General features: G+C 72.2%; 49 protein-coding genes and 2 riboswitches (2 of these 51 running past the window's edge). Of the genes, 16 read left to right on the plus strand and 33 right to left on the minus strand.

Annotation, left to right across the window (positions count from 1 at the left end; all coding sequences use genetic code 11):
- Positions 1-93, minus strand: the start of a protein-coding gene (locus tag ACFV0T_RS04370; protein ID WP_385774277.1) for a CapA family protein. It extends 1,056 nt beyond the left edge of the window; only the first 93 of its 1,149 coding nucleotides appear in the window; its start codon is at positions 91-93; its stop codon lies beyond the left edge, outside the window.
- A 210-nt stretch (positions 94-303) separates the two neighbouring features.
- Here ACFV0T_RS04370 and ACFV0T_RS04375 point away from each other — a divergent pair, with 210 nt between their 5' ends.
- The 3 genes from ACFV0T_RS04375 to ACFV0T_RS04385 all read left to right on the plus strand — a co-directional run bounded on the left by ACFV0T_RS04375 (position 304) and on the right by ACFV0T_RS04385 (position 2,305).
- Positions 304-849 carry a sigma-70 family RNA polymerase sigma factor gene (locus tag ACFV0T_RS04375; RefSeq protein WP_385774531.1) on the plus strand — a complete coding sequence of 182 codons (546 nt, stop codon included), beginning with the start codon at positions 304-306 and terminating at the stop codon, positions 847-849.
- A 136-nt stretch (positions 850-985) separates the two neighbouring features.
- Positions 986-1,501 (plus strand): hypothetical protein, encoded by a 516-nt coding sequence (locus tag ACFV0T_RS04380; protein ID WP_385774279.1) that lies wholly within the window; start codon positions 986-988, stop codon positions 1,499-1,501.
- A gap of 141 nt (positions 1,502-1,642) precedes the next feature.
- Positions 1,643-2,305 carry a zf-HC2 domain-containing protein gene (locus ACFV0T_RS04385; RefSeq protein ID WP_385774281.1) on the plus strand — a complete coding sequence of 221 codons (663 nt, stop codon included), beginning with the start codon at positions 1,643-1,645 and terminating at the stop codon, positions 2,303-2,305.
- Positions 2,306-2,329: 24 nt separating this feature from the next.
- Here the strand turns inward: ACFV0T_RS04385 and ACFV0T_RS04390 are convergent, their stop codons facing one another.
- The 3 genes from ACFV0T_RS04390 to ACFV0T_RS04400 form a co-directional block, all read right to left on the minus strand.
- Positions 2,330-3,193 (minus strand): Fpg/Nei family DNA glycosylase, encoded by an 864-nt coding sequence (locus ACFV0T_RS04390; RefSeq protein WP_385774283.1) that lies wholly within the window; start codon positions 3,191-3,193, stop codon positions 2,330-2,332.
- 31 nt (positions 3,194-3,224) lie between these two features.
- Positions 3,225-5,312 (minus strand): SpoIIE family protein phosphatase, encoded by a 2,088-nt coding sequence (locus ACFV0T_RS04395; RefSeq protein ID WP_385774285.1) that lies wholly within the window; start codon positions 5,310-5,312, stop codon positions 3,225-3,227.
- Between the two features lie 170 nt (positions 5,313-5,482).
- A complete protein-coding gene (locus ACFV0T_RS04400) occupies positions 5,483-5,950 on the minus strand; it encodes a hypothetical protein (RefSeq protein WP_385774287.1) in 468 nt (155 codons plus the stop codon).
- Between the two features lie 109 nt (positions 5,951-6,059).
- Here ACFV0T_RS04400 and ACFV0T_RS04405 point away from each other — a divergent pair, with 109 nt between their 5' ends.
- The gene (locus ACFV0T_RS04405) at positions 6,060-7,481 is read left to right on the plus strand and encodes a lipase maturation factor family protein (RefSeq protein WP_385774289.1); all 1,422 of its coding nucleotides are present in this window, start codon (positions 6,060-6,062) and stop codon (positions 7,479-7,481) included.
- Here ACFV0T_RS04405 and ACFV0T_RS04410 read toward each other — a convergent pair.
- Genes ACFV0T_RS04410 through ACFV0T_RS04445 form a run of 8 tightly spaced genes read right to left on the minus strand, consistent with a single transcriptional unit; the run spans position 7,469 to position 15,483 of the window.
- Entirely contained in the window at positions 7,469-8,371 is a 903-nt protein-coding gene (locus tag ACFV0T_RS04410) for an amidohydrolase family protein (protein ID WP_385774291.1), read from the minus strand. The two genes, ACFV0T_RS04405 and ACFV0T_RS04410, sit on opposite strands and share 13 nt — an antisense overlap.
- A complete protein-coding gene (locus tag ACFV0T_RS04415; RefSeq protein WP_385774292.1) occupies positions 8,368-8,682 on the minus strand; it encodes an L-rhamnose mutarotase in 315 nt (104 codons plus the stop codon). Before ACFV0T_RS04415 ends, ACFV0T_RS04410 begins: the two co-directional genes overlap by 4 nt.
- Complete coding sequence (locus tag ACFV0T_RS04420) at positions 8,679-9,665, minus strand: aldo/keto reductase (RefSeq protein ID WP_385774294.1); 987 nt, start codon at positions 9,663-9,665, stop codon at positions 8,679-8,681. Before ACFV0T_RS04420 ends, ACFV0T_RS04415 begins: the two co-directional genes overlap by 4 nt.
- The gene (locus ACFV0T_RS04425) at positions 9,662-10,420 is read right to left on the minus strand and encodes an SDR family NAD(P)-dependent oxidoreductase (protein WP_385774296.1); all 759 of its coding nucleotides are present in this window, start codon (positions 10,418-10,420) and stop codon (positions 9,662-9,664) included. Before ACFV0T_RS04425 ends, ACFV0T_RS04420 begins: the two co-directional genes overlap by 4 nt.
- Positions 10,417-11,757, minus strand: a complete 1,341-nt coding sequence (locus ACFV0T_RS04430; protein ID WP_385774298.1) for an L-fuconate dehydratase — start codon at positions 11,755-11,757, stop codon at positions 10,417-10,419. The genes ACFV0T_RS04425 and ACFV0T_RS04430 overlap by 4 nt, the downstream gene beginning before the upstream one ends.
- A 36-nt stretch (positions 11,758-11,793) precedes the next feature.
- A complete protein-coding gene (locus ACFV0T_RS04435) occupies positions 11,794-12,819 on the minus strand; it encodes an ABC transporter permease (protein WP_385774300.1) in 1,026 nt (341 codons plus the stop codon).
- The gene (locus tag ACFV0T_RS04440) at positions 12,812-14,389 is read right to left on the minus strand and encodes a sugar ABC transporter ATP-binding protein (RefSeq protein ID WP_385774302.1); all 1,578 of its coding nucleotides are present in this window, start codon (positions 14,387-14,389) and stop codon (positions 12,812-12,814) included. Before ACFV0T_RS04440 ends, ACFV0T_RS04435 begins: the two co-directional genes overlap by 8 nt.
- On the minus strand, positions 14,386-15,483 hold the full coding sequence (locus ACFV0T_RS04445; RefSeq protein WP_385774304.1) for a sugar ABC transporter substrate-binding protein: 1,098 nt from the start codon (positions 15,481-15,483) through the stop codon (positions 14,386-14,388). The genes ACFV0T_RS04440 and ACFV0T_RS04445 overlap by 4 nt, the downstream gene beginning before the upstream one ends.
- A gap of 147 nt (positions 15,484-15,630) precedes the next feature.
- On the opposite strand from ACFV0T_RS04445, the gene ACFV0T_RS04450 reads away from it, so the two are divergent.
- A complete protein-coding gene (locus ACFV0T_RS04450; RefSeq protein ID WP_385774306.1) occupies positions 15,631-16,359 on the plus strand; it encodes a FadR/GntR family transcriptional regulator in 729 nt (242 codons plus the stop codon).
- Between the two features lie 185 nt (positions 16,360-16,544).
- On the opposite strand, the gene ACFV0T_RS04455 is transcribed toward ACFV0T_RS04450, so the two are convergent.
- The 6 genes from ACFV0T_RS04455 to ACFV0T_RS04480 form a co-directional block, all read right to left on the minus strand.
- Positions 16,545-19,565, minus strand: coding sequence for an alpha-mannosidase (locus tag ACFV0T_RS04455; RefSeq protein ID WP_385774308.1), 3,021 nt, complete (start codon positions 19,563-19,565; stop codon positions 16,545-16,547).
- A 31-nt stretch (positions 19,566-19,596) separates the two neighbouring features.
- Positions 19,597-21,759, minus strand: a complete 2,163-nt coding sequence (locus tag ACFV0T_RS04460; RefSeq protein WP_385774310.1) for an endo-beta-N-acetylglucosaminidase — start codon at positions 21,757-21,759, stop codon at positions 19,597-19,599.
- Positions 21,756-23,012 (minus strand): glycosyl hydrolase, encoded by a 1,257-nt coding sequence (locus tag ACFV0T_RS04465; RefSeq protein ID WP_385774311.1) that lies wholly within the window; start codon positions 23,010-23,012, stop codon positions 21,756-21,758. The genes ACFV0T_RS04460 and ACFV0T_RS04465 overlap by 4 nt, the downstream gene beginning before the upstream one ends.
- Before the next feature lie 87 nt (positions 23,013-23,099).
- Complete coding sequence (locus ACFV0T_RS04470) at positions 23,100-24,005, minus strand: carbohydrate ABC transporter permease (RefSeq protein WP_385774313.1); 906 nt, start codon at positions 24,003-24,005, stop codon at positions 23,100-23,102.
- Positions 24,002-24,904 carry a carbohydrate ABC transporter permease gene (locus ACFV0T_RS04475; protein ID WP_385774315.1) on the minus strand — a complete coding sequence of 301 codons (903 nt, stop codon included), beginning with the start codon at positions 24,902-24,904 and terminating at the stop codon, positions 24,002-24,004. The genes ACFV0T_RS04470 and ACFV0T_RS04475 overlap by 4 nt, the downstream gene beginning before the upstream one ends.
- Positions 24,905-24,910: 6 nt before the next feature.
- Positions 24,911-26,203: an ABC transporter substrate-binding protein gene (locus tag ACFV0T_RS04480; RefSeq protein WP_385774317.1), complete on the minus strand. Its 1,293-nt coding sequence runs from the start codon at positions 26,201-26,203 to the stop codon at positions 24,911-24,913.
- A gap of 261 nt (positions 26,204-26,464) precedes the next feature.
- Between ACFV0T_RS04480 and ACFV0T_RS04485 the strand changes: the two genes are divergently transcribed.
- Together ACFV0T_RS04485 and ACFV0T_RS04490 are read left to right on the plus strand one after the other, a co-directional pair.
- On the plus strand, positions 26,465-27,475 hold the full coding sequence (locus ACFV0T_RS04485; protein WP_385774533.1) for a LacI family DNA-binding transcriptional regulator: 1,011 nt from the start codon (positions 26,465-26,467) through the stop codon (positions 27,473-27,475).
- Positions 27,476-27,802: 327 nt separating this feature from the next.
- On the plus strand, positions 27,803-29,146 hold the full coding sequence (locus ACFV0T_RS04490) for an amidase (protein WP_385774318.1): 1,344 nt from the start codon (positions 27,803-27,805) through the stop codon (positions 29,144-29,146).
- A gap of 20 nt (positions 29,147-29,166) precedes the next feature.
- On the opposite strand, the gene ACFV0T_RS04495 is transcribed toward ACFV0T_RS04490, so the two are convergent.
- On the minus strand, positions 29,167-29,649 hold the full coding sequence (locus ACFV0T_RS04495) for a GNAT family N-acetyltransferase (RefSeq protein WP_385774320.1): 483 nt from the start codon (positions 29,647-29,649) through the stop codon (positions 29,167-29,169).
- Between the two features lie 61 nt (positions 29,650-29,710).
- Complete coding sequence (locus tag ACFV0T_RS04500) at positions 29,711-29,884, minus strand: hypothetical protein (protein WP_385774322.1); 174 nt, start codon at positions 29,882-29,884, stop codon at positions 29,711-29,713.
- 461 nt (positions 29,885-30,345) lie between these two features.
- On the opposite strand from ACFV0T_RS04500, the gene ACFV0T_RS04505 reads away from it, so the two are divergent.
- Together ACFV0T_RS04505 and ACFV0T_RS04510 are read left to right on the plus strand one after the other, a co-directional pair.
- Entirely contained in the window at positions 30,346-30,795 is a 450-nt protein-coding gene (locus ACFV0T_RS04505; protein ID WP_385774324.1) for a hypothetical protein, read from the plus strand.
- A 104-nt stretch (positions 30,796-30,899) separates the two neighbouring features.
- Positions 30,900-31,709, plus strand: coding sequence for an SDR family oxidoreductase (locus ACFV0T_RS04510; protein WP_385774326.1), 810 nt, complete (start codon positions 30,900-30,902; stop codon positions 31,707-31,709).
- Here the strand turns inward: ACFV0T_RS04510 and ACFV0T_RS04515 are convergent.
- The 5 genes from ACFV0T_RS04515 to ACFV0T_RS04535 form a co-directional block, all read right to left on the minus strand.
- Positions 31,688-33,181 carry an SDR family NAD(P)-dependent oxidoreductase gene (locus ACFV0T_RS04515; RefSeq protein ID WP_385774328.1) on the minus strand — a complete coding sequence of 498 codons (1,494 nt, stop codon included), beginning with the start codon at positions 33,179-33,181 and terminating at the stop codon, positions 31,688-31,690. The two genes, ACFV0T_RS04510 and ACFV0T_RS04515, sit on opposite strands and share 22 nt — an antisense overlap.
- 103 nt (positions 33,182-33,284) lie before the next feature.
- The gene (locus tag ACFV0T_RS04520; protein ID WP_385774330.1) at positions 33,285-34,625 is read right to left on the minus strand and encodes a wax ester/triacylglycerol synthase family O-acyltransferase; all 1,341 of its coding nucleotides are present in this window, start codon (positions 34,623-34,625) and stop codon (positions 33,285-33,287) included.
- 181 nt (positions 34,626-34,806) lie between these two features.
- Entirely contained in the window at positions 34,807-36,027 is a 1,221-nt protein-coding gene (glgC, locus tag ACFV0T_RS04525; protein ID WP_385774332.1) for a glucose-1-phosphate adenylyltransferase, read from the minus strand.
- 139 nt (positions 36,028-36,166) lie between these two features.
- A complete protein-coding gene (glgA, locus tag ACFV0T_RS04530; protein ID WP_385774334.1) occupies positions 36,167-37,318 on the minus strand; it encodes a glycogen synthase in 1,152 nt (383 codons plus the stop codon).
- A gap of 46 nt (positions 37,319-37,364) precedes the next feature.
- Complete coding sequence (locus ACFV0T_RS04535; RefSeq protein ID WP_385774336.1) at positions 37,365-38,198, minus strand: (2Fe-2S)-binding protein; 834 nt, start codon at positions 38,196-38,198, stop codon at positions 37,365-37,367.
- Between the two features lie 209 nt (positions 38,199-38,407).
- On the opposite strand from ACFV0T_RS04535, the gene ACFV0T_RS04540 reads away from it, so the two are divergent.
- The gene (locus ACFV0T_RS04540; protein ID WP_385774338.1) at positions 38,408-39,784 is read left to right on the plus strand and encodes a DMT family transporter; all 1,377 of its coding nucleotides are present in this window, start codon (positions 38,408-38,410) and stop codon (positions 39,782-39,784) included.
- Here ACFV0T_RS04540 and ACFV0T_RS04545 read toward each other — a convergent pair.
- On the minus strand, positions 39,774-41,015 hold the full coding sequence (locus ACFV0T_RS04545; protein ID WP_385774340.1) for a transglycosylase family protein: 1,242 nt from the start codon (positions 41,013-41,015) through the stop codon (positions 39,774-39,776). The genes ACFV0T_RS04540 and ACFV0T_RS04545 overlap by 11 nt on opposite strands.
- Before the next feature lie 278 nt (positions 41,016-41,293).
- Here ACFV0T_RS04545 and gndA point away from each other — a divergent pair, with 278 nt between their 5' ends.
- Positions 41,294-42,733, plus strand: coding sequence for an NADP-dependent phosphogluconate dehydrogenase (gene gndA, locus ACFV0T_RS04550; RefSeq protein ID WP_385774342.1), 1,440 nt, complete (start codon positions 41,294-41,296; stop codon positions 42,731-42,733).
- Between the two features lie 759 nt (positions 42,734-43,492).
- On the opposite strand, the gene ACFV0T_RS04555 is transcribed toward gndA, so the two are convergent.
- The 4 genes from ACFV0T_RS04555 to ACFV0T_RS04570 form a co-directional block, all read right to left on the minus strand.
- Positions 43,493-44,131 carry an aspartate/glutamate racemase family protein gene (locus ACFV0T_RS04555; protein ID WP_385774344.1) on the minus strand — a complete coding sequence of 213 codons (639 nt, stop codon included), beginning with the start codon at positions 44,129-44,131 and terminating at the stop codon, positions 43,493-43,495.
- 8 nt (positions 44,132-44,139) lie between these two features.
- Complete coding sequence (locus tag ACFV0T_RS04560) at positions 44,140-44,487, minus strand: GNAT family N-acetyltransferase (protein WP_385774346.1); 348 nt, start codon at positions 44,485-44,487, stop codon at positions 44,140-44,142.
- 44 nt (positions 44,488-44,531) lie between these two features.
- Positions 44,532-44,951 (minus strand): aspartate 1-decarboxylase, encoded by a 420-nt coding sequence (panD, locus tag ACFV0T_RS04565; protein ID WP_385774348.1) that lies wholly within the window; start codon positions 44,949-44,951, stop codon positions 44,532-44,534.
- Positions 44,952-45,593: 642 nt separating this feature from the next.
- Positions 45,594-47,006: a short-chain fatty acyl-CoA regulator family protein gene (locus ACFV0T_RS04570; protein WP_385774350.1), complete on the minus strand. Its 1,413-nt coding sequence runs from the start codon at positions 47,004-47,006 to the stop codon at positions 45,594-45,596.
- A gap of 377 nt (positions 47,007-47,383) precedes the next feature.
- Here ACFV0T_RS04570 and aceA point away from each other — a divergent pair, with 377 nt between their 5' ends.
- From aceA to ACFV0T_RS04595, 5 genes are all read left to right on the plus strand, one after another.
- Entirely contained in the window at positions 47,384-48,679 is a 1,296-nt protein-coding gene (aceA, locus tag ACFV0T_RS04575; protein ID WP_385774352.1) for an isocitrate lyase, read from the plus strand.
- 267 nt (positions 48,680-48,946) lie between these two features.
- Complete coding sequence (aceB, locus tag ACFV0T_RS04580) at positions 48,947-50,539, plus strand: malate synthase A (RefSeq protein WP_385774354.1); 1,593 nt, start codon at positions 48,947-48,949, stop codon at positions 50,537-50,539.
- Positions 50,536-51,441 (plus strand): 3-hydroxybutyryl-CoA dehydrogenase, encoded by a 906-nt coding sequence (locus ACFV0T_RS04585; protein ID WP_385774356.1) that lies wholly within the window; start codon positions 50,536-50,538, stop codon positions 51,439-51,441. The genes aceB and ACFV0T_RS04585 overlap by 4 nt, the downstream gene beginning before the upstream one ends.
- Positions 51,442-51,641: 200 nt before the next feature.
- Positions 51,642-51,919, plus strand: a riboswitch (cobalamin riboswitch).
- Positions 51,920-52,083: 164 nt separating this feature from the next.
- Positions 52,084-54,402: a 5-methyltetrahydropteroyltriglutamate--homocysteine S-methyltransferase gene (metE, locus tag ACFV0T_RS04590; protein WP_385774358.1), complete on the plus strand. Its 2,319-nt coding sequence runs from the start codon at positions 52,084-52,086 to the stop codon at positions 54,400-54,402.
- Between the two features lie 319 nt (positions 54,403-54,721).
- Complete coding sequence (locus ACFV0T_RS04595) at positions 54,722-54,901, plus strand: hypothetical protein (RefSeq protein ID WP_385774360.1); 180 nt, start codon at positions 54,722-54,724, stop codon at positions 54,899-54,901.
- Positions 54,902-55,014: 113 nt separating this feature from the next.
- On the opposite strand, the gene ACFV0T_RS04600 is transcribed toward ACFV0T_RS04595, so the two are convergent.
- From ACFV0T_RS04600 to ACFV0T_RS04610, 3 genes are all read right to left on the minus strand, one after another.
- Positions 55,015-55,773: a CbtA family protein gene (locus ACFV0T_RS04600; RefSeq protein WP_385774362.1), complete on the minus strand. Its 759-nt coding sequence runs from the start codon at positions 55,771-55,773 to the stop codon at positions 55,015-55,017.
- Positions 55,774-55,794: 21 nt separating this feature from the next.
- Positions 55,795-56,016 (minus strand): CbtB-domain containing protein, encoded by a 222-nt coding sequence (locus tag ACFV0T_RS04605; RefSeq protein WP_385774364.1) that lies wholly within the window; start codon positions 56,014-56,016, stop codon positions 55,795-55,797.
- Between the two features lie 35 nt (positions 56,017-56,051).
- A riboswitch (cobalamin riboswitch) is annotated at positions 56,052-56,204 on the minus strand.
- Between the two features lie 98 nt (positions 56,205-56,302).
- Positions 56,303-57,201, minus strand: the 3' portion of a protein-coding gene (locus ACFV0T_RS04610; RefSeq protein WP_385774535.1) for an enoyl-CoA hydratase/isomerase family protein. The gene runs 178 nt beyond the window's last position; the window shows 899 of its 1,077 coding nt (coding positions 179-1,077); its start codon lies off the right edge, out of view; it ends in the stop codon at positions 56,303-56,305.

Raw genomic sequence — 57,201 nt, forward strand, 5'->3', positions numbered from 1 at the left:
CCGGTCGGGCTGCCGCTCATGAGCCTGGCAGGCGGCTGCCGCGGCGAGAAGGGCCGTCAGGGCCAGGGCCACCTGTCGTCTGCGTGCGATCATCACTCACCCCGTCGCAATCGTATTTACGCATAAATAGGTATGAGTTTGGCGGCCGTCGCAAACAACCCCGGGGCTCCCATTACCCCATTGGGTCGCAGAGGTGACGCGGGCGGACCGTTCGTCGAACCGTTCGTCGACGCGATCGACCGTCCGTCGCAGATCCATGTGCGTGCCCTGTCCCCGGACGGCACCCTGCGCTCCCATACGGCCATGACGGCCGCAACCCTCCTCACGAAGTCGACGACCGCCGAACACGAGCTCGTCGCGCTGCAGCGCGAGCACGGCCGACCGCTCTTCGCGCTGCTGCTGAGGCTCTGCGACGGCGACCGGCAGCGCGCCGAGGATCTCGTGCAGGAGACGCTGGTGCGCGCCTGGCAGCATCCCGAGGCGCTGCGCGCCGACGGCTTCGACTCCGTACGGCCCTGGCTGCTGACCGTGGGACGGCGGCTCGCGATCGACGCCCGGCGGGCCCGTCAGGCGCGCCCGGCGGAGGTCGGGGACGCGGTCCTGGAGCACGCTCCGGTGTGCGCCGACCACGCCGAGCGGTCGGCGGCCACCCTCGACGTGCGCGAGGCTGTGAAGACACTCACTCCGGAGCACCGCGAAGTCCTGGTGCTGGTGTACTTCCAGGGGGCGAGTGTGGCGGAGGCCGCGGCGGCCCTGGGGATCCCGCCCGGTACGGTGAAGTCCCGCGCATACTACGCGTTGCGGGCCCTGCGCCGGGTTCTTCCGGGATACGCGGCCGACCTGCGCTGAAACCAATGAGAAAGTCAAACCTCCGTAAAGCGCCTTGCTGAGGGCCCCTGTTGAGTAATCGGCTGTCCTCATCCGTGTTCCGGACCGGGGGCCCGGGGTCGGTCGACGCGCACGCACCGGAGGAAGGCAGGAAGGGATGCTGCACAGAGGTCAACAGAACACGGACGGCACCGACGGCGGTGAACTGGTCGTCCCCATGGCGTGGTTGTACGCCGAGTACATCGCCGACGAGCTGCTGCGGACCGGCGATCTGATGCCGCCGGCGTCCTTCGAGTTCCGGGCCGGGCGGGATGCCCTGGCCCTCACCATCTTCCTGTCCGACACCGACGGTGAGCTCTCCGGCATCCGGGTCGTCACCCAGCTGGAGACGTGGCTCTCGCTGACCGCGTACGACCAGCCGTGGCAGGACTGGGTGCACGACCGGATGGCCGAGCTTCTCGCCGGAGCGACCGGGTCGGCGGGGCCGGCGCCGGACCTGGAACTGGCGGCGGCGGCCTGGCGCTGGCTCCAGGAGACGGAGCTGCTCGCACCCGATCTGAACGCGGTGCCGGGCGGCGGAGCGCCGGTCGGCGAGGACGACGGACCGAAGGTGTGGACGCCCGCGTGGCAGCTCGGGCTGCCCCTGGGACATCTCGCCATCCATCTTTTCTAGAATCCGACCAATCCGCGGGTCGGACCGCTACGAACTCGTTAGTTGCGATTCTGTGCGGGGCTTGAGTGATTCGGCTGTCGGGTGCGTACCGGTGGGAGCAAGCAGTAACCCCACCAACACCCAACGGCACGAGGATTCTGCATGAGGTCCCTGGAAAGGCATCGCGACGTCGGCGCGTACGCGCTCGGCCTCCTGGACGAGGTGGAGGCCTTCCGCTTCGAGGACCACCTCATGGAGTGCCCTCAGTGCTCCGCGCGGGTCACCGAATTCGGCCCCACGACACGGCAGTTGCAGCTCTACCGGCGGGCGACGCCGCGCACCGTCCACCCCATGGCCGGTCCCGGCCCCCAGCTGCTGGACCGGCTCCTCGGCGAGGTCGCGACCCGGCACCGGGCCCAGCGCCGACGACTGGTCTTCGCCCTGGCCGCCTCCGTGGCGGTGGCGCTGGCCGGGTCCGCGCTCTCGATGACGGCGGGCGGTGGCGGCGCCGACGGGGCCGACGCCGTACGGGTCTCGGCCACCGACGAGCGGTCGGGGGTCTGGGCCCAGGTCACCACCCACGACGAGAACTACGGCAGCGACGTGGAGCTCCAGGTCAAGGACGGGGCGGGCCCCCGCTCCTGCCGCCTGGTCGCCGTCGGCCGCGACGGCTCGGAACAGACGCTGGCCGGCTGGATGGTGCCGAAGCACGACGCCCGCCCGCTCACGATGCACGGCGGCTCCACCCTCCACCACGACCAGGTGGCCCGCTACGAGGTCCGCACGGACGAGGGGGAACATCTGGTCACCCTCACCCCGAAGTAGGCACCGCGCGCGGAAACCACCACGTCACTTCAGCAGCCGTGACAGCCTGCGGTCCGCCAGCGGCTTGCCGCCCGTCTGGCAGGTGGGGCAGTACTGGAGCGAGGAGTCGCTGAAGGAGACCTCGCGGATGGTGTCGCCGCACACCGGGCAGGGCTCGCCGGTACGGCCGTGGACGCGCAGGCCGGTCTTCTTCTCGGCCTTCAGCCGGCCGGCGGCCAGGCCACGGGAGCGCTCGACGGCCTCCGCCAGCGTGCCGCGCAGGGCCTCGTACAGGCCGCGGACCTCCTCGGGGGTCAGGGAGGCCGCCAGCTTGAACGGGGACATCCGCGCCGCGTGCAGGATCTCGTCGCTGTAGGCGTTGCCCACCCCCGCGATCAGGCTCTGGTCGCGCAGGGCGCCCTTGATCTGCCGTCGCTCCCCGGCGAGCAGCGCCGCCAGCCGGGCCTCGTCGAAGTCGTCGGCGAGCGGGTCCGGGCCGAGCCGGGCCACCCCCGGGACTTCCTGCGGATCCCGTACGACGTGGACCGCGAGGCGCTTCTGGGTGCCCGCCTCGGTCAGGTCGAAGCCCGCGCCGGTCTCCAGCGCCACGCGCAGGGCGAGCGGCCCCTTGCCGGGGCGGGGCAGGCCGTCCGGGAGGGGATCCTTCCAGTGCAGCCAGCCCGCGCGGGCCAGATGGGTCACGAGACGGAGCCCGCCGTCCGTCCCGATGTCGAGGAACTTGCCGTACCGGCGCACGGCGGTGACCTCGTGCCCCTCGAGGGCGCTGAGAGGAGGGTCGTACGTCTTCAGCACGCTGATCGCGACGGGCAGCACCCGGACCAGCTCGTGGCCGACCAGGTTCTCGGTGAGAAAGTCCTTGAGCGCTTCCACCTCGGGGAGTTCCGGCATACGTCCAGAGTGCCATCGCGGGCCGCGGCGGTCAGGTCCGCTCCGGCACCGCGAACTCGCACCACACGCACTTCCCGCCGCCCCTCGCCTCCACGCCCCACACGTCGGCGAGCAGTTCCACCAGGAGCAGGCCCCGGCCGGAGACCCGGGACTCCCCGGCCTCGCGGCGGCGCGGCAGGGCGCTGGAGGAGTCCTCGACCTCGACGCGCATCCGGCGCCCTGAGCCGATCAGGACCCGCAGGGTGACGATCGCCGCGCCCTCGGTGTGCATGAGCGCGTTGGTGATCAGTTCGTCGGCTGCCAGTTCGACCTCGTCGGCGCGCTCGCGGGCGCCCCAGGCGCGGACCGCGGCGCGGATCATGTGCCGGGCGTGGGTGAGCGCCTCGGGGTCGCCGGGGGCCACGTGCTGCTGGAGACGCCCGCCGGTCTGCCGGGCGTCCACGCCGCGGCGGCGCAGCAGGAGCAGCGCCACGTCGTCGTCCCCGCCGCGTTCGTCGGCCACCTCGATGAGCCGGTCGGCGAGGGCGCGTACGTCCTCGGGGCCGCCCGCGACGAGCCCGGTCAGCATCTTCATGCCGTCGTCGAGATCGGCGCCGGGCTGTTCGACCAGGCCGTCGGTGCACAGCAGCAGGGTGTGGCCGGGGTCCAGTTCGAGGGTGCAGACGGGGTAGTCCAGGGTGCCGAACTCCGCGGACAGGCCGAGCGGCAGCCCGCCCGGTACGACGACGCGGCGGCAGGCGCCGTCGGGCGCCCGCAGCAGCGGGTCGATGTGGCCCGCCCGGACCACCTGGACCACGCCGGTGGACAGGTCGGCCTCCGCGTACAGGCAGGTGGCGAAGCGGTCGGTGTCCAGTTCGTGCAGGAAGACGGAGGCGCGGGCCATCACGGTGGCCGGGGTGTGGCCCTCGGCCGCGTAGGCGCGCAGCACGATGCGCAGCTGGCCCATCACCGCGGCCGCGTGCGTGTCGTGGCCCTGGACGTCGCCGATGACGGCGCCCACCCGGCCACCGGGCAACGGGATCAGGTCGTACCAGTCGCCGCCGATGTCCCGGCCGTGGGAGCCGCCGATGGTGGCGGCCCGGTACCGGACGGCGACGTCGGCGCCCGGCACGCTCGGGATGGTGCGCGGCAGCATGGCCTGTTGCAGGCCTTGGGCGATGTCCTTCTCCTGCTCGTAGAACATGGCCCGTTGCAGGCTCTGCGCGATGCTGCTGCCGAGGGCGACGAGGATGTTGCGTTCCTCGGGGGTGAAACCGCGGCGGTCGCCGTAGAGCAGGCCCATGGCGCCGATCGGACGGGCCTGGACGATGAGCGGGAGATAGGCGGCCGCGGTGATCTTCAGGTCGGTGATGTTCGGCCACAGGATCGGATAGCCGGCGGCGAACTCCTCGGCGGACTCGATGAACCGGGGGGTCAGAGTGCGCACGACCTCGCTCATCGGGTACGGCTCGTCGATGCCCGTCACCAGGGTGCCGGGCACGAAGCTGCCCTCGGGGCCCTCGGCGACCAGGCGGATGCGGCCGGCCTCGACCAGGCCCATCACCAGGCTGGTCGCGCCGAGGTGGGTGAGACCGCGGGTGTCCTTGAGCACGTCGATGACGTCCCGCACGGTACGGGCGTGCGCGAGGGCGGCCGTGGTGAGCTGCACGACGTTGGTCTGCTCCCGGCGGGCGTCGTCCAGGGCGGCCTCGTCGCGGCGCTCCGCGAGGTCCTCGAGCTCTTGTCTGGCATCCCGGACGATGCCGACGATCCGGCGCGGGCGGCCCGTCTCGTCCCGGCGGATGTAGCCCTGGGTGTGGGTCCAGCGCAGGGTGCCGTCGCGGCAGCGGAGGCGGAAGTAGGCGCCGTAGTTCTCGCTGCCGTCCTTGATGGCCTGGGCGAGCAGGGTGTCCAGACGCATGCCCTCGGCCGCCGGGACCCGCATGGAGAGGGTCTGCGGGTGACCGTCGTACTCGTCGGGGCGTACGTCGAAGATCTCGTGGGCGAGGGCGTCCATGTGGAACAGTCCGGCGTCCAGGTCCCAGTCGAAGCTGCCCATGCGGTTGAGCGCCAGGATGGGATCCGGGTGGGCGGGCCAGTCGTCCGGGAGTGGCTGGGCGCTCCCTCCCCGATCAGCCATGGGGCCACCTTGCCAGGATTTGTCCGATTCTTCGACCGGTGAGCGCACGGTCGGTCGTGGTCCGTCCGGGTCCGCGCCGCGATCCGTCGTAGCCCGTCACTTTCTGTCGTGGCCGTCGTGCCCGTCGTGGCCCGTCGTGGCCCGTCGTGGCCCGTCGCGGCCCGTCGCGGTCAGTCGGCGAAGAAGGCGATCGGGCTGTCGAAGATGCTCGCGGCGGCACCGGAGCCGTCGAGCTCCGCGGCCCCCGTGACCTCACCGCTGCGAGCGGTCCCCGTGACCTCACCGCCCTCGACGGCCACAGGGGCGGCCGCACCGCTCTCGTCCGGGCCGCCGGGTATGAGCCCGCCGCCGACGGGCAGGTCCGGTAGCTCCGGCACCATCAGGGGACCGATCACGCCGGAGAGCGACTCGGCGCGCGACCCGGACCCGTCCGGCGCGCCTGCGTTCTTGACGGCGGTGGTGTCCGCGGTGGTGTCGGCCGTGATCGGCCGGGGTGCCGTGGTCCACGTCGGCCACCGCCCCCCGCCCTCGCCGCCGCCGGCGACGAGTAGCGCCCCGGAGAGCGCGCAGACCGTGAGAAGGGATCTGATGTACGTCTGCACCACGTTCTCCCGGATCATCTCGGCAACCCGCACCATCTCTGGTGATTCAGGACTATTGTCTGCTTCGCTCACACGGGTTACGCAACCGGAGGAACGAAGCACGCGGAGTGACGGGCGGCAGAATGGAGGAGAGGAGCGCACGGCCGTGGACTGGTTCACCGCATCGGAGTACTGGCTGAGCCGGCTGGTCTTCCAGCGCGGTCTGGCCGCCGTGTACCTCCTCGCGTTCCTGACGGCGGCCGGGCAGTTCCACGCGCTGATGGGCGAGCGCGGGATGCTGCCGGTGCCCCGCTTCGTCGCACGGGTGCCGTTCCGGCAGGCGCCCAGCCTGTTCCAGCTCCACTACTCCGACCGTTTCTTCGCGGTCTGCGCCTGGTCGGGCTGCGCGGTGTCGGCCGCGCTGCTCGCGGGGCTGGACTCCGTGCTGCCCCTGTGGGGCGGGATGCTGCTGTGGCTGGTGCCCTGGGCGCTGTATCTGTCGATCGTCAACGTCGGCCAGACCTGGTACGCATTCGGCTGGGAGTCCCTGCTGCTGGAGGTCGGCTTCCTCGCCGTGTTCCTGGGCAACGACGAGGTGGCCCCGCCGGTGCTCGTGCTGTTCCTGCTGCGCTGGATCCTGTTCCGGGTGGAGTTCGGCGCGGGCCTGATCAAGATGCGTGGCGACGCGTGCTGGCGGAAGCTGACGTGCCTGTACCACCACCACGAGACGCAGCCGATGCCCGGCCCGCTGAGCTGGTTCTTCCACCACCTGCCCAAGCCGCTGCACCGCGCGGAGGTTGCCGCCAACCACGTCACCCAGCTGGTGGTCCCCTTCCTGCTGTTCACCCCGCAGCCGGTCGCCACCGCCGCCGCGGCCCTGATGATCGTCACGCAGCTGTGGCTGGTGGCGTCGGGCAACTTCGCCTGGCTGAACTGGATCACCATCGTGCTGGCCCTGTCCGCGCTGCGGATCCCCGGCTCCCCGCCGTCCGTGCCCGCGACCCCGCTCTGGTACGAGATCGTGGTCCTCGCCGCCGCCGCGCTGGTCCTGTTCCTGAGCTACCACCCGGTGCTGAACATGGTCTCCCGGCGCCAGGTGATGAACCGGTCCTTCGACCCGCTGCACCTGGTGAACACCTACGGCGCGTTCGGCAGCGTCAGCCGGGTCCGCTACGAGGTCGTGGTCGAGGGCACGCGCGACGCCGTACCGCACGAGGACTCGGACTGGCGGGAGTACGAGTTCCGGGGCAAGCCGGGCGATCCACGGCACTGGCCGCGCCAGTTCGCGCCGTACCACCTGCGGCTCGACTGGCTGATGTGGTTCGCCGCGCTGTCGCCCGCGTACGCCGGGACGTGGTTCGGCGCGCTGGTGGAACGGCTCCTGGAGAACGACCGTGACACGCTGCGGCTGCTGCGGCGTTCGCCGTTCCCATCGGACGAACCGCCACGCTATGTCCGCGCCCGCCTCTTCCGCTACCGCTACACGACCTGGCGCGAGCTGCGCGAGACCGGCGCCTGCTGGGAACGGGTCTACGTGCGGGAGTACCTGCCGCCGACGCGGCTCTCGGAAGCCGCTCAGCGGCCCTGAGGGGGCGGATCGGCCGGCCGGTCGCGCGGACCGGCGCCCCGGCGGGCGGGCCCGAGGCCGTAGACGGCGGTCGCGGTGCCCTCGTACAGCCGGGCTCGCTCCGCCGCGCCGAGGTCTTCGGTCAACTCGTGTGCGGTGGCCATGACTTCGGCGTAGGTCGCGGCGAGTGTGCACACCGGCCAGTCCGATCCGAACATCAGCCGGTGCGGGCCGAAGGCGTCCAGCACGGTGTCCGTGTAGGGGCGCAGGTCCGCGGGGCGCCAGGTCCGCCACTGCGCCTCCGTGACCAGACCCGACAGCTTGCAGACCGTGTTGGGGAGGGCGGCGAGGTCGCGGACCGCGGTGGCCCACGGCTCCTTCTCGCCCGAGGCGACGGGCGGTTTGCCCAGGTGGTCGAGGACGAAGGTGAGCTCTTCGTGGCGGGCGGCGGCTCCGGCGCAGGCGGGCAGCTGGTGCGGCAGCACCACGAGGTCGTAGGCGAGGCCCGCCGCGGCGACGGCGGCGAGGCCCCGGCCGACGTCCGGACGCAGCAGCCACCGCGGGTCGGGCTCGCCCTGGACCTGGTGGCGGATGCCTTTGAGGTACTCACCGCCGGGGAGTTCCCGCAGCCGGGCGAGTTCGTCGGCCACGTCCGGGCGGGTGAGGTCGATCCAGCCGACGACTCCGGCGATCAGCTCGTGCCCGGCGGCGAGGGCGAGGAACTCGGGGGTCTCCGCGGCCACGGTGACCGTCTGGACGAGGACGGTACGGTCGACACCGGCCGCCCGGGTTTCGAGTTCGAGGTCGGCGACGGTGAAGTTACGGCGCAGGGAGGCGAGTTCGGGGCCGGTGATCCAGTCCTGGTCACGTACGGACAGGTCCCACACGTGGTGGTGCGCGTCGACGGTCACGGCAGCTCCCAGACCACGGGCAGCCCGGCGTCGGTGCCCTCCCGGGAGTAGTCGTGCACGACGTCCAGCAGTTCCGCCATCCGTGCCTGCCAGGCCACGTTGACCGGCAGTTGCTCCAGCTCGGCCAGCAGACGTGGGTAGTCCTCGCACTCCAGGACGTGGAAGAGGTCGGTGCCGCTGCGCCAGATCGTCCAGGACGTCGCGCCGGCGGCGCGGATCGCGTCCGTGAGCTCCTTCGGGACCTCGCGGTGGGCGGCCTCGTACGCGGTGACACGGTCGCCGCGGACCCTGGTGTGCAGGGCGACCCTCATGACGGGTCCTCCCCCGGGACGGGCGCGTCGGCGGACAGCAGCCCGGTGTCCCGCAGCTCCTGCCAGAAGGCCGCGGGTACGGGGCCGGCGAACTGCTCGGCGCAGTCGTCGACCTCGGACGCGGAGCGGGCGCCGACGAGCACGCCGGCCACGGCCGGGTGGGCGGCACAGAAGGCGAGCGCGGCGGCCCGCAGGGTGCTCCCGTGGCGCTCGGCGACCGACTTCAACCGCAGGGCGCGGTCGAGCAACTCGTCCGGTGCTTGTGCGTAGTTGTAGGTCGCGCCCGGCTTCGGGTCCGCCAGCAGACCGGAGTTGAAGGCGCCGCCGACGACGACCGAGGTGCCGCGGGCGGCGGCCGCGGGCAGCAGGTCGGTGAGCGCGCTCTGGTCGAGCAGGGTGTAGCGGCCGGCGCACAGCACCACGTCGACGTCCGTGTCCCGGACGAACCGCGCGAGCATCTCCGCCTGGTTCATGCCCGCGCCGATCGCGCGGACCACCCCCTCCGAACGGAGCTTCTCCAGCGCCGGGTAGCCCTCCCGGAAGGCCTGTTCGGCATGGTCGTCGGGGTCGTGGAGGTAGACGACGTCCACCTGGTCGAGGCCGAGCCGCTCCAGGCTGGCTTCCAGCGTGCGGCGTACGCCGTCGGCGCTGAAGTCCCACACGCGGCGCTGGTCGGCGCGCACGGCGAAGCCGTTGGCGAGGTCGTCGCCCGCACCGTCGGCGGGTTCCAGGCGGCGGCCCACCTTGGTGGAGAGGGTGTACGACGACCGCGGACGCGTGCGCAGGGCGGCGCCGAGACGGCGCTCGGACAGGCCGAGGCCGTAGTGGGGCGCGGTGTCGAAGTAGCGGACGCCCCGCCGCCAGGCGGTGTCCACGGCCCGGTGCGCCTCCTCCTCGCCGACCTCGGTGTACAGATTGCCGATGGCGGCCGCTCCGAAGGCCAGGCCGGTGATCTCGACGCCGCTGCGGCCGAGTGCGCTCACCGCTGTCCCGCCGGACGCAGCCGCAGGCCCTGCATGCCGCCGTCGACCGCGAGGGACGTGCCGGTGGTCGCGCCGGACAACGGGCTCGCCAGGTAGGCGATGGCGCCCGCGACCTCGGCCGCGGTGACCAGACGGCCGGAGGGCTGGCGGGCCTCCAGTGCGGCGCGTTCGGCGGCCGGGTCATCGGCCGTGTCCAGCAGACGGCCGACCCAGGGGGTGTCCGCAGTACCGGGGTTGACGCAGTTCACGCGGATGCCCTCGCGGACGTGGTCGGCGGCCATGGCGAGGGTGAGGGAGTACACGGCGCCCTTGGTGGCGCTGTACAGCGCCCGTCGCGGCAGGCCCGCGGTGGCCGCGATGGAGCAGGTGTTGACGACGGCCGCGTGCGCCGACGCGCGCAGGTGCGGCAGGGCGGCGCGGGTCGTACGGACGATGCCGACGACGTTGACGTCGAGGACGCGATGCCACTCGGCGTCGTCGTTGTCCTCGACGGTGCCCTGGGCGCCGATGCCGGCGTTGTTGACGAGGACGTCGAGTCCGCCGAGCTCGGCGACGGCGGCGGCCACCGCCTCGCGTACGGACGTGTCGTCGGTGACGTCGGCCCGGTGGGCGAGCAGGGGCTTCGCCACGGACGAGGGGTCCAGGTCGAGGACGGCGACCCGGGCGCCCCGGGCCGCGAGGAGTTCGGCGGTGGCCCGGCCGATGCCGGAGGCGCCGCCCGTCACCAGCGCCGTCAGTCCCTCGAAGTCGGTCATGCGGCCTGCCCTTTCTCCGGGTCGAGGTCGGCGGCCCAGAAGGCGCCGCCGGGGAACGTGTACCGCGCGATGGACTCGGGCCGCATGGTGGCCGAGAAGCCCGGCGCGGTGGGTGCCACGTAGTGGCCCTCGTGGATCACCACCGGGTCGACGAAGTGGTCGTGCAGATGGTCGACGTACTCGATGACCCGGTCGTCGGTGGTGCCCGAGAGTGCCACGTAGTCGAACATCGAGAGGTGCTGGACGAGTTCGCACAGGCCGACCCCGCCCGCGTGCGGGCAGACGGGGACGCCGAACCGGGCCGCGAGGAGCAGCACGGCGAGGTTCTCGTTGACACCGCCGACGCGGGCCGCGTCGATCTGGACGACGTCGACGGCACCGGCCTGGAGCAGCTGCTTGAAGACGATCCTGTTCTGGACGTGCTCGCCCGTGGCCACCTTCACCGGGGCGACGGCACGGCGGATCGCCGCGTGGCCGAGGATGTCGTCGGGGCTGGTGGGCTCCTCGATCCAGTACGGGTCGAACTCGGCGAGGGCCTTGGTCCAGGTGATCGCCTCGTCGATGCCCCAGCGCTGGTTGGCGTCGATCGCCATCCGGATGTCGGGGCCCACCACCGAGCGGGCGACCCGGCAGCGGCGTACGTCGTCCGCCAGGTCGGCGCCGACCTTCAGCTTGATCTGCCGGAAGCCGTCGGCGACGGCCTGGGCGGCGAGCCGGCCGAGCTTGTCGTCGTCGTAGCCGAGCCAGCCCGCGGAGGTGGTGTAGGCGGGGAAGCCGCGCTCCAGCAGCCGGGCCCGGCGTTCCTCGGCGCCCTGCCTGCCGCGGCGCAGCAGGTCGAGGGCCTCCTCGGGGGTCAGCGCGTCGGTGAGGTAGCGGAAGTCGATCTGGCGCACCAGCCAGGCCGGGTCGGCGTCGGCGAGGAGCTGCCACAGCGGCTTCCCGGCGCGTTTGGCCGCGAGGTCCCACACGGCGTTGACGACCGCTCCGATCGCCATGTGCATCACGCCCTTCTCGGGCCCGAGCCAGCGCAGTTGGCTGTCGCCGATCAGGTCGCGGTTCAGGCTGCCGGGGTCGGCGCACAGCTCGGCCACGTCCCGTCCGACCACGTGCCCGCGCAGTGCCTCGATCGCGGCGACCTGCACCTCGTTGCCCCGCCCGATGGTGAAGGTGAATCCGTGCCCCTCGTGCCCGTCGGCCGCGTCGGTGCGCAGGACGACGTAGGCGGCCGAGTAGTCGGGGTCCGGGTTCATCGCGTCGGAGCCGTCGAGCTCGCGCGAGGTGGGGAAACGGATGTCGTGGGTGTCGACCGCGGTGACGCGGGCCAAGGACGCGGACACAGAGGGCCTTTCGGTCGGTGACGGGGAGCGCGGGAGTCAGTCCTGGGCACGGCCGGTCGTCACCCGGGCGATCATCAGGGCGACCAGGATGATCCCGCCGTAGATGGCCTGGATCCAGAAGGACGGGACCTGGGCGAGGGTGAGCAGGTTCTGCACGACTCCCAGCAGGAGTACGCCGGTCAGGGCTCCGAACATGGTGCCCTTGCCGCCGTCGAGGCTGATGCCGCCGATCACCGCGGCCGCGAACACGGTGAAGATCATGTTGTTGCCCTGGTTGGCGCTGATCGCGCCGACGTACCCGGTCTGCATGATCCCGCCGACCGAGGCGAGGACACCGGCGACGACGAACACGCCGAGCATCACGCGCTCGACCCGGATTCCGGCCGCGCGGGCCGCCTCCGGGTTGCCGCCGATGGCGTACAGGGCGCGGCCGACGCGGTGGTACTTCAGGACGAATCCGGCGACGCCGAAGGCGATTCCGGCCAGCCAGACCGACATCGGGATGGAGACGAAGGTCGTGGTCGCCAGCGAGTAGAACGAGTCCGGCATCCCGAACAGGGTCTTGCCCTTGGTGGCGCCCACCAGCAGTCCGCGCAGCACGATCAGCATCGCGAGGGTCACGATGAACGCGTTGAGCTTGAACCTCACGACCAGCACACCGTTGAACGCGCCGACGACCGCTCCCGCCACGAGGACGGCCAGCAGGGCGAGCGGGGCCGGGAATTCGGTACCCCAGCCGGACTGGGCGGCGGGCAGCACGAGCAGCGCGCCCACGGCGGGCGCGATGCCGACGACCGACTCGAGGGACAGGTCGAACTTGCCGGTGATCAGCACCAGCGACTCGGCGAGCACGACCATGGCGAGCGCGGCGGAGGCGCCGAGGATCGAGATCAGGTTGCGTTCGGTGAGGAACGAGTCGTTGACCACCGCGCCGAGCACCATCAGCAGCAACAGGGCGGGGACCAGGGCGAGTTCACGGGCACGGCGCAGCAGCACCGTCCTGGCCGAGCCGGGGACGGTGGCGCGCGGCGGTGCGAGGGGCGGGCTCTTCGTCTCAGTCACCCGGGCCCCGCTCTCCTCGGCCGGGGGTCCGGGGGTGGTCCCCCGGGGAGATGCGGTGGCCATGGTCCACTCCTTCGATGGAGGCGATCAGCTCATGGTCGCGCCAGCCCGCCGGGTGCTCGGCGACGACGCGGCCGTGGAAGAGGACGAGGACGCGGTCGCAGCGGCGCAGGTCGTCGAGTTCGTCGGAGACGACGAGCACGGCGGTGCCGTCCTCGCGGGCGCTGTCCATCCGGGCGAGCAGCGACTGCTTCGACTTCACGTCGACGCCCGCGGTGGGGTTGATGAGGACCAGCAGGCGCGGGTCGGAGGCGAGGGCGCGGGCCATGACGACCTTCTGGGCGTTGCCGCCCGACAGGTCGGAGACCGGCTGCTGCGCGCCCTCGGTGTGGATGTCGAGGCGCTCGATCAGCTCGCCGGCGAACCGGCGTTTGCGGTCGGCGGCGACGAAGCCGAAGCGTCCGAGCCGGTCGAGGACGCCGAGGGTGGTGTTGTCGCCGACGGTCATGCCGGGCACGAGGCCCTGCTCGTGCCGGTCGCGCGGGACGCAGCCGACACCGGCCCGCTGGGCGCCCCGCACGTCGCCGAACGGGAGCGGCCTCCCGTCGAGCCGGGCCGTCCCGCCCGTCGGGGTGTACAGGCCGGCCAGGGACTCGGCCAGCTCGGTCTTGCCGCTGCCGCTGGAGCCGGCGAGTCCGACGACCTCCCCGCGGCGGACGGTGAGGTCGATGCCCTCGTACGACGGTGAGGTGAGCCCCCTCGCGTCGAGCACCACGGGGGAACCGGCGGGCACCGCGTCCCGGACGTGCTCGCGCGACTCGGCGACCGACTCCGCGGCCATCGCCTCCACCAGGGCCGTCCTGGGCAGTTCGGCGACCGGAGCGGTGGTGATCCAGCGGGCGTCGCGCAGCACGGTGACGGTCTGGCAGACCTCGTACACCTCCTGGAGGTGGTGCGAGATGAACAGGAAGGTGACACCGGAGTCCTGGAGGGCTCGCATGCGGGTGAAGAGCCGCTCGATCTCCCGGTTGTCGAGCTGGGCGGTCGGCTCGTCGAGGACGATGAAGCGGGCGCCGAAGCTCAACGCCCGGGCGATCTCCACCATCTGACGGTCCTCGACCTTGAGGTCGGCGGTGCGCGCCTCGGGGTCGACGCGCACGTCCCAGGTGTCGAGCAGTCGGCCGGCCTCGGACTTCAGCCGCCGCCAGCTGATGAAGCCGCCGCGGGCGACGGGCTGCCGGTTGATGAAGAGGTTCTCGGCGACGGTCAGTTCGGGGACGACGGTGGGTTTCTGGTAGACGCAGGCCACCTTGCGGCGCCAGGCCTCGCGGTCGGCGAGCGGCGGCGCGGGCTCCCCGTCGAAGCGGATGTCGCCCTCGTCGGGGGCCTGGAGGCCGGTGAGCAGGGTGACGAGGGTGGACTTGCCGGCGCCGTTGCGGCCGACGAGGGCGTGGGACTCGCCGGGCAGCACGGTGAGCCGGCCGTCCGCGAGGGCGACGGTGGGGCCGTACCGCTTGACGATGTCCCGCGCCTCGACCAGGGGCGTGCGCGGGGTCTCCTGGGTGTTCATCCGACGGTGTTGCCCCACAGCTCGGGGTCGTCGACGTTGTCCTTGGTGACCAGCGGCGCGGGCAGTTGGTCCTCCAGGATGCCGCCGGGCAGTTCCACGATCGTGGAGTCGTGGTCGGTCGGGCCCGGCTCGAACGTCTTCCCCTCCATCGCCGCCTTGATGTAGTACATGCCGTACTTGGCGTAGGCGTCGGCGGGCTGGGAGACGGTCGCGTCGATCTCACCCTTGCGGATGGCGTCGAACTCCTGCGGGATCCCGTCGTTGGAGACGATCGTGATGTGGCCCGCCTGCCCGGCCGTCTTGAGCATGCCCTTCGACTTGAGGGTCTGGAGCGTGGGCGCGAGGTAGACGCCGCCCGCCTGCATGTAGATGCCCTTGATGTCGGGGTTGGCGTTGAGGAGGGTGTCCAGCTTGGAGGCCGCGGTGTCGGACTCCCACTTCGCGGGGATCTCCAGCACCTTGAGCTTGGGGAAGTTCTTCTTGACGCAGGAGCGGAACGCCTCCGAGCGGTCCCGCCCGTTGACCGAGGCGAGGTCGCCCATGATCTGCACGACCTTGCCGGACGGGATCTGCTTGCCGAGGTACTGGCAGGCCTTCTCCCCGTAGGCGACGTTGTCGGCGCGCACGACCATCGCGACCTTGCCCTTGTCCGGCGCCACGTCGACGGCGACGACCGGCACACCCCTGCGTTCGGCCTGGTCGAGTCCGGCCTCGATGGCGGCGCTGTCCAGCGGGGCGACGACGAGACCCTTCACGCCCTGGTTGAGCTGGTTGTTGATGTCGGTGATCTGCTGCGAGGGGTCACTGTTGGAGTTGACCGTCTTGAGCGCGTCGACACCTTCCGACGTGGCCATCTTCGGCACGTAGTCGTTGTACGACTGCCAGAACGGCGAGGTCAGCAGGGGCAGGATCACCCCGACCTTGCCGGTGCCGCCACCCCCGGCAGCGGCGGCACCGGTGTCCTTGGTGCTGCCGCAGGCCACGAGCGTGAGGGCGGCGCAGGCGGTCAGCGCCGCCGCACGCGTCACCCGGGAGGAAGTCCGTCCGCCCCGCAGTCCGTTCCGCGATCCGTTGCGCACTTGTCGGCTCCTCATTGAGCGTGATCGAGCAGTTGCCCGCATATTTATCAGACCACTTCGTGCCCGCAACACCCTTCGACAGCAATTCTCCGCGGTTTCGAGGCATAGTGGTCCGACCACCTCGGTGGTTAGACTGCGGCGCACAGCAACAGGAGGAGCGGTGTGGACGAGACCGTGACGCGAGGGGCGGACACCGGACCCGCCGCGCAGAAGGGCACGGTGACGCAGCGCGCCATCGAGCGGATCAAGGCACTGATCGCGGAGGGACTGCTGGAGCCGGGCCAGCGGCTGCCTACGGAGCGCGACCTCGCGGCCCAACTGGGCATCTCACGCAGCTCGATGCGGGAGGCGATCCGCGCGCTGACCGTCATGGGCGTCCTGGAGGCCCGGCACGGCTCCGGCATCTACGTCACCCAACTGGAGGCCGGCGACCTGCTGGAGACCTTCGGCGTCGTCGCCGACCTGTCCCGCGGCCCGCGTCTGGTGGAACTGCTGGAGGTGCGCCGGGTGCTGGAGTCGACGGCGACCGCGCTGGCCGCCGCGCGGATCACACCGGAGCAGTTGGCCGAGGTCGAGAAGCATCTGACGGCGATGAACGCGACCGACGATCCGGAGCGGATCCTCGCCCACGACCTGGCATTCCACCGCGAGATCGCGGCGGCCGCCGGCAACGACACCATGGCCGCCATCCTGGAGGGGCTCTCCTCCCGCACCTTCCGCGCCCGCGTCTGGCGCGGCTACCAGGAGGAGGGCGCCTTCGCCCGCACCCGCCGCGAACACGCGGCGATCCACCGCGCCCTGGTCGCCCGGGACCCGGAGGCGGCCAGGGCGGCGGCCGCCGCGCATGTGGGGGAAGTGGAGGAGTGGCTGCGCGGGCAGGTGGGGGCGTAGGCGCCGGAGCGGGGAAGTAGTCGCGAGCACCGGGGTGCGGACGGGCCCGTAGGCACCGGCGTGCGGACGGGGCCGTAGGCACCGGGGTGCGGGCGGGGGCCGGCGGGCGTCCACGGAGCCGCGCCGCCCGGCTACTGCCGAGCGCGCTCACGCCCCGCCCGCCGGCACCCCGCCCCATCCCGGGTTCAGGCCCGCGTCAGCCGCAGCGTGACCAGCTCGAACGGCCGCAGCCGCAACGTGAGCGCGTCGCCGTCGACTTCGGGTGTCGCCGCCCCGGCGAGCGGACGTTCCAGCAGATCCGTCACCGTCACGCCCGCGACCTCGAACCCGGCCGTCAGCGTGGCCCGTACCCGTCCGCCGTGCGCCTCGTGGCAGCGCACCACCACGTCACCGCTGCCGTCGTCGGCCAGCTTGACCGCCGTGACGACCACTGCGTCCCGGTCGACCGTCACCAGCGGGACGACCGCCTGCCCGCCGCTGACCTGCCGCCGGGGCTGGTTGATCCGCCAGCCCTCACGCACCGCGTCACCGACGACGGCGCCCGGCACCAGCGCGTGCCGGAAGCGGTGCACGCCCTGGTCGGTCTCCGGGTCGGGGAAACGCGGGGCACGCAGCAGGGAGACACGGACCGTGGTGGTCGTGCCCCGGTCGCCCTCGGTGCGCACGGTACGGGTCACGTCGTGGCCGTACGTCGAGTCGTTGACCAGTGCCACGCCCCAGCCGGGCTCCTCCAGATGTACGAAGCGGTGGTTGCAGGCCTCGAACTTGGCCGCCTCCCAACTGGTGTTGGTGTGTGTGGGCCGGTAATGGTGCCCGAACTGGGTCTCCGACGCGTACCGTTCGGCGTGCACGTCGAGCGGGAACGCCAACTTGAGGAACTTCTCGGTCTCGTGCCAGTCGACCTCGGTGTCGAGGTCCAGCCGCCGCTCCCCCGGGGCCAGCGTCAGCACCTGGGTGACGCGCGACGCGCCGAAGGACCGCACGATCCGCACCGACCCGTCGCCCTCGCCGGGGGTGACCTCGTCGGCGTCGGTCAGGTCGGTGACCGTGTTGCGGTAGAACTCGTCCACGTCCCAGGCGTCCCACATGTTCGGGAAGTCGGGGTGGAGCTGGAGGAGGTTCGCCGCCCGGCCGGGTGCGACCGTCTCACGGTCCGCCGCGATGTCGTACGCCGACACGACGAGACCGTCGGCGTCGATCTCGACGCGCAGGAGGCCGTTGTCCAGGACGTACCCACCGCCACCGCGCGGGGTGAGCGCGGTCCGGCCCTCGCTCACCGGGGTCGCGGCACCGCCCGCCTGGATCCCGTCCCGGGAATGGGGCGCCGCGTTGAAGACCAGCGGGATCGTGCCCTCACCGGCCAGGGCACGCTGGGCCCCGTCGATGATCGCGTCGAGCTCGCCGGCCAGCCGCGCGTACGTCGCCCGGGCCTCCCGGTGCACCCAGGCGATCGACGACCCCGGCAGGATGTCGTGGAACTGGTGCAGCAGCACCGTCTTCCAGATCCGGTCCAACTCCTCGTAGGGGTAGGGGAAAGCGCTGCGGACGGCCGCCGTGGCCGCCCACAGTTCGGCCTCGCGCAGGAGGTGTTCGCTGCGCCGGTTGCCCTGCTTGGTCCTGGCCTGGCTGGTGAGGGTGGCGCGGTGGAGTTCGAGGTAGAGCTCGCCGACCCAGACGGGTGCGTCGGGGTATTCGGCCTCGGCCTTGTCGAAGAACTCCCGCGGGGTCTCCCAGACCACGGTCGCCGAGCCTTCGAGGTCGCGCAGCCGGGCCGCCTTGGCGACCATCTCACGGGTGGTGCCGCCGCCTCCGTCACCCCAGCCGGTAGGGGCGAGGGAGTGCCGGGCGACGCCCTTGTCCTTGAAGTTGGCCGCCGCGTGGGCTACTTCGCTGCCCTTCATCGAGCAGTTGTAGGTGTCCACGGGCGGGAAGTGGGTGAAGATCCGCGTGCCGTCGATGCCCTCCCAGCGGAAGGTGTGGTGCGGGAACTTGTTCACCTGTGACCAGGAGATCTTCTGGGTCAGCAGCCGGGTGGCGCCCGCGGCCTTGATGATCTGCGGCAGGCCGGCGGCGAAGCCGAAGGTGTCGGGCAGCCACGCCTCGTCGTTCTCGACGCCGAACTCGTCGAGGAAGAAGCGTTTGCCGTGCACGAACTGACGGGCCATCGCCTCGGATCCGGGCATGTTGGTGTCGGACTCGACCCACATCCCGCCGGCCGGCACGAACCGGCCGTCCGCCACCGCCTTCTTCACCCGGGCCCACACCTCGGGCCGGTGCTCCTTCACCCAGGCCCACTGCTGGGCCTGCGACATGGCGAAGACGAAGTCCGGCTCGTCCTCCAGGAGCGCGGTCATGTTGGAGGTGGTGCGGGCGACCTTGCGGACCGTCTCGCGCAGCGGCCACAGCCACGCCGAGTCGATGTGCGCGTGACCGACGGCGCTGATCCGGTGGGCGGAGGGCGCGGCGGGAGCGGCGAGCACCTCCGTGAGGTGGGAACGGGCGGCAGCGGCCGTGGAGTTGACGTCCTGGAGGTCGATGGTGTCCAGGGCCCTCTCCACCGCCCGCAGGATGTCCCAGCGGCGGCCCGACTCCACCGGCAGCTCGGCCATCAGCTCGCCCAGCACCTCGAGGTCGACGACGAGCTGCCAGACGGTCTCGTCGAAGACCGCCAGGTCCATGCGGGTGAGCGTGTACTGGGGTTCGCTGCCGGCGGTGTCCTTGTCACCGAGCCGTGTGGGCAGGAAGGGGTGGTAGTCGAGGATGACGGGGTTGGAGGCGGCCTCGATGTGCAGCAGCACCTGTTCGCCGCCCGCCACGGGCGCGCCGACGCGGACCCACTGGTTGCGCGGGTTGAGGCCCTTCACCGGCGAGCCGTCGGGCCGGTAGACCAGGCCCTCGCACTGGAATCCGGGCATGTTCTCGTCGAAGCCGAGGTCGAGGATCGCCTCGACGGTCCGACCGGCCCACGCCTCGGGCACGGTCCCGGCGACCCGGAACCAGCTGGTGCCCCAGGGAGCACCCCACCGGGCGCCGACCCGGATCGGCTCGGGTTCGCCGGCGAGTCCCTCGGCGACCGGCACCGGCTCGCCGGGGGCGTGCCACACCGACACGTCCAGCGGTACCGACTCGGGGTACACGGCGGGGCGGACACGCTCGTCGAGGACGCGCCTGAGGCGGGCTTCGACCAGGCTGCGGTCGTCATGCATGCGGGGTGCTCCGTTGCTGGGTCGGGGATGGTTACCAGGTGTGCGTGACGGTCACGGGGGCCGACGAGGTGTACAGCTCCCCCACGGCGCGCAACTCCAACCGCGCCTGCGTCTCGCCTTGTTCGGGCCGCAGACCGGTGACGAAGTACGCGCTCTGGCAGGTGCCGCCGAGGAAGCGGCGGGTGCCGTCGGGCAGGAGCCGGTGCAGGGTGTAGTGGCGTACGTCGCCTGGGGCGGCGGTCCACGCCAGGCGCAGGTCACCGCCGGACGCCGCGGTGATGTGCGGGTCGGCGGGGGCGGCGGGGGTGCCGACCGTGTCGCGGACCGCGAGCCCGCCCAGCCGCCAGCGCACCGGGCCGGCCGTCGCGGTGAGCCGCACGCCGAGCGCGTGGACGGCCCCGGAGAGGCCGGTGAGCGGGACGGTCACGGTCTGCCAGCCGTTGGGCGACTCGACGGCCGAACCGGCCTGCGGCGAGTCGGCAGCCGAGCGGTCCTTCGGCAGGTCGGCAGCCGAACGACCCTGCCGCGAGGCGCCGGCCGAGCCGCCCTGCCTCCTGTCGACCGGGGGCACCGGCAGATACCTGTACGCGGGCGTCGCACCGGCGGCACTCGGCTCCGCCGTGGCCACGGCAAGCTCGACGTCCACCGCGCCCGCGTCCGTCCGGTACGTCAGCTCGACCACCGTCTCGACACCGATCGGCAGCCGGGTCGCGTACACGTCCAGCACCGCCGGCTCGTCCAGTTCACCGTCGACCAGCACGCTGCTGCCACCCCGCCAGGCGTCCGCGAAGTCGAAGGCGACGGCCGGCCGCGCTCCCTCCGTGCGCGTCACCCACTGCCGCGACGGCATCCGGTCCTGCAGCCCGAGGTGGTTCCACGGGGCGTCCGAGGTCACCGCCCCCTCCTCGTACCAGCGCAGCCCGTGTCCGGTGTTGAAGGTGCTCGCGAACGGCAGCGAGGTCACCGTCGACCGGTCCGCGATCGACACCGCGGGCGCCCGCCAGGGGTCGGTGGCGTCGGGCCGCGAGGGATCGAGCGACCGTCCGCTCCAGAACCTGTCGTCGGCGGCGTGGAAGTCACCCGGGGTCCTGCTGCCCGCGGGCAGGTGGTTGCGGGTCCACTCGGGGCGGTAGAGGCCGAGGGAGGCGATGTGCGCCTTGTTCGCCGGCACGATCGCGTCCCCGTTCACGGCCGAGTTCGAGCCGTTCGACTCGACGTCGACACCGGCCCACAACTCGTAGGGACTGCGCCCCAGTTGCTGGGCCCTCCCGCCGGAGGAGGCCAGTGTCCCGGCCGACCAGCGGAAGTCGACGAACATGTCGTCGGCCGCCTGGAAGAACGCATGGTTCTGGCTGTCGAGCGCGCCCTGCCAGCTCACGGTGCCGTTCACGGTCATCGCGTCGTACCAGGTGACCCGCTGTCCCCGGGCCGCCGCGAGGGACCTCAGCTCCCGCACGAAGCCGAGCATGTCGGTGCCCAGCGCGGTGTTCCCGCCGCTCGTCTCGGCGTTGACGAACCAGCCGTCGAAGCCGTACGCGGCAGCGACCGCGACCAGTCGGTCCGCCAGCGGGTAGTGCCCGGCCGCGTCCTTCTGCACGAGATCCCGCGTCCACCGCAACTGCCCGCCGTAGGCGGTGGGCGGCAGGAAGATGTTGCCGAGGACCGGCACGCCGTGCCGGTGGGCCGCGTCGACGATCGGCGCGTTCGGGGCGAGGATCAGCCCCTCGCCGGACGAGCCGCCCCAGAACACCAGCTCGTCGAGGTAGGACCAGTGGGTCAGCGCGTAGTAGTCGGCGGTGGCCGAGCCCTGGGACGGGTTGCCGGAGGTCGGTCCGAAGGAGACCAGCGACTGCACACGGGCCTGTCCGGCGCGGGCGGTGCCGTTCGCGGGGGTCGGGGTGAAGCGGGCCGCGAGGGGCACGGACGCGGCGTTGAAGGCGAGGTCCGCGTCCCCGGCGGCCGTCCAGGTCTTCAGGCTGCGCCAGGTGATGCCGGTGCCCGGGGCCCCGGAGGGCAGCGAGTCCGGGTACCAGTAGGAGGCGTACGGCGGGAGCGCGGTGGCGTCGGCCCCGGAGGCCGTGGGGGCCGTGCCGGCCGTGGGGGGTTCGGCCTTCGGGGCCGCGAAGGCGGGCAGCGGCGGCAGCAGGGCGGCCGTCGCACCGGCGAGCAGGACGGTGCGTCTGGTGGGGTTCACGAGCTGGTGCCTCCTGGTGGGGTGTGGAGTACCTGATCGGGAGTGACGACCTCGGTGATGCCGCGGTCGGCGAGGTGGTCCTTGTCGTCCGCGCGGGTGTCGAGGACGGTGGCGGGGCGGACGCCGTCGGCGGTGAGCCGGAAGAAGGCGTCGAAGACGGGGCCACCGGGGGCGCAGACCGAACGGGTCGAGGGGTCGGCGGGGACGACGAGCGCCGTGGTGCGGGGCGCCGGGGCGGGCCGGGGCTCGCGGGCCGCGCGCGCGAGTGCGTGCGCGAGGTCCTTGGGCCGCCGGTCGTTCGTCAACAGGCCCAGCCCGTACTCGAGTTCGGGAAAGTCCGCCAGACTCCGGGACACGTCGTGGGAGCACCACCAGGTGATGCCCCACAGCCCGGGACAGTCCAGGGCGTTCGTGACGGTCGCCGCGGTGAAGGCGGCGGCGTGCTCGGGCGGCACCAGCGGGGCGGGGGCGCCGACCTCCTGGAGCCAGACGGGGCGCCGCGGGTCGTCGGCCCAGGCCTTGCCGAGCTCGATCAGGTACGCGGCGTGGTGCTCGGCCGGGACGGAGGTACGGCCGTGCCGCTGGGCGGTGCCGTTGAAGACCCAGGAGTGCACGGCCGTCAGGGCGCCGCGCCGGGCGGCCTGGGCGGGGGTGAAGGGCTGGTCGTCCTGGTACCAGGTGGCGTCGTACTCGGCGTGCAGGTGAAGCCTGCCGGGCGCGCCCTCCTCGCAGGCGGCGAGCATGCGCTCCAGCCAGGCGTCGATCTCGTCCGGCGTGGCCCGGTCCGGGTCCGGGTGGGGGCCGGCCGAGAACTGGTTGACCTCGTTGCCGAGGGTCATGCCGAGGAAGTTGGGGCGGTCGGCGAGGGCCCCGGCCAGGGTGCGCAGATAGGCCGCCTGGCCGTCGAGGACGTCCGGGTCGGTGAAGAGGTTGCGGCGGTGCCAGGTGCGGGTCCAGGCGGGCAGGAAGTCGAAGCTGCTCAAGTGGCCTTGCAGTCCGTCGACGTTGACGTCGAGGCCGCGTTCGGCGGCGGCGTCCACGAGCCGGACCAGGTCCTCGACGGCGCGTGGCCGGATCAGGGTGCGGTTGGGCTGGAAGTAGGGCCACAGCGGGAAGACCCGGATGTGGTCCAGGCCCAGCGCGGCGATGGAGTCGAGGTCGGCGCGCACGGAGTCGAGGTCGAAGTCGAGCCAGTGGTGGAACCACCCCTCGCTCGGGGTGTAGTTGACGCCGAAGCGCACGGCAGCAGGCATACGGAAGTCCTTGGACGGGGGCAGGCGCTGGGACGGAGACGGAGACGGGCAGACACTGGCGCAGGAACAGGAACAGGAACGTGCGGTTCAGCCCTTCACCGCGCCCTCCCCCACCCCCCGGAAGAAGTACCGCTGGAGACAGGCGAACAGGGCGATCAGGGGCGCGACGGCGATGACCGTGCCGGCGGCGACGAGCCGTTCGTCGTTGGCGAAGGTGCCGTGCAGGTAGTTGAGGCCGATGGTCAGGGTGAACCGGGACGGGTCACTGAGCACGATGAGCGGCCACAGGAAGTCGTCCCAGGCGCCCATGAAGGCGAAGATCGCGACGACGGCGAGGGTCCCCTTGACGGCGGGCAGCGCGATCCGCAGGAACCGCTGCCACGCGTTCGCGCCGTCGACGTAGGCCGCCTCCTCGATCTCGTAGGGCAGGTTGCGGAAGGCGTTGCGCATGAGCAGCACGTTCATGGCGCCGATGCTGCCGGGCAGCACGACTCCGACGAGGGTGTTGTTCAGGCCGAGTTCCCGCATGGTCGTGAACTGGGCGATGATGATGCCCTCCACGGGCACGAGCATCGCCAGGACGAAGGCGAGGGTGGCCGCGCGGCGGCCGCGGTAGCGCAGCCGGGCCAGGGCGTAGCCGGCGAGCGCCGAGCCGACGCAGTTCGTCACGACGTTGGCGCCGGCGACCTTGAGCGAGTTGAGGGCGTAGTCCCAGACGGGGATGGTGGCGCCGACCCGCTCGTAGTTGTGCAGGGTGGGGTGTTCGGGCAGGAACGTCGGCGGTGAGTCGTAGATGTCCTCGGTCGGGCCTTTGAGCGAGGTGGACAGCTGCCACAGGAACGGGCCCACGGTCAGGGCGAGCACGACCAGCAGCAGCGCGTAGCGCAGGACGAGTTCTCCCACCCGGACGCGACGGCCGTGCTCGTCGGCGACCCGGGGTTCCCTGGCGGCGGCCGGTTCCCGGACGGGCCGTATCTTCTCGGCGACGCTCATGCCTCTTCCCTCCGGTCGGCGCGCAGCACGAGCAGCATCAGCGCGACGGTGACGACGAAGACGACGACGGAGAGCGCGGAGGCGTAGCCGACCCGGCCGGTCAGGCCGGTGCCGGTGCGCTGGACGAGCATGACGAGCGTGGTGTCCTCGCCCGCCGGGCCGCCGCTCGGGCCCGCCATCAGGTACACCTCCGAGAACACCTTGAACGCGGCGACCGAGGACAGCGCGGCGACCAGCACCATCGTGGAGCGGACGGCGGGGACGGTGACGCTGACGAAGCGCCGTACCGCGCCCGCGCCGTCCACGGCGGCGGCCTCGTGCAGTTCGCGCGGCACATCGGCGAGCGCCGCGAGATAAATGATCATGTAGTAGCCGAGGCCCTTCCAGACCGTGACGGCCATGGCGCTCAGCAGAAGCAGCCACTGGTCGCTGAGGAAACCGACCCGGCCGAGGCCGACGGTCTCCAGCAGCGAGTTCACCAGGCCGCGTTCGTCGAGCAGCCACACCCAGATGAGCCCGACCACGACGATCGAGGCGACGACCGGGGTGTAGAAGGCGGAGCGGAAGAAGGTGATGCCGGGGATGTTCTTCTGCACCAGCAGGGCGAGCAGCAGGGGCAGGACGACGAGCGCGGGGACGACACCGACGACGTAGAGGGTGCTGTTGCGCAGGCCGATCCAGAACATGTCGTCGTGGAGCAGCTCGCGGAAGTTGGCGAGTCCCACGAAGTGGCCCGGGATCAGGGTGCGGCGGTCGGTGAAGGCGTTGACCAGGGTGGAGACGAACGGGTAGAGGATGAAGACGCCGATGATCAGCAGTCCGGGGGCGGCGAACAGCCAGGGGCTGCTGGGCAGCTGGCGCCGCACCCGGGACGCACGGGGCACGGTGGGACTCGTCATGACGGTTCAGCCCTGCTGCTGGAGCAGCCGGTCGCAGGCCTTGACAGCGTTGTCAAGAGCCGTCTTGGGGCTCTCCTTGCCCTGCAGGGCCTTGGCGACCTCGTTGCGCAGCGCGGTCTTCATCTGCTCGCTGAACAGGACCGGCGTGTAGTTGACCGCGGTCTTCAGGGACTTGGCGGCGGCGATGCGGACGCGTGTCTCGTCGGTACCGTCCTCCTTGGTGAAGTAGGGGTCGTCGAGCGAGCCGGCGGTGCTGGGGAAGATGGCGACCTGCTCGGCGAACGACATCTGGTGCCGGGCGTCGGTCACGTAGTGCGCGAACGCGACGGCGGCGGGCTTCCGCTTGCTCTGCGCGTTGACCATCACGCCCATGACGTACATGTTGGCGTGGCCGGTGCTGGTGATCTGGTCGGTGATGCCGATGTTCTTGTAGAGGCTGGGCGCCTGCTTCTTGAAGTTGCCGAGGTCCAGGGCGCTGCCGGGGTTCATGGCCACGGCCTCGGTGAGGAACTTCTTGCCGGACGACTCGGGGGTGGCGGTCAGCGCCTGCGGGTCGAGGGCCTTGGCGTCGTAGAGCTGCTTGTACCTGGTGAGGAGTTCGACGCCCTTCGCGTCGTTGAAGGCGAAGCCGGTGCCCTGCTGGTTCATGAGCTCGACGCCGTAGCGGCCGAAGTCCTCGACGGTGGGCACGTTGGCGAGGGTGGCGACCTTCCCGTCGCTCTTGTGTGCCAGTTCCAGGGCGTCCGTGAAGAGTTCGTCGTACGTCTTCGGCGGCTGCTCGGGGTCCAGTCCCGCCTTCTCGAACAGGGACTTGTTGTAGAACAGCGGGCCGGTGTTGAGGTACCAGGGGAAGGCGTACGTGCCGGTCATGCCCGGTATCCGGTGGCTGGCCCAGGCGCCGTCCAGGTACTCCTTCCGGTACCGGGCCGCCGTCTTGTCGAGGTCGAGGGCGAGGCCCGCCTTGGCGAGCGGGGCGACGAGGTCCGGGGAGACGTTGACGACGTCGGGGAGGGTGCCGCCGGCCGCGTCTGCGCTGATCTTGTCGGCGTAGCCCTCGGCGGGCTGGTCGATCCACTTCACGTGGGTGCCGGGGTACTGCTTCTCGAAGTCGGCGATCAGGCCTTCGAAGTACGGCTTGAAGTTGGCCCTCAGGTTCCAGGTCTGGAAGGTGATGTCGCCCTCGACCTTGCCCGAGGCGTCGGCCGATCCGCCGTCGTCGCCTCCCGAGCCGCAGGCGCTCAGCGGCAGGAGGACCACGGCGACGGCAGCGGCGGCGAGGGCTCTACGGGAGATGCGCACAGGGGTGGGCTCCTTCACGGGTGGGGGTGGCCGTTGGTGCCGGGGCAGACCCTGCACGCCGCGCTCCGGACAAGTCAATGGATTCGACTCGACTAAATTCATTAGTTCATTGAATGTGCAGGTCAGAGCCCTACAGGTCACTCCTTGCGGACGATCACTAATGCGCATTAGATTCGTCTTGCTCAAGCGCATTAGTGCATCGCGGCGGTGGAATGAGGAACAGCGGTGGCGGAAAAGCGCTCCCCGGCACGCCGGCCCACCATGAAGGACATCGCGCAGCGCGCCGGTGTCTCCCAGAGCGCGGTCTCCTTCGCGCTCAACGGCCGTCCCGGGGTCTCGGAGGTCACCCGTGACCGGGTGCACCGGGTGGCCGAGCAGCTGGGCTGGCGGCCCAGCACGGCGGCCCGCGCGCTGTCCGGGGAGGGCGCGGCGACGGTGGGCTTCGTGCTGGCGCGGCCGGCGGAGACGCTCGGCGTGGACTCCTTCTTCCTGCAACTGGTCTCCGGCATCCAGGAAGTGCTGGCGGAGCGTCATCTGGGCCTGTTGTTCCAGGTGGTGGAGGACGTCGCCGACGAGTGCGCGGTCTACCGGCGGTGGTGGGCCGAGCACCGGGTCGACGGCGTGCTGGTGGTGGACCCGCGCACCGACGACCCGCGCCCCGGGCTGCTCGACGAACTCGGCCTGCCCGCGGTGGTGATCGGCGGACCGCCGGACGAGCGGCACCCCGGGCTGTCGACGGTGTGGGCGGACGACGCGGGTGCGATGGCGTCGGTCGTGGACCAGCTGTACGCGCTCGGCCACCGACGGATCGTGCACATCGCCGGGCTGCCGGGGCTCGCGCACACCGAGCGCCGGATCCGCACGCTGCGGGCCGAGGCCGAGCGGCGCGGTCTGACCGAGGTACGGTCGGTGACCACCGACTACTCGGACGCGGAGGGCGCCGCCGTGACCCGCCGGGTGCTGCGCGGCACGGCGCCGCCGACCGCCCTCGTCTACGACAACGACGTGATGGCCGTCGCGGGTGTCGACGCGGCGGCGGACCTGGGCTTCTCGGTGCCGGCCGATGTGTCGGTGGTGGCCTGGGAGGACTCGGCGCTGTGCCGCATGGTCAAGCCGTGGCTGTCGGCGTTGTCCCGGGACAGCGTGGAGTTCGGACGTACGGCGGCGGAGGAGCTGATCGCGCTGCTGGACGGGGGTACGGCCCGGACCGTACGGGTGCCGGTGCCACGGCTGGTCGAGCGGGACAGCACGGGCGTCGCCCGGGCGGGGTGAGCGGGCGGCACGGGGTGGCGCGGGCGGGGGTGAGCGGGACAGCGCGAGGGCAGCACGGGCGGGGTGAGCGGGAAAGCACCGGGTGGCGCGAGCGGGACGGCACGAGGGCGGCGCGGGCGGAGTGAGCGGGAAAGCACCGGGTGGCGCGAGCGGGACGGCACGAGGGCGGCGCGGGCGGAGTGAGCGGGAAAGCAAGAGGGGGCGGCGCGGGCGGAGTGAGCGGTGGCCGCGAGAACACGATCACCACCTCTCGACGCGGGGCGTGCGCCGGTGCAGAGTTCTCCCTACATACTCGCCAGTAGCACCACTCCGTCCCTAGGAGCGCCAGTGACCAGCTGGGTCGGCCGGACCGCCGCCGAGATCGCCGCCGCCGTCCGCGAGAAGCGGGCCACGCCCCGCGAGGTGGTGGCCGAGCACCTCGCTCGCATCGAGCGCCTCGACGGCCGCGTCGGAGCCTTCCGCACCGTGCGGGCCGAGGCGGCCCTGGCCGAGGCCGACGCACTGGCAGAACGGGCCGACCTCGGCGAACTGCCCCTGGCGGGCGTGCCGGTGGCCGTCAAGGACAACCTCGCCGTGCGCGGCGAGTCCACCCGGGTCGGCTCGGCGGCGACCCCCGACACGCCCGCCGACGCCGACCATGTCACCGTGGCCCGGCTGCGGGCGGCGGGCGCGGTGGTGGTGGGGCTGACGAACGTGCCTGAGCTGTGCATCTTCGGCACCACGGAGGGCGTCCACGGCACGTCCCGCAATCCGTGGGACACCTCGCGCACGGCGGGCGGTTCGTCGGGCGGCAGCGCCGCCGCGGTCGCCGCCGGGATGGTGCCGATCGCCCTCGGCAACGACGGCATGGGCTCGCTGCGCATCCCGGCCGCCAACTGCGGGCTCGTCACCGTCAAGCCGGGCCACGGCGTGGTGCCCGCCGGTATCAGCGACGGCGACTGGTTCGGCATGTCCGAGAACGGTCCGCTGGCCACGACGGTCGAGGACGCCAGGCTGATGTTCTCGGTCCTCGCCGACACGGAGGTCGCCAGGGAGGCGGAGCCCGGCAGTCGCCGGATCGCCGTCTCGGTGCGCAGCCCCCTGGCCGGCGTCACGATCAGCGCGCCGTACGCGACCGCCGTACGGGAGGCCGCCCGGCTGCTGGCCGGCGCGGGGCATCAGGTGCGGCGGGCCGAGCCGCCGTACCCCCTGTCGCTCGGTGTCACCTCGCTGGCTCACTGGACGGCGGGCTCGGCCGTCGACGCCCGGGGGCTCGACCCCCGGCTGCTGGCCCGGCGCACCCGGGTGCACGCCATGGTCGGACAGCGGTTCCTGGACGGGGTGCGCACCGGGGAGGGCCGCGAGCGGCTGCGCCGACGCCTGGAGCCGTTTTTCGCCGAGCACGAGGTGCTGCTCACCCCGGCCCTCGCCCGGCGCTCTCCCCGGTCTGCGCCCTGGCATGAGCGCGGCTGGCTGCGCAATGTGCTGGTCAACACGAACTACTCACCGTTGACCCCGCCCTGGAACCTCACCGGCTGGCCCGCGATGGCGGTGCCGTTCGGCACCCTGCCCTCGGGCGCCCCCACCGCCGTACAGCTGGTGGGTCTGCCCGGGTCTGAGGAGCGACTGCTGCGGCTGGCCGAGCAGTTGGAGGAACTGCGGCCATGGCGCCGGACGGCGCCGCTCGACTAGGGCACCACTTCGGGCGGGTGTCAGAGCGCCCTGTGCATGACGTGCAGTCCGACCAGGCCGTGCCGCGGGTGCTCGTACGCCTCCGGCACGGTGCCCAGGACGGTGAAACCGAGCGACGTCCACAGACGTACGGCGGGGTTCGTCTCGACCACGGCGTTGAACACCATGGCCCGGTAGCCGGCCGCCGTCGCCTCGGCCAGGACGTGCTCGGCGAGGGCGCGGCCGGTGCCGCGACCGGCCCGCTCGGGGTCGACCATGAAGCCGGCGTTCGCGACGCGGGCGGCGGGGCCGGCGTAGTTGGGGGTGAGGAAGGCGGAGCCGACCACGGATCCGGCCTCGTCCTCGGCGACGTAGACGCGCTTGGCCGGGCTCATCCACAGGGCGCGTGCCGCCCGCTCGGAGGTGTCCGGGTCCCAGGTGTACGTCTCGGCGGCGGCGACGATGCGGTGCCAGAAGGGCCAGATCCGCGGCCAGTCGTCGGCGGTGGCTTCTCGGATCGGCATGGGCGTGAGTCTCGCACGCCCATGCGTTCGGCGATCGCGATGGTCCTGCCCCGGGAAGGGGTCAGTCCACGCTGGGCAGGATGTGCGGCTCGGCGAGGTCGTCCTCGTAACCCGCCAGGCGGATCGGGGCGGACCGGGCCCACACGTCGAGGCTGCCGAGCTGTCCGTTCCGGCGGCCCGCGCGCTCCGAGTGTTCCTTGGGGCGCTCCTCGCGATTCGTCTTCTCTGGTGTCACCGCGCACTCCTTATGTGTCGGTCACCCTCGGGACGTACCGACCGGTTCTCCGGCCTCTTCTCGACGCCCGCTCGGGTCTTGCTGACGGCGGTTCGGACGCGGTGGCGCCAGTTGAGTCACAGTGAGAGCAGGCCGTTGTGGACCGGCATGTCCCATGACGGACCTCGGGTGTGGGTGGGACCCCTTGCTGCTGTCCGTCGGCTACAGAGTAACCAAATGAGCGGGTCGGCGCTCAGTGGGGAGTGAAAACTTGGGGTAACTATCGCAAGTCACTCACCTGCACTCCCCTTTGATTTAAACCCCGATGCCCCGCTTCGCGCCTTTCGTCATTCACTCGTTCGGCCTACGTCGACGAAAGTGACTTCGAGACGGCCAGGCAGTTCAAGTGCCGTTGGCCCGGTGGAAAGCAGGCCATGATCTGCTGGTGTACCGCAACGGCTGTCTCGCGGGAGGACCGACGCATGGAGCTGCGCAGCGTCGAGGAGCTGATGGACCTGCTGTACGCCTGCCGGGGCGTCCGCGACACCCGGGTGCCCGGCCGCACCCCGGTCGACCTGCACGAGCACGCGCTGCGGACGGCGGCACTGCTGCGCCGCAGTCGCCCCGCCGACAAGGAACTCCAGGTGACCGGCCTGGTGCACCCCATAGGCCAGCTGCTGCGGCCCGGCGACCCGGCCGGGCAGGCCGACCACGCGGCCGACGCCGTGCGCCCGCTGCTCGGCGACCGGATCTCCCGGCTGATACGCCGGCACCCCTGGCTGGGCGCTCCGGCCGACGACGAGCTGGCGAGCCTGCGCCACGCGGCCGAGGAGGGCCGCACCACCGGGTTCGACGCCGGCGTCCTGGAGGACTGGCGCACCGTCCTGAAACTGGTGGCGGAGCACCACTCGACCCTGCGCGCAGTGGACTGAGAACCGCGCACGGCGAGCCGGGAACTCGCGCGCAGTGGACCGAGAACCGCGCACGGGCGGCCCGAGGGCTGTCGCCCCACGGACCGTCGTGAGACGGTACGGCGGTGACGTCGTCCGACGCGCTGGCGGGCAGGGCCGCCGTGGTGACCGGGGGCACGCGCGGGATCGGACGCGCGGTCGGCCGGGAGCTGGCCGCGGCCGGGGCGCGGGTGTGCGTGACCGGGCGCGACCCGGTCGCGGTACGGCGGACCGCCGAGGAGCTGGGCGGCATCGGCCTGGTGGGCGACATGGCCGACCCCGCTCATCCGCGGGAGCTGACGGAGCTGGTCCTGCGCGAGTTCGGCCGGATCGACATCGTGGTCAACAACGCGGCGACGAACCAGCCGCTCGGGCCGCTCATGGACGTCGGTCCGCAGGCGTGGCGTGAGGCGTTCGCCGTCAATGTGGAGGCGCCGCTGCGGCTGGTGCAGTGCGCGTGGCGGGCATGGCTGCGCGAGCACGGGGGCGCCGTGGTCAACGTCTGCACCGAGGGTGCCGGGCATGTCGGCCCGAATGTCGGCGCCTACGGCACCAGCAAGGCGGCCCTGCTGCACCTCACCCGGCAGCTCGCGGGCGAGCTGGCGCCCGGGGTGCGGGTGAACTCCGTCTCCCCCGGTCTCGTCCGCACCGAGATGGCGCGATTCGTGTGGGAGCCGGGCGAGGCGGAGGTCGCCGCGGGGCTGCCGGCGGGCCGGATCGGAGAGCCGGAGGACGTCGCACGTGCCGTGGCCTGGCTGGTCTCCGACGCGGCGCAGTGGATCACCGGGGCCGATCTGCTGGTGGACGGCGGGACGCGGGTGCGGGCCGCGTACTCCTCAGGGGCGTACGCGGTCCACGACCGGTTGCGCGGGGCTCACCACTTGCCGGGCGCGTAGTCCTTCAGGAAGACGCCGTACAGGTCCTCGCCCGCCTCGCCGCGCACGATCGGGTCGTAGACGCGGGCGGCGCCGTCGACGAGGTCGAGCGGGGCGTGGAAGCCTTCGTCGGCCAGGCGCAGCTTGTCGTAGTGCGGGCGCTCGTCGGTGATCCAGCCGGTGTCCACCGAGGTCATGAGGATGCCGTCGGTCTGGAACATCTCCTGGCCGCTGGTCCGCGTCACCATGTTCATCGCGGCCTTGGCGGCGTTCGTGTTCGGGTGGCCCGCACCCTTGTAGCCGCGGCCGAACACCCCCTCCATCGCCGAGACGTTGACGACGTACGCGCGCTTGCCGGTCGCCCGGCGCGCGGCCTCGGCCATCAGCGGCCGCAGCTTGCTGATCAGGATGAACGGCGCCGTGTAGTTGCACAGCTGGGTCTCCAGCAGCTCCACGGGGGAGATCTGCTCGATGGTCTGCACCCAGGTGTTGCTGTCGACCACGTCGGGGACCAGGCCGCCCGCGTCGATGGCGGTGCCCTCACGGTGGCGGACCACGCTGGCGTTGCCCGCGACCAGCGCGAGGTCGGCCACCTTCTGCGCGTCCAGCCCGCTGACGCCGACGGGCAGCGCGGTCAGTCCGTCGACCGCGCCGGAGTTGAAGGCGCCGATGACGTGGCGGGCGGGCAGCTCACCGGCCGGCAGCGGGGCGCGCTCGCTCTCGACGAGAGCGGCGTAGGCGGAGGGCAGGCGGCGCACGGTCTGGGTGGCGTTGTTGATCAGGATGTCGAGCGGGCCCTGCTCGGCGACCTGGTCGGCCAGTGCCACGACCTGCGCCGGGTCGCGCAGGTCGATGCCGATGACCTCCAGGCGGTGGATCCAGTCCGCGGAGTCGTCCATGGCCTTGAAACGACGGATCGCGTCGTTGGGGAACCGGGTGGTGATGGTGGTGTGGGCACCGTCACGCAGCAGCCGCAGCGCGATGTACATGCCGATCTTGGCGCGGCCGCCGGTGAGCAGCGCGCGCTTGCCGGTGAGGTCGGTGCGGGCGTCGCGGCGGGAGCGGTTCAGGGCCGCGCAGTTCTGGCAGAGCTGGTGGTAGAAGTAGTCGACCTCGACGTAGCGGGTCTTGCAGGTGTAGCAGGAGCGCGGGCGCTGCAGTATCCCCGCGATCTGACCCTCCTCCGTCACCGACGACGGCAGGATGCCCTCGGTCTCGTCGTCGATGCGCTGGGCGGAGCCGGTCGCGGTGGCCTCGGTGACCGCCTTGTCGTGCGCGGTCTTGGCGGCCCGGCGCTCCTGGCGGCGGCGCTGCTTGACCGTGCGGTAGACGCCCGCGGTGGCCCGGCGCACGGCGATCGCGTCGGGGTGGTCGACGTCCAGCTCGTCGAGTTCCTCGAGCACGCCGAGGCAGACGGCCAGCCGCTCCGGGTCGATCCCGGGCCCGTACACCACCTCGTCCGTGGTCGCCGTGCCGTCCTGCGTCACCGTCATCGCGCTGCCGATCCCTGGGGTCCCGTCGCGGCGCTCCTTCCGCGCTCGCTTCGAACGCGAAATTCTAACGGAGCGCCCGACCCCGGGGCCAAACCGCGGATGATCAAGGACCGCAGGCCTCGATCAGCGTCTCCACCTCCTCGGCCAGCGCGCGGGCGAGGAGGTCCAGGTCCGGCACGGCTTTCGCGTCGGCGACGAGCCCGTAGTGGACGCGTCCGCGGTAGGTCGAGACGGCGACCGCCAGGGACTGGCCGCGGGCCAGCGGGGCGAGCGGGTAGACCTCGGTGACCGGGTTGCCGCCGAGCTTCAGACCGAGGCTGGGCAGCGGCACGCTGGTGACCAGGATGTCGAACCAGAGCCGGGCCGCCTGGCTGACCAGCGGTCCGCCGAGCCGGTGGCCGAGCGCGGGCACGTGGTCGGCGAGCAGGGCGACCGCGCCGGCGCCGCGGTGCGACCCCGCGTCCTTGTTGCGGTCCATGGCGGCGCGGACCGCGCCGAGCCGGCCGAGCGGGTCGGGCTCGTCGACGGGCAGCCGTATCAAGTAGCCCGAGAGCCGGTTGCCCTGTGGGTGCGCGGTGCGCGGCCGGCGCCGGGAGACCGGGATGAGCGCGCGGGGCGCGACACCCTCGCTGCCGTCGCCGCGCTCGTCGAGCCAGCGGCGCAGCGCACCGGCCACGACGGCGATGAGGACGTCGTTGACGGTGCCGCCCACCGTCTTGCGGACCCGGTGCACGTCGTCGAGGTCGATCACCACCCCGGCGGTGCGCCGGGTGCCGGTGGACTCCGCGGTGAGCGCCGGGACGGGGCGCATGGCCAGGGTGGACGCGGCGACGGAGGCACCGATGTCCAGGGCCCGGCCGGCGTCGGACAGCGCGCCCCGCAGCAGTCCCGGCAGCCTGCGCACATCGGGCAGCAGTCCGCGCGAGGGCGGCTGGACCGGACGCGGCCGGGGCGGGGGCATGTCCATGGGGTCGAGGACGGCGGCGGCGAGCGTCAGCGCCCGCAGGCCGTCGGCGAGGGCGTGATGGAACTTGAAGAGCACCGCGAAGGACACCCCGTCCGCGCCCGGCAGCACATGGGCCTCCCACGGGGGACGGCCGCGCTTCAGCGGGCGCTCCATGAGCCGGCCCGCGTCCACGTGGAAGTCGGCGGTCGGGGCGTGCAGCCGGACGTGGTGCAGGGGGTCGAACTCCGGGTCGGCCTCACGGGCCGCGCCGCCGAAAGCGAGGGGCCGGCGCAGATCGAGCGGCTGCCACACGTCCCGGATCCGCATGCGCAGCCCCGGTACGGCGGCCGCGCGGGCGGCGAGCAGGTCGGCCGCGTGCGCCGCCGCGGTGGGCGAGTCGGCCGAGAAGACCCCGAGCGCTCCGATGTGCATGGGGTGCTCGGCGGACTCGATGTTCCAGAACGCCAGGTCGAGAGGGGCGAGCAGGTCGGAAGTCAAAGGCTTGCCTCGCGTCGACGAGGGGACGGGTCAGCAAGCAGTCAATCGCCCATGGGCGATTACGGTCAAGCGCGGTCAGGCTACGCTCAGTAAACAGCGTATTAAGTCCCGGTCACGTCGTCTCACCAATCCCGCTGGTCACAGGGCTTTACCCGGCGTGGCCGGAAACAACCCGTGCGGGCTATGACACCAGCTGTCCCTTGCCCAGCGCGATCACTCCGCCCTTCGACACGGTGTACAGCTCCGCGTCCCGCTCCGGATTCACCCCGATGGTCGCACCCGGCGGCACCTCGACGTTCTTGTCCAGGACGGCCCCGCGCACCACCGCGCCCCGGCCGATGTGGACGTTGTCGTGCAGGATCGAGCCCTGGACGACGGCTCCCGGGTCGACCACCACCCCGGGTGACAGCACGGACCCGGTCACCTGGCCCCGGATCAGACAGCCGGCGCTGATGATCGACTCGCCGGCGATCCCGCCCGAGCTGAAGCGGGCGGGCGAGAGCTGGTTGGAGTGGGTGTAGACGGGCCAGTTGCGGTTGTAGAGGTCGAAGGCGGGGCGCTCGGCGATCAGGTCCATGTGGGCGTCGTAGTACGCGTCGAGGGTTCCGACGTCACGCCAGTAGCCCTGCCCTCGGGTGGTCTCGCCCGGCACGTGGTTGGCGCTGAAGTCGTACAGGTGCGCCTCGCCACGGCTGGTGAGCTGGGGCAGGATCGAGCCGCCCATGTCGTGCACGGAGCTTCGGTCCTCTGCGTCCCGCTGGAGCGCCTCGATCAGCACCTTGGTGGTGAAGATGTAGTTGCCCATCGAGGCGAACACGGACTCCGGATCGTCCGGCAGTCCCGGCGGGTCGGCGGGCTTCTCCAGGAAGCGGTCGACGGTCTGGCCGTCCGAGCCCGGGGTGATCACGCCGAACGACGACGACTCGGTGCGCGGCACCCGTATCCCCGCCACCGTCACGCCCGCCCCGCTGTCGATGTGCTGGGCCAGCATCTGGCGCGGGTCCATGCGGTAGACGTGGTCGGCGCCGAACACCGCGACGTACTCGGGACGTTCGTCGTAGATCAGGTTCAGCGACTGGAGGATCGCGTCGGCGCTGCCCAGATACCAGTGCGGGCCGAGTCGCTGCTGCGCCGGGACGGGCGTGACGTAGTTGCCGAGCAGGCTGGACATCCGCCAGGTGGTGGTGATGTGCCGGTCCAGCGAGTGCGACTTGTACTGCGTCAGTACGCAGATGCGCAGGATGTCGCCGTTGACGAGGTTGGAAAGGACGAAGTCGACGAGACGGTAGGTGCCGCCGAAGGTGACCGCGGGTTTCGCGCGGTCCGTGGTCAGGGGCATCAGACGCTTGCCCTCACCGCCCGCCAGCACGATTCCGAGCACCGAAGGCCCTCCACGACGCATGGCCGCTCCCCTCACCCTGGTTGACCCATGCCTGCCCCTGAGCAGTTCGCACCAAGCCTGTTCGAGGAGCCCCGAGCCCCGCTCCGTGCGGTCCCCGAGCCCTCATTCCCGCGATCCCCGAGCCGTACTCTCCGCCCGGCTAGGCCGATTTGAGGATCTCCTCGTACAGCCGGACCGTGCGCCGTGCCACCGCGTCCCAGCCGAACTCGCCCACCGCGCGCTCCCGTCCGGCCTCGCCCATGCGCCGGGCCGCCTCCGGATCGCCGAGGACCGAGTCCAACGCCCGAGCGAGTCCCGCCTCGAAGTCGTCGTCCACGGACACCAGCAGGCCGGTCTTCCCGTCCTCCACCACCTCGGGAATGCCGCCGACCCGCGAGGCCACCACGGGTGTGCCGCAGGCCATCGCCTCCAGATTGACGATGCCGAGCGGCTCGTACACCGAGGGGCAGACGAACACGGAGGCCTGCGTGAGGAGTTGGATCACCTCCGGACGCGGCAGCATCCGCGGGATCCAGTGCACGCCGTCGCGGGCGCGGCTCAACTCCTCGAACAGCTCGCGGAACTCGCGGTCGATCTCCGGGGTGTCGGGCGCGCCCGCGCAGAGCACGACCTGTGCCGCCGGATCGATGTCCCGCACCGCGCGCAGCAGATGGGGAACGCCCTTCTGGCGGGTGATCCGGCCGACGAACAGCACGTACGGGCGGCTCGGGTCGACGCCGACGCGGGCGAGGGCGTCGGTGCCGTGGTCGGGCCGGTACAGGCGGGTGTCGATGCCGTTGTGCACGACGTGCACCCGCTTCGGGTCCAGGGCCGGATAGCAGGCGAGGATGTCCTCGCGCATCGCGCCGGACACCGCGATCACCGCGTCGGCGGCCTCGACCGCGGCCCGCTCGGCCCAGCTCGACAGGGCATATCCGCCGCCGAGTTGCTCGGCCTTCCAGGGGCGCAGCGGCTCCAGCGAGTGGGCCGTCAGCACGTGCGGGATGCCGTAGAGGAGCTTGGCGAAGTGGCCGGCGAGGTTCGCGTACCAGGTGTGCGAGTGGACGAGATCGCGCCCCTCGACGGCCGCGGCGATCGACAGGTCGGTGGAGAAGGTGCGCAGCGCGTCGTTGGCGCCGTCGAGGGCGGACCAGGAGCGGTGGCGTACGACGCCGTCCGTCCGCCCCTCTCCCCAGCAGTGCACGTCCAGCTCGACGAGGGACCGCAACTCCCGGGCGAGGAACTCGACATGGACCCCCGCGCCGCCGTACACGTCCGGGGGGTACTCCCGGGTCAGCAGTCCCACTCGCACCGGAACCCCCTGTCTCGACCTGTCTCGACGGCTGGTGCCCTCATGGTCACCCAGATGCGTCGTGCGGGGAAGGGCGCGGGGGTCGTGTGAAGCAACAGTCGCCGCAGACACCCCCGCCGGGCACGCGGTAGTACAGACAGCAGCTCCGGCGCCGGAACGCGGTGCCGGCCAGGGAGCCGGTCCCGGCGAGGAGGGGGTGGCCGAAGAGCTCGGCGGTCAGCGAGCGGGCTCCGGCGGCGGCGTCCGGACGGCCGTCGGCCCGCGCCCAGCGCTCCAGCTCCCGGGCAGCCCCCGCCAGCGCGGATCCGGCGTTGCCCCACAGCAATCCCGACGCGACCCGGTAGCGGGCCCGCACGACCGCCGTCAGCGGCCGGAGGTGACCGTCCAGCACGGCGCCGGCGAGCGTCGCCGCGTCCCCCGGCAGCGGACGCACCTCGGACAGCCACAGGTCGTCGGGGGCGCCGCCGTCGGCGTCCCAGCGCAGCAGGCCCGGGTCGAGGTCGGGGATCCGGCCGTACAGCACGGCACACCCGAGCGCGGCCGACCACAGCCGGGCCGCGAGCGCCTGGTGCGCCACCGACGCCCCGACCCGCACCTCGGACGTCCGCAGACTCCGCGCGACCTTGGCGACCCGGAAGGCGAGGGGATCCGCAGCATCACCAGAATCCGCATGGATTTCCGATGTCTGATCCGGCTGGACATTGGACCCCTGACTGGATGTCCGATCTCTGTAGATCTCCTCCAGTGTCGACGACGGTCCGGACGGCGCTCCGGCCGCGGGTGGGACCGTGCGCAGGGCGAAGAAGCCTCCGAGCGGGCGGAGGGCGGCGAGAGCCGGGTCGAGATCGGGTTCGAGGTCCACGACCAGCAGTAGTACCAAGACCGGTAGGAGCAGTGATCAGCCGGTTCCCCTCCGTGTCACCCACCCTGGGGAGGAGCGCCCTCCTTTCGTACTCCATCGGCAGTAGGACCCATTGCCTGCTCAGGGACGACGACGGGAAGGGATCGGCAGGGCAGGGTGTTCCGTATGGAAGACGACCGTTCGCCGCGCTGGGCTCAGCGCCCCCGCTCCACGCAGAGGAGCTGCTCATGAGTGCCCTCGCGTTGTCCGTGGTCCTGTCGCTCGTCTCCGCGGTGGCGTACGCCGGCGGCGCGATCGTGCAGGAGCAGGTCGCGGTGTCCTCACCCGAGGAGCAGTTCGCGCCGCTGCGCCGGGCGGGCTGGTGGGCGGCGGTGGCTCTGAACGGTCTCGGCGGAGTCCTTCACGTGGTGGCGCTCGCGTACGGACCGCTGAGCCTGGTCCAGCCGCTGGGCGCGCTGACCATCGTCTTCGCGCTGCCCATGGCGGCCCTGTTCGTCGGCCGCAAGGCCGGTGCCACGGCCTGGCGGGGCGCGATCATGGCGACGGTCGGGCTCGCGGGTCTGCTGTCCCTGGTGGGCACGGCCGACGCGCAGTCGCTCGACACCGCCCAGCGGGTGGCCGCGGCCGTGGTCACCGGCGGCGCGGTCGTCGCGCTGATGCTGGCCGCCCGGGCGGCGCACCGGCACCCGGCGGTGCGCAGCGTGCTGTTGGCCACCGCGTCCGGCATCGCGTTCGGCATGTCCTCGGTGTTCACCAAGACGGTCGCGGTCGACTGGACCGGCGGTGTCGTGGCGGCCGACCTGTCGTCCCTGGCGGTGATAGGCGTCCTGGCCACGGCCGGCATGCTCCTGTCGCAGGCCTCCTACCGGGGCGCAGGACTCGCCGCTCCGCTGGCCACGCTGACGGTCGTCAACCCGGTGGTGGCGGCCGCGGTGGGCATCACGATGTTCGGCGAAACCTTCCGCTACGGCACCACCGGCACGGCGCTCGCCCTGAGTTGCGCGGTGGTGGCCGGGGGCGGCCTGATCCTGCTGACGACCGAGCGCCTGACGCGTACGGCGGCGGAGCAGGCGTCCGCGGAGCACACGGCGGCGGGACTCGCAGCAGAAGGACTCGCGACCGAGGGGCTCACGGCGCAGGAGCTCGCGGCGCAGGAGCTCGCGGCGCAGGAGCTCACAGCCGAGGAGCTCACGGCCGGAAAGCTCACGGCCGACGAGTTCATGGCCGACGAGACGGAGCGCGCGCCGCGGACCGACGCGGTGACGGTCGCCCGAGCGGCCACGGTGCCGGAACCACGGGCGGAAGCGGACGCACTCCTCCTCGCGGAGATGGCGGAGATGGCCGAGATCACCGACATCCAGGACATGGCGGAGATCCGGGAGACCGAGCAGATCACCGGGGTCCCGAGGATCCCCGGGCAGGCGGTCGGCGCGCTGCGGGCGGACGAACCCGAGCCGGTCCCGCTCGCGCGGCGGCTGTCCGACGCGGACGGGCAGCCGAACGAGCCGCAGGACGAGCCCCCGCACTACTACGGCTCCTTCTACGGCGGTCCGTTCGTCCTGATGCCGGTCGTGGCGCGGCGTCGTACGCGCGTCAGATCCTGACGCCGCCGGTCCGCAGAAAGGCCACCGGATCGACGTCCGATCCGAATCCGGGCCCCGTCCGCACCTCGAAGTGCAGATGCGGGCCCGTGCTGTTGCCCGTCGACCCCGAGCGGCCGATGCGCTGTCCGCCGCCCACCGACTGTCCGGGCTTCACGGAGATCGCCGACAGGTGCGCGTACTGGGTGTAGCGACCCTCGGAGTGCCGGACGACCACCTGGTAGCCGAAGGAACCGGCCCAGCCCGCGCTGACGACCTGGCCCGCCGCGACCGCCTTGACGGTCGTCCCCGTGGGCACGGGAAAGTCGACGCCGGTGTGGTAGCCCTTCGACCAGGAGGAGCCCTCCGCGTGGTACGGCGTGCCCGTACCGGCGTCGACCGGGGCGACCAGGGAGTGGCCGGTGGCGGTCGTTCCGGCGCTGCCCGAGGCGGCCTTCCGCGTGGGGTGCCCGGGTGTCGTGTGACTCGGGGTGGAGTGACTCGGGGTGGAGTGACTCGGGCTGGTGTGACTCGGGGCGGTGTGGGTCGGGGCGGTGTGGCCCGGGGTCGTCGTGGTGGCGGTCTTGGCGCGCAGGTTCAGCCGCTGGCCCGGCAGGATCAGGTCGGGATCCGCGCCGACGGTTCTGCGGTTGGCCGTGTACAGCCCCCGCCACCCGCCCCGGACCTGCTGCTCGTCGGCGATCCCGGAGAGCGTGTCCCCGCGCACCACCGTGTACATCTCGGCCGTGCCGGCCCGGGACTGGGGTGTGGTCTGCGGCTGCACATCCGGGGCGGAGGCCTGCGTGGAGGTCGGCGCGGAACCCTTGGCGGTCCGGGTCGACGTAGTGCCGGCCGGGTGAATGTCGGGCGTGTCGCCGCCCCGGGTCAGTCCGGCCCGTCCCGAGCACACGGGCCAGGCGCCGGGACCCTGTCCCTTCAGCACCTTCTCCGCGACGGCGATCTGCTGGTCCCGGGTGGCCAGATCCGCCCGGCGCGCGTACGCGGTGCCGCCGTACGCCTCCCAGGTGGACTGGCTGAACTGGAGCCCGCCGTAGTAGCCGTTGCCGGTGTTGATGCTCCAGTCGTTGCTGGACTCGCACGCGGCCACCTTGCTCCAGGTGTCCACGTCGGCCGCCTGAGCGGCACCGGCGCCGATCAGCGGGATCGCGATCCCGGCACTGCCCGCCGTGACGGTGAGTGAGGCGCGGTTGATCCTGTTCGGCTGATACCGGCGGTGCCGGCCGCGTACGGCCATGGGGAGCCCCCTCGACGTGCGTCAGGAGGGCCAAAAGTAAGCGCCGCGAACAGGCCAGGACAAGACAGCAATCAGCCGCCCTGTCACACAAGTGACGAGTAATTCATCCGAGTTGCCGAACGGCTGAGGCAGGTGGGGGTTCCCGCGCGTATCTGCGTACGCAACATGGAACAGCCCGGACGTGCGGTCGGCGTACCGGAACGTCAGGATGGTCGATGCGGCAATACTGGCGGACACGACCGGCACGACCGAGATCAGGATCCTTAGGAGCCAACCGTATGAGCAGTACAGCCCAGATCGGCGTCACGGGTCTCGCGGTCATGGGCCGCAACCTCGCCCGCAACTTCGCGCGCAACGGTTACGCGGTCGCGCTGCACAACCGGACGGCGGCGCGTACGCACGCGCTGGTGGAGGAGTTCGGGCACGAGGGCGAGTTCGTCGCGGCCGAGACCGCCAAGGACTTCGTGGCGGCGCTGGAGCGGCCGCGCCGTCTGGTCATCATGGTCAAGGCCGGTGAACCGACGGACGCGGTGATCCAGGAGTTCGCCCCGCTCCTGGAGCCCGGTGACATGATCATCGACGGCGGCAACGCGCACTTCGCCGACACCAGGCGCCGCGAGCGCGCGCTGCGCGAGCAGGGCATCCACTTCGTCGGCATGGGCGTCTCCGGCGGCGAGGAAGGCGCGCTGAACGGACCGAGCATCATGCCGGGCGGCCCCAAGGAGTCGTACGAGTCCCTCGGCCCCATGCTGGAGAAGATCTCCGCGAAGGCCGCGGACGGCGCGCCCTGCGTGACACACGTGGGCCCCGACGGCGCCGGGCACTTCGTGAAGATGGTCCACAACGGCATCGAGTACGCCGACATGCAGCTCATCGCCGAGGCGTATCAGCTGCTGCGGGACGTCGCCGGGTACTCCCCCGCGCAGATCGCGGAGATCTTCCGCACCTGGAACACGGGCCGGCTCGACTCGTACCTGATCGAGATCACGGCGGAGGTCCTGTCGCACGTGGACGCGGCGACGGGCCGGCCCTTCGTGGACGTCGTCGAGGACCAGGCCGAGCAGAAGGGCACGGGCCGCTGGACGGTCCAGATCGCCCTGGACCTGGGTGTGCCGGTGTCCGGCATCGCGGAGGCGGTCTTCGCCCGCTCGCTGTCCGGCCACAGCGCGCTGCGCGAGGCCTCGCGGGGCCTGGCCGGCCCGAAGGCCTCTGCGCTGTCGGAGTCCGAGGCGGCCGCCTTCGCGGACCGGGTGGAGCAGGCGCTGTACGCGTCGAAGATCGTGTCGTACACGCAGGGCTTCCACGAGATCGCGGCGGGCAGCGAGGAGTACGACTGGGACATCGACCTCGGTGCCGTCTCCTCGATCTGGCGGGGCGGCTGCATCATCCGCGCGGCCTTCCTGGACCGCATCCGCGCCGCCTACGACGCCCGGCCCGACCTGCCGAGCCTGCTGTCCGACAAGACGTTCGCGCAGGAGATCGCCGGCGCGCAGGACGACTGGCGCGAGGTCCTGATCGCGGCGACCCGCGAGGGCGTCCCGACCCCCGGCTTCGCCGCGGCGCTCGCGTACTACGACGCGCTGCGCGCCGAGCGGCTGCCGGCCGCGCTCACCCAGGGCCAGCGGGACTTCTTCGGTGCGCACACCTACCGGCGGACGGACCGCAAGGGCTCGTTCCACACGCTGTGGGGCGGGGACCGGTCGGAGGTCGAGGCGTAACAGCGGGCGGTCGGAGGTCGCGGCCTACCAGCGGGCGCGACCACCGCTGGACGCGGGACCACCTGAACACGGGACGGCGGGCGACCTCGACGGTCGTCCGCCGTCGGCGTGCCACCCGCCGCCCGCGGTCAGGTGAGCGGCGGCCCCGGCTGGGGGTCGGGCACCGGTTCCGGGCCCGGCGGGATCGGCGACGGGGCCGGGCCCGGGGGCGGGACCGGATGCGGGGGTGACGGCGGTCCCGGCGCCGGGGGTGGCGTCGGCTTCGGAGGCTGCGCCGGGTCCGGGACCGGGGCCGGGGGCTGTACGGGGTCCGGCGGCGGGGTCGGGGTCGGAGGCTGTGCGGGATCGGGGTAGGGCTCCGGGGGCCGTGGGTCGGGGCCCGGCGTCGGTCCGGGTGGGGCGGGGTCGGGATAGGGGTTCGTCATGGCGTCCCTCCGGCCGTTCGGTGATCCTTCGCTCCTGACTACTCCCCCGCGTACCCGGGGCCCGCGCCACCAGTCACCCGCGGGCGTCGACGGCAGGGGGCCGGTCGGCCTCATTCAGCGGCCTCCGCCACCTGGCCAGGAGCACGGCGAGCTCTCGCCCGTCCCGCCCGGCGTACGGCGCTCACGCACGGCAGGCGCCTCCAGCGCCCCGCCCGGCACACGAGGGGTGCCTCCACCGCGTCGCCCCGACCCGGCGTGCGACGGATGCCCGCCGCTCGTCGAACCGGTCTCCGCTCGACCGGCCTCAGTCGCCTCAGTCTCAGTCGCCTGAGTCTCAGTCGCCCCGGGTGGCCTCGGCGGCGGCCGTCAGGCCTGGGCGGGGGCTGGAGAGCAGCGGGATCGAGGTGGTGGCGAGGTGCTGGGCCGGGGCCATGGAGGCCTGGGCCAGGACGATCGCGTCGGCGGCGGTGACCTCGTCGGCGGCGGCCGCCACCCGGCGGACGTACGCCTCGCTGTCGCCCGCCTCGAAGCGGGCCCAGGCGCCGTCGACCAGGACGGTGCGGACGGTGACCGGGCGGCCGGCCCGGCGGGCCTCCTCCTCGATCAGCGCCGCCGTCGGAGCGAGGGTGCTCTCCAGCGCGGCGAGGACGACGACTCGCGCCCCCGCAGCCACCGCGGCCGTCGCCATCGGGCGGTCGACGCGCAGGACCGGGACCCCGGCCTCGGCGGCGTACGTCTCCGCGACGCCGCCGAGGGTGGAACAGGTGCACAGCACCGCCCGCGCGCCGTCGGCCACGGCACGGTCGACGACGGCGCGTACGTCCGCGGCCACCGCGTCCGGCCCCGCCGCGCGCGCCCGCTCCAGCAGCCCTTCGTCGACGAAGTGCCGCAGCTCCAGGCCCGGATGTGCCTCGTCGCGCAGGGCGTCGAAGACCGGCACGTGGACGGGCGAGGTGTGCAGGAGGGCGAGCACGGGAGGGGTCAGAACCTTCCGGGGTGCGCCTTCAGCCAGTCCTTGGCCGCCCGCAGCAGCTCGGGGGCGACCGCCGGCGCCTCGTCCGGGTGGCGTTCGGCCCACTTGACGACGTACGGGCACAGCGGCGCCACCGGCACGCCCTCACGCCCGGAGATGGCGTAGAGCTCGCGCGCCAGAGAGCCCGCGATGCCCTTCCCCTCGTGGGCGGGTTCGACGATGGTGTGCACGGGGACCAGCGCCCGCTCCGGGGATTCGAGCACGAAGTACTCGATGTGGCCGACCACTTCGCCGTCGGCGCCCAGCGCCTCCAGGCGACCGGCCGACCGGTCGTCACGGATCTCGATGTCGCTCACAGGCACTCCTCGAAGGACGGAAGAAGAGTCGAACGGTCCCACGGTCAGGCACCGGCCGCCTGCGGACTGCGCTCCTGGTCCGAGCCCGGCACCGGCTCCGACGGGTCCGCGCCCAGGGCGACGATCCGGTTGCCGGCGTCCACGTGCACGACCCGGGGGCGCAGGGTACGGGCCTCGGTGTCGGTCACCTGAGCGTAGCTGATGATGATCACAAGATCACCGGGGTGGACCAGATGGGCCGCGGCCCCGTTGATCCCGACCACCCCGGACCCGCGCTCCCCCTCGATGACGTACGTCTCGAGCCGGGCGCCGTTGGTGACGTCGACGATGTGGACCAGCTCACCGGGCAGCAGATCGGCGGCGTCCAGGAGGTCGGCGTCGATGGTCACCGATCCCACGTAGTGCAGGTCGGCCTGGGTGACGGTGGCCCGGTGGATCTTGGACTTGAACATGGTGCGCAGCATGGAGGTACTCCCGAAACTAGGCTCCCTGCCTGCTTTGCAGGTCAAGGGCTGTATACGCACCATACAACCGGTCGCCTGAACGATGGAGGCCGGTGCACGGTCCGGTGTCCGGGCTGCACGGGTGCGGGACCCGGTCCGGCGGTGCTAGGGGTTGTTGTACTCGTGGCGGCACACCCTGCGTCCCGGGCGGAGCGCTGTTGCCGTGGGCGGGGATGCCTCCGAGATCGTTCAGCGCCGTGCCGGATGCAGCAGGTTCCAGGTCATGAACGTGGCATTGCGGTTGGTGAAGTCGTTCTCCGGCCCGCCCGAGCCGGGGTCGAGGTGCGAGGGGGGCCGGCCGCGCCGATCCAGCCGGCGTCCGCCTGGGGCGGGATCGTGTACCCCAAGTACAGGAGGCTGTGGAGGACGTTCATCGCGCAGTGTTTGACGCCGTCCTCGTTGCCCGTGATCAGACAGCCGCCGACGCGGCCCTGGTACGCGTACTGCCCGGCTTCGTCGAGGCCGCTCGAGCAGACCACCGACCGTCGCTCCACCGCGGCGGACACGGGGAATCCGCGCCCGCGCCGACCGGGATGCGTGCGGGCCTCCGCATCCACACGAACGCACGGAGCGCACGCGTCCAACACGCGTCGCGCCGTCCGGTCAGGGCGTCGGATCAGTGACGGGATACGGCACGAAGGTGCTGGTGTTCTGGTCGATCCGCAGGGGGTGGCCCAGGGGCGGGGCGGCGCGCTGGGGGCAGTCGAGGCGTTCGCAGACGCGGCAGCCCATGCCGATGGGGGTGGCGGCGGAGGCGCTCGCGAGGTCGAGGCCGTCGGAGTAGACGAGCCGGTGGGCGTGGCGGATCTCGCAGCCGAGTCCGATGGCGAAGGTCTTGCCGGGTTCGCCCCAGCCGCCGCGGTGCCGGGTGAGGGCGCGGGCCGTCCACAAGTAGCGTTGGCCGTCGGGCATTTCGGCGAGCTGGACGTGGATGCGGCCGGGGGCGGCGAACGCCTCGTAGACGTTCCACAGGGGGCAGGTGCCGCCGGCGCGGGAGAAGTGGAAGCCGGTGGCGGACTGGCGTTTGGACATGTTGCCGGCCCGGTCGACGCGGACGAAGGAGAAGGGGACACCGCGCAGGCGCGGGCGTTGGAGGGTGCTCAGGCGGTGGCAGACGGTCTCGTAGCCGAGGCCGAAGCGGTCGGTGAGCCGCTCGATGTCGTAGCGGACCTCTTCGGCGGCCTCGTGGAAGGCGCCGTAGGGCAGGACCAGGGCCGCCGCGAAGTAGTTCGCGATGCCGATGCGGGCCAGGGCGTGGGCGGGTGAGCCGGGCGGGAAGTCCTCGGCGGCCTGGCGGTCGAGTCCGTCGCCGTACTCCAGCAGGGCGAGCTGGGTCGCGAGGCGGAACGCGCGCTGTCCGGGGCGCAGTCGGGTGGACAGGTGCAGGGTGCGGGTCGGCTCGTCGTAGTGGTGCAGGTGGGTGCCGGGGCCGGTGTCGGCGGCCAGCCGGACACCGTGACGGTCGGCGAGCCGGTCCGACAGAGCCCGTACGACGTCGCCGGGGCGGATCTCGATGTCCTGGGCCAGTCGTTCGGCGGCGAGGTCGGTGTCGTGGAGGTAGTTCTGGCGGCGGTAGAAGAAGTCCCGGATCTCCTCGTGGGGCGAGAGCGGGGACTCGGGGCCGGTGTCGCGGCCGTCCACGGCCCCGGCGAGGCGTTCGGCGAGGCGGTGGTTGCGGCGGCCGAGGTCGAGCAGGATCCGGGCGACGGCGGGCAGCCGCGAGGCGAGGTCCGTCAGGTCGGACGCGGAGATCCGGGCCTCGGCGAGTTCCCCGGCCAGCGCCTCGCGGAGGTCCGCCACCAGGCGGCTCGTGTCGCGTTCGGAGAAGAAGCCCGGGTCGACGCCGAAGGCCTCGGTCAGGCGCAGCAGCACCGGAACGGTGAGGGGGCGGGAGTCGTGCTCCATCTGGTTCAGGTAGCTGGGCGAGATGGCCAGCACGCGCGCCAGTTCGGCCTGGCTCATCCGGCGGTCCTCGCGCAGGCGGCGTAGGCGCGCTCCCGCGTACGTCTTGCTCACGGTGTGTCCTCCGGGGTCCGGCTCGGCGCTCAGCCTATGCGAGGCGGTCCGTATTCATGCCTTCGCAACCTTGGCAAACGGCAAGCGGAAGATTCGCAGAAGTTGGCAGACGTCCACGCTTGATGGCACTCAGTGCCAGTGCCAGAGTCTGAGTGCGGCCCGCCGGACCCGCCGGCCGCCGCCCGGAGCCGGGGCAGCGATTCACGCCCTGACGTCGGAAGTCCCGGTCAGGGCGGGGTCGCGCACGGCAGCGTTGCTCACCTCCGCCCGACGGTGGAACGGCGGGCCGCACCACAAAGGAACGACACACAGTGCCACCTCTGTTCGCTCGGACAGGGAGCTTGGCAGTCCGCACAATCGAGGAGACGGTGACAGTCATGGCAGAGGCGAGGACGAGGACACAGGCGGCCGAGGAACTCGCGCGGCGCTGGGCCACCGACCCCCGCTGGCAGGGGATCGAGCGCACCTACGGAGCCGAGGACGTGATCCGTCTGTCGGGCAGTGTCCGTGAGGAGCACACCCTGGCCCGGCGCGGCGCCGAGCGGCTGTGGCGGCAGCTGCACGAGCGGGACTACATCCACGCGCTCGGCGCGCTGACCGGTGGTCAGGCCGTGCAGCAGGTCAAGGCCGGGCTTCAGGCCATCTACCTGTCCGGGTGGCAGGTCGCCGCCGACGCCAACCAGGCCGGTCACACGTACCCGGACCAGAGCCTCTACCCCGTCAACTCCGTTCCCCAGGTGGTGCGTCGGATCAACAACGCGCTGCTGCGCGCCGACCAGATCGCCACCGCCGAGGACGCCGGCGACACCACGGACTGGCTGGCGCCGATCGTCGCCGACGCCGAGGCCGGGTTCGGCGGCCCGCTGAACGCCTTCGAGCTGACCAAGGCGATGATCGCGGCGGGCGCGGCCGGCGTCCACTACGAGGACCAGCTCGCCTCCGAGAAGAAGTGCGGCCACCTCGGCGGCAAGGTCCTGGTGCCCACCTCCCAGCACATCCGCACCCTCAACGCGGCCCGCCTGGCGGCCGACATCGCCGACGTGCCGACCCTGATCGTCGCCCGTACCGACGCGCTCGCCGCCAACCTGCTCACCAGCGACGTGGACGAGCGCGACGCGCAGTTCGTCACCGGCGAGCGCACGGCGGAGGGCTTCTACCGGGTGCGCAACGGCATGGCGCCCGTCATCGCCCGCGGCCTCGCCTACGCGCCCTACGCGGACCTGATCTGGGTCGAGACCGGCACTCCGGACCTCGTCCAGGCCCGCGAGTTCGCCGAGGCCGTCCACGCGCGGTACCCGGACCAGATGCTGGCGTACAACTGCTCGCCCTCCTTCAACTGGAAGGCGGCCCTGGACGACGACCAGATCGCCAAGTTCCAGCGCGAACTGGGCGCGATGGGCTACCGCTTCCAGTTCATCACCCTGGCCGGCTTCCACTCCCTCAACCACGGGATGTTCGACCTGGCCCGCGGTTACGCCGAATACGGCATGACCGCCTATGTCGACCTCCAGGAGCGCGAGTTCGCCGCCCAAGCGCAGGGCTTCACCGCGGTCAGGCACCAACGCGAGGTCGGCACCGGCTACTTCGACCTCGTCTCCACCGCCGTCAACCCGGCATCGTCCACCACCGCTCTCTCCGGCTCCACGGAGGAGGAGCAGTTCCACCAGGCCTGAGGAGCGATTGCACCAGGCCCTAGGAGTAGTTCCACCAGGCCTGAGGAGCAGTTGCACCAGGTCCGAGGAGCGGTTCCAGCAGGCCCGCCCGCCGGACCTGTGCGGCCCGGTCCGCCGAAGCCGAGCGGGGGTCGTACGACCGTCCCCGTCCGACCCACGCTCCCCGCTCCTCGCCCCTCGCTCCTCGCTCCCGTGCACCGCGCTCCCGCGTGCCCCGCACCTCTCCCCCGCTCTCCCCCGCGCCCCGCCCCATCCGCAGGAGAACCGATGTCCACCACCGCACTGACCCACCAGGTCCGTGTTCTCGCGCCGCTCGGCGACCGGCACGACGAGATCCTCACGCCCGCCGCCCTGGACTTCCTCGGCCGGCTGACCGCGGCCTTCGGCCCACGCCGCCGGGAACTGCTCAAGGAGCGCCGCCGACAGGCCCTGCGCCTGGCGAGCGGCTCCCCGCTGGAGTTCCCGCTGGTCACCTCCGCGGTCCGCGCGGACCCGTCGTGGCGGGTCGCGCCGCCCGCCGCCGGCCTCACCGACCGCCGGGTGGAGATCACCGGGCCGCCCGACCGCCGTACGACGGTCAACGCGCTCAACTCCGGTGCCCAGGTCTGGATGGCCGACTTCGAGGACGCCACCTCACCCACCTGGGACAACGTCGTCGGCGGACAGCTCAACCTGCTCGACGCCATCGAGCGGCGCATCGACTTCGGCACCGCCGACGGCAAGGAGTACCGGCTCGGCACCCGGCTCGCGACCATCGTGGTCCGGCCGCGCGGCTGGCACCTCGACGAGGAGCACCTGGAGTTCGACGGCGGCCCGGTGCCCGCCGCCCTGGTCGACTTCGGCCTGTACTTCTTCCACTGCGCCCAGCGCCAGATCGACGCCGGACACGGCCCGTACTTCTATCTCCCGAAGCTGGAGAACCGCTACGAGGCCCGTCTGTGGAACGACGTCTTCATCACCGCTCAGGAGCTGCTCGGCATCCCCCGGGGGACCGTCCGCGCCACCGTCCTCATCGAGACGATCACCGCCGCGTTCGAGATGGAGGAGATCCTCCACGAGCTGCGCGAGCACTCCTCCGGGCTCAACGCGGGCCGCTGGGACTACCTGTTCAGCCTGATCAAGACCTTCGGCCACCGCACCGACTTCCTGCTGCCCGACCGGGCGAAGGTCACGATGACGGCCCCGTTCCTGCGCGCCTACACCGAACTCCTCGTGCGCACCTGCCACCAGCGGGGCGCGCACGCCATCGGCGGGATGGCCGCCCAGGTGCCCGGCAAGGACCCGGCCGCCCACGAGGCCGCGCTCGCCAAGGTCCGGTTGGACAAGGAGCGCGAGGCGGAGGACGGCTTCGACGGGTCCTGGGTCGCGCACCCCGGACTGGTCCCCGTCTGCCGTACGGTGTTCGACGCCGTGCTGGGCGAGCGGCCCCACCAGATCGACCGCACCCGCGACGACGTGGAGGTGACACCGGCGGATCTGCTGTCGGTGCGCCGGATCAGCGGCCCGCCCACGGACGACGGCGTGCGCACCAACATCGCGGTCGCGCTGCGCTACTTCGCCGCCTGGCTGCGCGGGCAGGGCGCCGTCGCGCTGTACGGCCTGATGGAGGACGCGGCCACCGCGGAGATCGCCCGGGTGCAGATCTGGCAGTGGCTGCGGCACCGGGTGATCGACCGGGAGACGGTCCTGCGGGTGCTGGACGAGGAGAGCGCGGCGCTGGGCGCCGAGTATCCGTGGGCGCCCGTCGACGACATCCGCGCGCTCTTCGAACGGACTTCCCTGGCCGCCGAGTTGCCCATGTTCTTCACTCCGGACGCCTATGCGCGCCACCTGGTCCGGCGGACGGAGGAGCGGTCGTGAGCGCGGGAATCCGGCGGGTCGGCGACGGTCGGACGGGCGCGGAGATCCGACGGGTCGGCGTGGTCGGCGGCGGCCAGATGGGCGCGGGCATCGCCGAGGTGTGCGCGCGGGCCGGCCTGGACACGGTGGTGTGCGAGGCGGACGCGGTCGCGGCCCGTGCCGCGCGCGACCGGGTGGCGGCGTCGCTGGAGCGGGCGGTGCGGCGCGGCAGGCTGGAGGAGTCCGCCGCGCGGGACGCGCTCACCCGGACGGTGTTCAGCGGGAGCCTCGACGACCTGGCCGACCGGCAGCTCGTGGTCGAGGCGGTGGTGGAGAACCCCGACGCCAAGACCGAGGTCTTCGCCGCCCTCGACAAGATCGTCGAGGATCCGTCGGCCGTCCTGGCGACGAACACCTCCTCCCTCCCCGTCATGCGGCTCGGCACGGCGACCGGCCGGGCGGACCGGGTCGTGGGACTGCACTTCTTCAACCCGGTCCCGGTCCTGCCCCTGGTGGAGGTCGTGACCTCGTTGCACACCTCGGCGCGGACGGCCGCCACGGTCACGGACTTCGCCACCCGTGTACTGGGAAAGACCGTCATCCGCTCCCGGGACCGGGCCGGCTTCGTCGTCAACGCGCTGCTCGTCCCGTACCTCCTGTCGGCGATCCGGATGGCGGAGTCCGGCTTCGCCACCGCCGGCGACATCGACACCGGCATGGAACTGGGCTGCTCCCACCCCATGGGCCCGCTGAGGCTGGCGGACCTGATCGGGCTCGACACCGTCGCCGCGATCGCCGAGTCGCTCTACGACGAGTTCAAGGAACCTCTCTACGCGCCTCCCCCGCTGCTCCAGCGGATGGTGGAGGCCGGGCTGCTGGGCCGTAAGGCCGGCCGTGGGTTCCACGTCTACGACCAGGGGTGAGCGGCCTGGTTCGACCGGGCTGAGGGGCCCGGGACGGCCTCGCCGGCCGAGGGACGCGGCGGCTGCCGGGACGCGGAGGGCGGGGCGGGAGGCGCTGGGGTGCGCTTCCCGCCCACGGTCCGTTCCACGCCTGTCCGCCACGTGGCCCACCTCACCATCCGAATGACGGACGTGACACGGCACACGTGCCGCCGTCCCCTAGGGTGGCGGGTGCAGCTGGTTCGCCCCGTCCGCCAGGCGGGATGCGTCGTAAGAGGGAACCCGGTGGGAATCCGGGACTGCCCCGCAGCGGTGAGCGGGAACGACCGCCGTCATACGCACTGGGTCCGAGAACAGGGTCTGGGAAGCGACGGCCAGTAGATGTCCTCGTACGAGTACGACGTACGACTTCGCGCGACTTGGTCCGAAGCCGCACGGAACTCGCATGACGAGGACGTGCCCGCGAGTCCGAAGACCTGCCGACTGCCCGCGTGCGGACGACTCGTGCGCGGACATCCCGGTGACCTCGAGGGCAGGTCGGCGAACACACCAGGCGGAGACGACCGCGCCCTGTCACGCGAGGTCGCACCGTCCGGTCGTCGCCCTTCGCGCTCTCGTCCCGTCTCCGGGATCTCAGGGATTCATCTCGCGAAGGAGATCTCCGTGACCAGCAAGCCCGCAGCCGCGGCAGCACGGGCCACCGTGCACGGCTACCCCCGGCAGGGACAGAACCGGGAACTGAAGAAGGCCGTCGAGGGCTACTGGAAGGGCCGCGTCACCGCGGACGCCCTCCGGGACACCGCCGCCGAACTGCGCCGCACGAACTGGCACCGACTGGCCGAGGCCGGCATCGACGAGGTGCCCACCGGCGACTTCTCGTACTACGACCACGTGCTGGACACCAGCGTCATGGTCGGCGCCGTCCCCGCACGCCACCGGGCCGCCGTCGAGGCGGACGCTCTGGACGGCTACTTCGCCATGGCGCGCGGTACCCAGGACGTGGCGCCGCTGGAGATGACCAAGTGGTTCGACACGAACTACCACTATCTGGTACCCGAGCTGGGCCCGGACACCGTGTTCACGGCCGACTCGGCCAAGCAGGTCGGGGAACTGACGCAGGCGCTCTCCGTGGGCCTGGCCGCCCGGCCCGTCCTGGTCGGTCCCGTCACCTACCTGCTGCTCGCCAAGCCCGCCCCGGGTGTCGCCGCCGACTTCGACCCGCTCACCCTGCTCGACCGTCTGCTGCCGGTGTACGCGCAGGTCCTCGCCGACCTGCGCGCGGCCGGCGCACAGTGGGCGCAGTTGGACGAGCCCGCCCTGGTCCAGGACCGCACCCCGGCCGAACTGAACGCCGCCGCCCGCGCCTACCGTGAGCTCGGCGGCCTCGCCGACCGGCCGAAGCTGCTGGTCGCCTCCTACTTCGACCGGCTCGGCGACGCCCTGCCGGTGCTGGCCAAGGCGCCGGTGGACGGGCTCGCGCTCGACTTCACCGAGGCCGCCGCGGCCAACCTGGACGCGCTGGCCGCGGTGGGCGGGCTGCCCGGCAAGCGTCTGGTCGCCGGAGTCGTCAACGGCCGCAACATCTGGGTCAACGACCTGGAGAAGTCCCTCACCACCCTGGGGACCCTGCTGGGACTGGCCGACCAGGTCGACGTCTCGGCCTCCTGCTCGCTGCTCCACGTCCCGCTCGACGCCTGCGTCGAACACGACATCGAGCCGCAGATCCTGCGCTGGCTCGCCTTCGCCCGGCAGAAGACCACCGAGATCGTGACCCTCGCCAAGGGCCTCGCCGAGGGCACCGGCACGATCACCGCGGAACTCGCCGCCAACCGCGCCGACCTCGCCTCCCGCGCCGGTTCGCCCATCACCCGCGACCCCGCCGTACGGGCGCGGACCGCCGCGGTCACGGACGCCGCCGGCCGCCGTTCCCAGCCGTACGGCGAGCGGGCCGCGGCCCAGCGCGCCCACCTCGGCCTGCCCCTGCTGCCGACCACCACCATCGGCTCGTTCCCGCAGACCGGCGAACTGCGCACCGCGCGGGCCGATCTGCGCGCGGGCCGCATCGACACGGCCGGCTACGAGGAGCGCATCAGGGCCGAGATCCAGGAGGTGATCTCCTTCCAGGAGAAGACCGGCCTGGACGTCCTGGTGCACGGCGAGCCCGAACGCAACGACATGGTGCAGTACTTCGCCGAACAGCTCACGGGTTACCTCGCCACCCAGCACGGCTGGGTGCAGTCGTACGGCACCCGTCACGTCCGGCCGCCGATCCTCGCCGGTGACATCTCCCGCCCGGAGCCGATGACCGTGCGCTGGACGACGTACGCCCAGTCGCTCACCGGCCGTCCGGTCAAGGGCATGCTCACCGGGCCGGTCACCATGCTCGCGTGGTCCTTCGTCCGCGACGACCAGCCGCTCGGCGACACCGCCCGGCAGGTCGCCCTCGCCCTGCGCGACGAGGTCGGCGACCTGGAGGCGGCCGGCACCTCGGTCATCCAGGTCGACGAGCCCGCTCTGCGCGAGACGCTGCCCCTGCGGGCCGCCGACCACGCCGCCTACCTGGGCTGGGCGACGGAGGCGTTCCGCCTCACCACCGGCGGCGTACGCCCGGACACCCAGATCCACACCCATATGTGCTACGCCGAGTTCGGTGACATCGTCCAGGCCATCGACGACCTCGACGCCGACGTCATCAGCCTGGAGGCCGCCCGCTCCCACATGCAGGTCGCCCGTGAACTCGCCGCCCACGGCTACCCGCGCGAGGCGGGACCCGGCGTGTACGACATCCACTCCCCGCGTGTCCCGGAAGCCGGGGAAGCGGCCGCACTGCTGCGCACCGGCCTCGAGGCCATCCCCGCCGAACGGCTGTGGGTCAACCCCGACTGCGGCCTGAAGACCCGCGGCTGGCCCGAGACCCGCAGCTCCCTGGAGAACCTGGTCGCCGCGGCCCGCACGGTCCGCGGCGAGCTGACCGCCTCCTGACCCGGACGCCGCTCAGGGCCGGGGTGCCTCGCGCGGCCCGGCCCGCCCCATGTCCGTCGAGCCGTCACCGGGTCGCCCGGTGACCTGGGTGCGGCCCGATGGGTGGGCCACGTGGTTCAGGCTGTCGGGCTGCGGTGTCTGCGCAGAGGGTCCGAGACGGCGCAGCGCAGGCAGTCGGTGACCGTGCCGGGCGGCGCCGGCTCGGCGGTGTGACAGGGGGCCGGGTGGTCCGTCCCGGTCGGCCTGCTCCGCCGGTGGCACTCGGCGCGGCGACCAGGGCCTCCAGCGCCTGCAGCAGTCGCTCGGTCGGCTTCGCCTGATGGGCGAGGACCCGAACGCGGGCGCTCTGGCCGCCGATCTGCCGTCGGCCGGCCATGAGTTGCTCGTACTCCACCGGGGTCAGGGCGACCGCCTCGTGGCCGCCGAGCGTGATGCGGCGCGGCTGCGGCTGTCTGCTCACTCGGGTCCTCCGCCGCTCGCCCTTGTCGTCTCCGGGTGATCGGGCCGGGTCGATGCGTCATGTCCATGGTCCGAGTCGTCGGTGTCCGGAGAACGCGAGAGGGCCCCCGGACGGTTCCGCGGGCCCTCTCGTGTTCCGGGTGTCCGGCTCATTCAGTTGGAGGCGGCAACAGCCCGCCCTGGTGCGACGGTCTCCGGCTTGGGGTGCAGCAGCCGTTCGGCCAACTCGCCGAACACGAGGCCGAATCCGGCCCACAGAGTGACCTGCATGGCGAGCGCGGACACCCGGAAGCGCCACAGCAGGGCGGCCGGGAAGTCGCCCGGCACCTCGTTGATGACGGGCAGGAACTCGTAGGCAAGGCCGATCACCACGGCGAAGACGAGCATGGCGACGACCGTCGCGTGCCAGGTGCCCAGCGCCGGCGCGAGCCGCTTGCCGAGGATCGTGGCGCCGACGGCCAGCAGCACGCTGAGGACCATCATCAGGAAGTACAGCGTGGTCCGCTTGCCGATGGTGTCGGGGTCGCCGACGGACGGCGGGTTGGCCGGGTACTTCAGGAACGGCACGACGTACACCGCGAGCAGTGCCACGCCGGACAGCAGCAGGGCCGTGGCCCGCGCGGAGAAGCGGCCGACCCGGCCGAGCGCGAAGCAGTAGGCGAGCGCGGCGATACCGCCGAACGCGATGCCGTAGACCAGGACGCCGGTGGCGAGACCGGCGGTGGACTGGAGGGAACGGGAGACCAGTTCGACCTCGTGCTCGTGCGCCGGGGCGTGCGCCTCCTCGAAGCCGATGGCGCTGTCGACGCTGGGTTCACCGAGGAAGTAGGCCACGATCAGGGTCAGCACGCCGGCCGCGAGGCCGGCGAACATGCCCCGCACGAGAAGGTTTCTTACGGTTGCGGAGTTCATGGGTCTGCGGCGTCCCTCGGGTCAGTGGCAGGGGAAGCCGAGAAGGTGGCGGGCGTCGTGCACCCATTCGTGGACTTCCGCGCCGGAGACGACGGAGGTGGCACCCTGCTCCGCGCCGACGAAGTACAACAGGACCAGCATCAGGATGCCGAAGAAGACCGCCCAGGGAGCGATCGCGGCGATCGGCAGTTTGGCGGGAAGAACAGGGGCGGTTGCGGTCGGCTGGGCGACGTGCTGCGCCATGGCAGGGCCTCCTTTGGGAGTTCGCGTCCCATCTCGGTGGTGCACATGACGACGGCTACGGGTCTGACTCACGGGCCGCCCCGGCGGGGCTGCTCGCTCACAGTGGCGCGACCGTGCCGGACTTCCACCGGCTTCCGTTCTGTCGTCGTCGATACCGGACCGACGGTACCGCCTGGCGCGAACATGGCCAAGACCGGGCCACCCGCGTGATCTTCGTCTCGCGGTCGGCGGCCCGGCCCTCGTCACGTGCGGGCGGCCTTCCGGCCGATGGGCGCGACAGCGCCGCTCACCAGGCCGCCTCCGGCGGGACGTCGGGTCCGGCGAGGCCGAGTTCCCGCTCGCCGAGGGGGGCGAAGAAGCGCGCGACGTCGGCGTCGGTGACCTCGGCGAGGGTGGCCGGCGACCAGTGCGGGGCGCGGTCCTTGTCGATGACCTGGGCGCGGATGCCCTCCACCAGGTCCGGGGTGGACAGGGCCGCGCAGGAGACGCGGTACTCCTGGTCCAGGACCCGTTCCAGCGGGCCGAGCCGGGGGACGCGGCGCATGGCGGCCAGGGTGGCCTTCAGGGCGGTGGGCGACTTGGCGAGCAGCGTCTCTGCGGCCTCCTTGGCGGCCGAGTCGCCGTGGGCGAGCAGCCGGTGGACGATGTCTTCGACCCTGTCGGCGGCGTAGCAGTCGTCGATCCACTCCCGGCGTCCCGCCAGTTCCCCGGGCGGTGGCGGCTGCGCATGACGCGCCAGGACGTCCCGTACGGGCAGTTCGGCGAGGTCGCCGACGAGGTCCGGCAGCGCGGCGGACGGTACATAGTGGTCGGCGAGTCCGCACAACAGGGCGTCGGCGGCGCCGATCTGCGTTCCGGTCAGCGCGAGGTGGGTGCCCAGCTCGCCGGGCGCCAGGGCGAGCAGGTAGGTGCCGCCTACGTCCGGCACGAAGCCGATCCCGGTCTCCGGCATGGCGATCCGGGACCGCTCGGTGACGACGCGGACGCTGCCGTGCGCGGAGAGGCCGACGCCACCGCCCATGACGATGCCGTCCATGACGGCGACGTACGGCTTGGGGTAGTGGGCGATGCGCGCGTTGAGGCGGTACTCGTCGCGCCAGAACGCGGCGGCGGCGGTGCCGTCGCCGTCGCGGGCGTCGTCGTGGACGGCACGGATGTCGCCCCCCGCGCACAGTCCGCGCTCCC

Origin of the sequence: Streptomyces sp. NPDC059582, from assembly GCF_042735715.1 — a bacterium.
Classification (GTDB): Bacteria; Actinomycetota; Actinomycetes; order Streptomycetales; family Streptomycetaceae; genus Streptomyces.

Excerpts from the sequence above, each read along its gene's own strand:
- aceA (WP_385774352.1), top strand. The coding sequence starts at position 47,384 with ATGGCAGAGGCGAGGACGAGGACACAGGCGGCCGAGGAACTCGCGCGG.
- ACFV0T_RS04440 (WP_385774302.1), bottom strand. The coding sequence starts at position 14,389 with ATGAACACCCAGGAGACCCCGCGCACGCCCCTGGTCGAGGCGCGGGAC.
- ACFV0T_RS04455 (WP_385774308.1), bottom strand. The coding sequence starts at position 19,565 with ATGCATGACGACCGCAGCCTGGTCGAAGCCCGCCTCAGGCGCGTCCTC.
- ACFV0T_RS04495 (WP_385774320.1), bottom strand. The coding sequence starts at position 29,649 with ATGCCGATCCGAGAAGCCACCGCCGACGACTGGCCGCGGATCTGGCCC.
- ACFV0T_RS04600 (WP_385774362.1), bottom strand. The coding sequence starts at position 55,773 with ATGAACTCCGCAACCGTAAGAAACCTTCTCGTGCGGGGCATGTTCGCC.
- ACFV0T_RS04505 (WP_385774324.1), top strand. The coding sequence starts at position 30,346 with ATGGAGCTGCGCAGCGTCGAGGAGCTGATGGACCTGCTGTACGCCTGC.
- ACFV0T_RS04445 (WP_385774304.1), bottom strand. The coding sequence starts at position 15,483 with ATGAGGAGCCGACAAGTGCGCAACGGATCGCGGAACGGACTGCGGGGC.
- ACFV0T_RS04400 (WP_385774287.1), bottom strand. The coding sequence starts at position 5,950 with ATGGTGCGGGTTGCCGAGATGATCCGGGAGAACGTGGTGCAGACGTAC.
- ACFV0T_RS04425 (WP_385774296.1), bottom strand. The coding sequence starts at position 10,420 with ATGACCGACTTCGAGGGACTGACGGCGCTGGTGACGGGCGGCGCCTCC.
- ACFV0T_RS04415 (WP_385774292.1), bottom strand. The coding sequence starts at position 8,682 with ATGAGGGTCGCCCTGCACACCAGGGTCCGCGGCGACCGTGTCACCGCG.
- ACFV0T_RS04390 (WP_385774283.1), bottom strand. The coding sequence starts at position 3,193 with ATGCCGGAACTCCCCGAGGTGGAAGCGCTCAAGGACTTTCTCACCGAG.
- ACFV0T_RS04515 (WP_385774328.1), bottom strand. The coding sequence starts at position 33,181 with ATGACGGTGACGCAGGACGGCACGGCGACCACGGACGAGGTGGTGTAC.
- gndA (WP_385774342.1), top strand. The coding sequence starts at position 41,294 with ATGAGCAGTACAGCCCAGATCGGCGTCACGGGTCTCGCGGTCATGGGC.
- ACFV0T_RS04485 (WP_385774533.1), top strand. The coding sequence starts at position 26,465 with ATGAAGGACATCGCGCAGCGCGCCGGTGTCTCCCAGAGCGCGGTCTCC.
- ACFV0T_RS04545 (WP_385774340.1), bottom strand. The coding sequence starts at position 41,015 with ATGGCCGTACGCGGCCGGCACCGCCGGTATCAGCCGAACAGGATCAAC.
- aceB (WP_385774354.1), top strand. The coding sequence starts at position 48,947 with ATGTCCACCACCGCACTGACCCACCAGGTCCGTGTTCTCGCGCCGCTC.
- ACFV0T_RS04470 (WP_385774313.1), bottom strand. The coding sequence starts at position 24,005 with ATGAGCGTCGCCGAGAAGATACGGCCCGTCCGGGAACCGGCCGCCGCC.
- ACFV0T_RS04540 (WP_385774338.1), top strand. The coding sequence starts at position 38,408 with ATGAGTGCCCTCGCGTTGTCCGTGGTCCTGTCGCTCGTCTCCGCGGTG.
- panD (WP_385774348.1), bottom strand. The coding sequence starts at position 44,951 with ATGCTGCGCACCATGTTCAAGTCCAAGATCCACCGGGCCACCGTCACC.
- ACFV0T_RS04395 (WP_385774285.1), bottom strand. The coding sequence starts at position 5,312 with ATGGCTGATCGGGGAGGGAGCGCCCAGCCACTCCCGGACGACTGGCCC.
- ACFV0T_RS04605 (WP_385774364.1), bottom strand. The coding sequence starts at position 56,016 with ATGGCGCAGCACGTCGCCCAGCCGACCGCAACCGCCCCTGTTCTTCCC.
- ACFV0T_RS04380 (WP_385774279.1), top strand. The coding sequence starts at position 986 with ATGCTGCACAGAGGTCAACAGAACACGGACGGCACCGACGGCGGTGAA.
- ACFV0T_RS04465 (WP_385774311.1), bottom strand. The coding sequence starts at position 23,012 with ATGCCTGCTGCCGTGCGCTTCGGCGTCAACTACACCCCGAGCGAGGGG.
- glgC (WP_385774332.1), bottom strand. The coding sequence starts at position 36,027 with ATGCGTCGTGGAGGGCCTTCGGTGCTCGGAATCGTGCTGGCGGGCGGT.
- ACFV0T_RS04385 (WP_385774281.1), top strand. The coding sequence starts at position 1,643 with ATGAGGTCCCTGGAAAGGCATCGCGACGTCGGCGCGTACGCGCTCGGC.
- ACFV0T_RS04595 (WP_385774360.1), top strand. The coding sequence starts at position 54,722 with ATGGGCGAGGACCCGAACGCGGGCGCTCTGGCCGCCGATCTGCCGTCG.
- ACFV0T_RS04375 (WP_385774531.1), top strand. The coding sequence starts at position 304 with ATGACGGCCGCAACCCTCCTCACGAAGTCGACGACCGCCGAACACGAG.
- ACFV0T_RS04475 (WP_385774315.1), bottom strand. The coding sequence starts at position 24,904 with ATGACGAGTCCCACCGTGCCCCGTGCGTCCCGGGTGCGGCGCCAGCTG.